General features: G+C 69.5%; 50 protein-coding genes (2 of these 50 only partly in view). 30 read left to right on the top strand and 20 right to left on the bottom strand.

The features are described 5' to 3' along the window. Positions 1-44, bottom strand: partial view of a TldD/PmbA family protein gene (locus HUA76_RS30205; RefSeq protein ID WP_254614573.1) — the beginning only. 1,237 nt of this gene lie to the left of the window's left edge; the window shows 44 of its 1,281 coding nt (coding positions 1-44); its start codon is at positions 42-44; its stop codon lies beyond the left edge, outside the window. Positions 45-227: 183 nt separating this feature from the next. Here HUA76_RS30205 and HUA76_RS30200 point away from each other — a divergent pair, with 183 nt between their 5' ends. Beyond that, positions 228-1,589, top strand: coding sequence for a metallopeptidase TldD-related protein (locus HUA76_RS30200; RefSeq protein WP_174462784.1), 1,362 nt, complete (start codon positions 228-230; stop codon positions 1,587-1,589). Between the two features lie 4 nt (positions 1,590-1,593). Here HUA76_RS30200 and HUA76_RS30195 read toward each other — a convergent pair whose 3' ends face one another. After that, positions 1,594-2,916 carry a cupin-like domain-containing protein gene (locus tag HUA76_RS30195; protein ID WP_174462783.1) on the bottom strand — a complete coding sequence of 441 codons (1,323 nt, stop codon included), beginning with the start codon at positions 2,914-2,916 and terminating at the stop codon, positions 1,594-1,596. A 151-nt stretch (positions 2,917-3,067) separates the two neighbouring features. Here HUA76_RS30195 and HUA76_RS30190 point away from each other — a divergent pair, with 151 nt between their 5' ends. Together HUA76_RS30190 and HUA76_RS30185 are read left to right on the top strand one after the other, a co-directional pair. After that, positions 3,068-3,952 carry a pirin family protein gene (locus tag HUA76_RS30190; protein WP_174462782.1) on the top strand — a complete coding sequence of 295 codons (885 nt, stop codon included), beginning with the start codon at positions 3,068-3,070 and terminating at the stop codon, positions 3,950-3,952. A 91-nt stretch (positions 3,953-4,043) separates the two neighbouring features. Then, entirely contained in the window at positions 4,044-4,688 is a 645-nt protein-coding gene (locus HUA76_RS30185; protein ID WP_174462781.1) for a hypothetical protein, read from the top strand. Positions 4,689-4,725: 37 nt separating this feature from the next. On the opposite strand, the gene HUA76_RS30180 is transcribed toward HUA76_RS30185, so the two are convergent. The 4 genes from HUA76_RS30180 to HUA76_RS30165 form a co-directional block, all read right to left on the bottom strand. Then, on the bottom strand, positions 4,726-5,319 hold the full coding sequence (locus HUA76_RS30180) for a 50S ribosomal protein L11 methyltransferase (RefSeq protein WP_217440409.1): 594 nt from the start codon (positions 5,317-5,319) through the stop codon (positions 4,726-4,728). A 3-nt stretch (positions 5,320-5,322) separates the two neighbouring features. Continuing rightward, a complete protein-coding gene (locus tag HUA76_RS30175) occupies positions 5,323-5,751 on the bottom strand; it encodes a 2TM domain-containing protein (protein ID WP_174456463.1) in 429 nt (142 codons plus the stop codon). 71 nt (positions 5,752-5,822) lie between these two features. Further along, positions 5,823-6,299, bottom strand: a complete 477-nt coding sequence (locus tag HUA76_RS30170; RefSeq protein ID WP_141643687.1) for a carboxymuconolactone decarboxylase family protein — start codon at positions 6,297-6,299, stop codon at positions 5,823-5,825. Between the two features lie 161 nt (positions 6,300-6,460). Continuing rightward, positions 6,461-7,996, bottom strand: a complete 1,536-nt coding sequence (locus tag HUA76_RS30165) for a PLP-dependent aminotransferase family protein (RefSeq protein WP_174462780.1) — start codon at positions 7,994-7,996, stop codon at positions 6,461-6,463. 165 nt (positions 7,997-8,161) lie between these two features. Between HUA76_RS30165 and HUA76_RS30160 the strand changes: the two genes are divergently transcribed. The 6 genes from HUA76_RS30160 to HUA76_RS30135 all read left to right on the top strand — a co-directional run bounded on the left by HUA76_RS30160 (position 8,162) and on the right by HUA76_RS30135 (position 14,294). After that, a complete protein-coding gene (locus tag HUA76_RS30160) occupies positions 8,162-8,485 on the top strand; it encodes a helix-turn-helix domain-containing protein (RefSeq protein ID WP_174462779.1) in 324 nt (107 codons plus the stop codon). Between the two features lie 363 nt (positions 8,486-8,848). Further along, positions 8,849-9,055, top strand: coding sequence for a cold-shock protein (locus HUA76_RS30155; RefSeq protein WP_141643684.1), 207 nt, complete (start codon positions 8,849-8,851; stop codon positions 9,053-9,055). A 75-nt stretch (positions 9,056-9,130) separates the two neighbouring features. Beyond that, the gene (locus tag HUA76_RS30150) at positions 9,131-9,313 is read left to right on the top strand and encodes a hypothetical protein (protein WP_141643683.1); all 183 of its coding nucleotides are present in this window, start codon (positions 9,131-9,133) and stop codon (positions 9,311-9,313) included. Between the two features lie 200 nt (positions 9,314-9,513). Beyond that, on the top strand, positions 9,514-9,720 hold the full coding sequence (locus HUA76_RS30145) for a cold-shock protein (protein ID WP_141643682.1): 207 nt from the start codon (positions 9,514-9,516) through the stop codon (positions 9,718-9,720). An 89-nt stretch (positions 9,721-9,809) separates the two neighbouring features. After that, positions 9,810-10,685, top strand: coding sequence for an ABC transporter ATP-binding protein (locus HUA76_RS30140; protein ID WP_174456461.1), 876 nt, complete (start codon positions 9,810-9,812; stop codon positions 10,683-10,685). Positions 10,686-10,694: 9 nt separating this feature from the next. Beyond that, the gene (locus HUA76_RS30135; RefSeq protein WP_174462778.1) at positions 10,695-14,294 is read left to right on the top strand and encodes a M1 family aminopeptidase; all 3,600 of its coding nucleotides are present in this window, start codon (positions 10,695-10,697) and stop codon (positions 14,292-14,294) included. Here HUA76_RS30135 and HUA76_RS30130 read toward each other — a convergent pair. The 3 genes from HUA76_RS30130 to HUA76_RS30120 all read right to left on the bottom strand — a co-directional run bounded on the left by HUA76_RS30130 (position 14,291) and on the right by HUA76_RS30120 (position 17,606). Further along, positions 14,291-15,055 carry an MBL fold metallo-hydrolase gene (locus HUA76_RS30130; protein ID WP_174456459.1) on the bottom strand — a complete coding sequence of 255 codons (765 nt, stop codon included), beginning with the start codon at positions 15,053-15,055 and terminating at the stop codon, positions 14,291-14,293. The genes HUA76_RS30135 and HUA76_RS30130 overlap by 4 nt on opposite strands. An 83-nt stretch (positions 15,056-15,138) precedes the next feature. Continuing rightward, a complete protein-coding gene (locus tag HUA76_RS30125) occupies positions 15,139-16,815 on the bottom strand; it encodes a long-chain-fatty-acid--CoA ligase (RefSeq protein ID WP_141643679.1) in 1,677 nt (558 codons plus the stop codon). Positions 16,816-16,961: 146 nt separating this feature from the next. Then, the gene (locus HUA76_RS30120; protein WP_141643678.1) at positions 16,962-17,606 is read right to left on the bottom strand and encodes a YafY family protein; all 645 of its coding nucleotides are present in this window, start codon (positions 17,604-17,606) and stop codon (positions 16,962-16,964) included. Between the two features lie 56 nt (positions 17,607-17,662). Here HUA76_RS30120 and HUA76_RS30115 point away from each other — a divergent pair, with 56 nt between their 5' ends. The 3 genes from HUA76_RS30115 to HUA76_RS30105 all read left to right on the top strand — a co-directional run bounded on the left by HUA76_RS30115 (position 17,663) and on the right by HUA76_RS30105 (position 22,644). Beyond that, entirely contained in the window at positions 17,663-20,116 is a 2,454-nt protein-coding gene (locus HUA76_RS30115; RefSeq protein ID WP_174462857.1) for a DNA polymerase domain-containing protein, read from the top strand. 119 nt (positions 20,117-20,235) lie between these two features. Continuing rightward, positions 20,236-21,873, top strand: coding sequence for a sigma 54-interacting transcriptional regulator (locus HUA76_RS30110; RefSeq protein ID WP_174462777.1), 1,638 nt, complete (start codon positions 20,236-20,238; stop codon positions 21,871-21,873). Between the two features lie 114 nt (positions 21,874-21,987). Continuing rightward, on the top strand, positions 21,988-22,644 hold the full coding sequence (locus HUA76_RS30105; RefSeq protein ID WP_174462776.1) for a trimeric intracellular cation channel family protein: 657 nt from the start codon (positions 21,988-21,990) through the stop codon (positions 22,642-22,644). Positions 22,645-22,669: 25 nt separating this feature from the next. Here the strand turns inward: HUA76_RS30105 and HUA76_RS30100 are convergent, their stop codons facing one another. Further along, positions 22,670-23,080 (bottom strand): nuclear transport factor 2 family protein, encoded by a 411-nt coding sequence (locus tag HUA76_RS30100; RefSeq protein WP_174456456.1) that lies wholly within the window; start codon positions 23,078-23,080, stop codon positions 22,670-22,672. Positions 23,081-23,277: 197 nt separating this feature from the next. Here HUA76_RS30100 and HUA76_RS30095 point away from each other — a divergent pair, with 197 nt between their 5' ends. The 3 genes from HUA76_RS30095 to HUA76_RS30085 all read left to right on the top strand — a co-directional run bounded on the left by HUA76_RS30095 (position 23,278) and on the right by HUA76_RS30085 (position 29,966). Continuing rightward, on the top strand, positions 23,278-24,849 hold the full coding sequence (locus HUA76_RS30095; RefSeq protein WP_174462775.1) for a sigma 54-interacting transcriptional regulator: 1,572 nt from the start codon (positions 23,278-23,280) through the stop codon (positions 24,847-24,849). A gap of 215 nt (positions 24,850-25,064) precedes the next feature. Beyond that, positions 25,065-27,770 (top strand): hypothetical protein, encoded by a 2,706-nt coding sequence (locus tag HUA76_RS30090; protein ID WP_174462774.1) that lies wholly within the window; start codon positions 25,065-25,067, stop codon positions 27,768-27,770. Positions 27,771-28,268: 498 nt separating this feature from the next. Next, positions 28,269-29,966, top strand: a complete 1,698-nt coding sequence (locus tag HUA76_RS30085; RefSeq protein ID WP_174462773.1) for a dihydroxyacetone kinase family protein — start codon at positions 28,269-28,271, stop codon at positions 29,964-29,966. Here the strand turns inward: HUA76_RS30085 and HUA76_RS30080 are convergent. Next, the gene (locus tag HUA76_RS30080; RefSeq protein ID WP_174462772.1) at positions 29,956-31,011 is read right to left on the bottom strand and encodes a hypothetical protein; all 1,056 of its coding nucleotides are present in this window, start codon (positions 31,009-31,011) and stop codon (positions 29,956-29,958) included. The genes HUA76_RS30085 and HUA76_RS30080 overlap by 11 nt on opposite strands. A gap of 129 nt (positions 31,012-31,140) precedes the next feature. On the opposite strand from HUA76_RS30080, the gene HUA76_RS30075 reads away from it, so the two are divergent. The 3 genes from HUA76_RS30075 (at position 31,141) to HUA76_RS30065 (ending at position 34,974) form a co-directional block, all read left to right on the top strand. Next, complete coding sequence (locus HUA76_RS30075; RefSeq protein ID WP_141643672.1) at positions 31,141-31,752, top strand: hypothetical protein; 612 nt, start codon at positions 31,141-31,143, stop codon at positions 31,750-31,752. 168 nt (positions 31,753-31,920) lie between these two features. Next, positions 31,921-34,035: an endo-1,3-alpha-glucanase family glycosylhydrolase gene (locus tag HUA76_RS30070; protein ID WP_141643671.1), complete on the top strand. Its 2,115-nt coding sequence runs from the start codon at positions 31,921-31,923 to the stop codon at positions 34,033-34,035. 39 nt (positions 34,036-34,074) lie between these two features. Then, entirely contained in the window at positions 34,075-34,974 is a 900-nt protein-coding gene (locus HUA76_RS30065; RefSeq protein WP_371745596.1) for a WG repeat-containing protein, read from the top strand. Between the two features lie 9 nt (positions 34,975-34,983). Here the strand turns inward: HUA76_RS30065 and HUA76_RS30060 are convergent, their stop codons facing one another. Further along, entirely contained in the window at positions 34,984-36,486 is a 1,503-nt protein-coding gene (locus HUA76_RS30060; protein WP_174462771.1) for a hypothetical protein, read from the bottom strand. Between the two features lie 187 nt (positions 36,487-36,673). Here HUA76_RS30060 and HUA76_RS30055 point away from each other — a divergent pair, with 187 nt between their 5' ends. The 3 genes from HUA76_RS30055 to HUA76_RS30045 all read left to right on the top strand — a co-directional run bounded on the left by HUA76_RS30055 (position 36,674) and on the right by HUA76_RS30045 (position 39,591). Continuing rightward, entirely contained in the window at positions 36,674-37,720 is a 1,047-nt protein-coding gene (locus HUA76_RS30055; RefSeq protein WP_174456448.1) for a sensor histidine kinase, read from the top strand. Beyond that, a complete protein-coding gene (locus HUA76_RS30050) occupies positions 37,717-38,502 on the top strand; it encodes a LytTR family DNA-binding domain-containing protein (protein WP_141643908.1) in 786 nt (261 codons plus the stop codon). Before HUA76_RS30055 ends, HUA76_RS30050 begins: the two co-directional genes overlap by 4 nt. Positions 38,503-38,616: 114 nt before the next feature. After that, positions 38,617-39,591: a PD40 domain-containing protein gene (locus tag HUA76_RS30045; protein WP_174456447.1), complete on the top strand. Its 975-nt coding sequence runs from the start codon at positions 38,617-38,619 to the stop codon at positions 39,589-39,591. A gap of 138 nt (positions 39,592-39,729) precedes the next feature. Here the strand turns inward: HUA76_RS30045 and HUA76_RS46550 are convergent, their stop codons facing one another. After that, complete coding sequence (locus tag HUA76_RS46550; RefSeq protein WP_174462770.1) at positions 39,730-40,560, bottom strand: helix-turn-helix transcriptional regulator; 831 nt, start codon at positions 40,558-40,560, stop codon at positions 39,730-39,732. A gap of 90 nt (positions 40,561-40,650) precedes the next feature. Between HUA76_RS46550 and HUA76_RS30035 the strand changes: the two genes are divergently transcribed. Beyond that, positions 40,651-41,169 carry a DUF3224 domain-containing protein gene (locus HUA76_RS30035; protein ID WP_254614572.1) on the top strand — a complete coding sequence of 173 codons (519 nt, stop codon included), beginning with the start codon at positions 40,651-40,653 and terminating at the stop codon, positions 41,167-41,169. A gap of 84 nt (positions 41,170-41,253) precedes the next feature. Here the strand turns inward: HUA76_RS30035 and HUA76_RS30030 are convergent, their stop codons facing one another. The 3 genes from HUA76_RS30030 to HUA76_RS45710 all read right to left on the bottom strand — a co-directional run bounded on the left by HUA76_RS30030 (position 41,254) and on the right by HUA76_RS45710 (position 45,688). Then, on the bottom strand, positions 41,254-41,853 hold the full coding sequence (locus tag HUA76_RS30030) for a hypothetical protein (protein WP_174456445.1): 600 nt from the start codon (positions 41,851-41,853) through the stop codon (positions 41,254-41,256). A 90-nt stretch (positions 41,854-41,943) separates the two neighbouring features. Continuing rightward, positions 41,944-44,403 (bottom strand): ABC transporter permease, encoded by a 2,460-nt coding sequence (locus HUA76_RS30025; protein WP_174476682.1) that lies wholly within the window; start codon positions 44,401-44,403, stop codon positions 41,944-41,946. A gap of 148 nt (positions 44,404-44,551) precedes the next feature. Continuing rightward, the gene (locus HUA76_RS45710) at positions 44,552-45,688 is read right to left on the bottom strand and encodes a leucine-rich repeat domain-containing protein (RefSeq protein ID WP_254614571.1); all 1,137 of its coding nucleotides are present in this window, start codon (positions 45,686-45,688) and stop codon (positions 44,552-44,554) included. Between the two features lie 171 nt (positions 45,689-45,859). Here HUA76_RS45710 and HUA76_RS30015 point away from each other — a divergent pair, with 171 nt between their 5' ends. Beyond that, the gene (locus HUA76_RS30015) at positions 45,860-47,065 is read left to right on the top strand and encodes a serine hydrolase (RefSeq protein WP_174462768.1); all 1,206 of its coding nucleotides are present in this window, start codon (positions 45,860-45,862) and stop codon (positions 47,063-47,065) included. Positions 47,066-47,074: 9 nt separating this feature from the next. Here HUA76_RS30015 and HUA76_RS30010 read toward each other — a convergent pair whose 3' ends face one another. Together HUA76_RS30010 and HUA76_RS30005 are read right to left on the bottom strand one after the other, a co-directional pair. Next, a complete protein-coding gene (locus HUA76_RS30010) occupies positions 47,075-47,950 on the bottom strand; it encodes an NAD(P)-dependent oxidoreductase (protein ID WP_174462767.1) in 876 nt (291 codons plus the stop codon). A 23-nt stretch (positions 47,951-47,973) separates the two neighbouring features. Then, positions 47,974-48,720, bottom strand: a complete 747-nt coding sequence (locus tag HUA76_RS30005; protein ID WP_174462766.1) for an SDR family oxidoreductase — start codon at positions 48,718-48,720, stop codon at positions 47,974-47,976. Positions 48,721-48,888: 168 nt separating this feature from the next. Here HUA76_RS30005 and HUA76_RS30000 point away from each other — a divergent pair, with 168 nt between their 5' ends. From HUA76_RS30000 to HUA76_RS29990, 3 genes are all read left to right on the top strand, one after another. After that, positions 48,889-49,701 (top strand): AraC family transcriptional regulator, encoded by an 813-nt coding sequence (locus HUA76_RS30000; protein WP_141643916.1) that lies wholly within the window; start codon positions 48,889-48,891, stop codon positions 49,699-49,701. A 47-nt stretch (positions 49,702-49,748) separates the two neighbouring features. Then, on the top strand, positions 49,749-50,315 hold the full coding sequence (locus tag HUA76_RS29995; RefSeq protein WP_174462765.1) for a hypothetical protein: 567 nt from the start codon (positions 49,749-49,751) through the stop codon (positions 50,313-50,315). A 67-nt stretch (positions 50,316-50,382) separates the two neighbouring features. Continuing rightward, a complete protein-coding gene (locus HUA76_RS29990) occupies positions 50,383-50,823 on the top strand; it encodes a GFA family protein (protein ID WP_174456438.1) in 441 nt (146 codons plus the stop codon). A gap of 55 nt (positions 50,824-50,878) precedes the next feature. Here the strand turns inward: HUA76_RS29990 and HUA76_RS29985 are convergent, their stop codons facing one another. Further along, positions 50,879-51,508, bottom strand: coding sequence for a TetR/AcrR family transcriptional regulator C-terminal domain-containing protein (locus HUA76_RS29985; protein WP_174462764.1), 630 nt, complete (start codon positions 51,506-51,508; stop codon positions 50,879-50,881). A gap of 68 nt (positions 51,509-51,576) precedes the next feature. Here HUA76_RS29985 and HUA76_RS29980 point away from each other — a divergent pair, with 68 nt between their 5' ends. Beyond that, positions 51,577-52,182, top strand: a complete 606-nt coding sequence (locus HUA76_RS29980) for a peroxiredoxin-like family protein (RefSeq protein WP_174462763.1) — start codon at positions 51,577-51,579, stop codon at positions 52,180-52,182. Between the two features lie 124 nt (positions 52,183-52,306). After that, positions 52,307-54,142 carry a M4 family metallopeptidase gene (locus HUA76_RS29975; protein ID WP_174462762.1) on the top strand — a complete coding sequence of 612 codons (1,836 nt, stop codon included), beginning with the start codon at positions 52,307-52,309 and terminating at the stop codon, positions 54,140-54,142. A gap of 9 nt (positions 54,143-54,151) precedes the next feature. Here HUA76_RS29975 and soxR read toward each other — a convergent pair whose 3' ends face one another. After that, a complete protein-coding gene (soxR, locus tag HUA76_RS29970; protein ID WP_141643923.1) occupies positions 54,152-54,619 on the bottom strand; it encodes a redox-sensitive transcriptional activator SoxR in 468 nt (155 codons plus the stop codon). 157 nt (positions 54,620-54,776) lie between these two features. On the opposite strand from soxR, the gene HUA76_RS29965 reads away from it, so the two are divergent. Together HUA76_RS29965 and HUA76_RS29960 are read left to right on the top strand one after the other, a co-directional pair. After that, positions 54,777-55,748, top strand: a complete 972-nt coding sequence (locus HUA76_RS29965; protein WP_174462761.1) for a zinc-binding dehydrogenase — start codon at positions 54,777-54,779, stop codon at positions 55,746-55,748. A gap of 583 nt (positions 55,749-56,331) precedes the next feature. Further along, positions 56,332-56,479, top strand: partial view of a PLP-dependent aminotransferase family protein gene (locus tag HUA76_RS29960; protein WP_174462760.1) — the 5' portion only. 1,283 nt of this gene lie beyond the right edge of the window; only the first 148 of its 1,431 coding nucleotides appear in the window; the start codon lies at positions 56,332-56,334; its stop codon lies beyond the right edge, outside the window.

Here is a 56,479-nt window from a genome sequence, read left to right as displayed (position 1 = left end):
TGGAGCACGTCGGAGACCTCGCGTCGCTCCACGAACCAATCCAAGGCGAGAGGCTCCTTCCGTCCGTGTCGAGGGACGCGCGAGGTATCGCGCTCCCGGGTTGTATCACGCCGCGTGGCGGACCGAGACCGGGGCTGGTGGAGGCCCTCCACGAGACGCATGATGCGAGCACGTGAGCGCGTGGCGCGACGGGGCTCGGAAGCAGGCCCTCCGGTGAATGAGTCCGCATGTCGAAAGGTGACGAGGACGTGGAAGCGACCGAGGCCGACCTGACGGACACGGCGGGCCTGTCACCTCATGACTGGAGTGTCGAGGCGCGGAAGGTGATGGACCGCCTGTGTCGCGAGCGAGGATGGCGGAGCGCGGAACTCTACCTGCTGTCGCATGCGGACCTGTCCATGGACTACGACGTAGCCACGCGGACCTCCTCCTGTAGCTGGGGTAGCGGGTTCACCGCTTCCGCCCGGGTCTGGACCGAAGCGCTCATGGGCACCGCCGTCGAGTCCGTGGATGGCGTGGCGGCCCTGGAGCGGTTGCTGCTGTCCGCGGAAGGCAAGGCACGCACCGGTACGCCCGCGCCTCTTCCCGCCTCGCCCGCGAGCACGCCCATTTCCCAGGCCGCGTGGCGCCTGGAGACGCATCCCTCGCGCGCGCGCCTTTGCGCCGAGCGCATCGTCGAGGAGGTCCTGCCCGCGGGAGTCGTCGTCCAGGCCCTGGTGGTGAAGCAGGAATGCTCGGGGGCGTTGCTCGTGCGCAGCGATGGCTTTGAGTCCTTCCGACGGGCCGAGCATGAGGCGGCCTTCCTGCGCTGTGAGACGTCGCGTGGCGCGCTGGTGGATGCCGTGCCCCTGCTGGCCTTGATGACGAAGGGAGAGGGGGACCTTGGCCCGGTGCGCGTTCGCCTGGCCGACGCCGTGTCCGCGCTGGAAGGACCCGCGAAGCAAGCGGACCGCTCGCTTCCCCTGGTGCTGCGGCCCGCCGTCGCGGCGCCGCTCGTCGCGGGGCTCGCCTGGCTGTTGCGAGGAGACATTGGTGCGGCGATGCCCGCGCTCACCCGCGCCGTGGGCCGCAAGCTCTTCCCTTCCATCCTGTCCGTGGTGGATGACCCGCTGGACCCCCGAGGCACTCAGCACCGGAGCATCGATGACGAAGGGCGGCCCGCCCGCGTCCTGCGACTCGTCGACGAGGGCCGCCTCACGGGGTTCCTCCACACGGAGGAGACGGCCGCGCGCCTCGGCGGCGAGTCTGGGGGCCGAGGACTCCGAGAGCTCGCGCACCCCGCGACGCCCACGCCGCTCAACCTGTGTGTCCTGCCGCGCGAGGATGCTCTGCCCGCCGACTACACGGAGCTGGTGGCGCGCGTGGAGAACTTCTCCACCATGCCCACGCCGGGCACGGTGTCGCTCATCGCGGGAGGCTGGGAGGTCCGCGACGGACGCCGGGTGCACCGCGTGGAGCCGCTGGAGCTGGAGCTGCCCGTGCTGGAGACGTTCCGCGGCTTGCGAGGCGTGGGCTCGGACCTGGCCTTCTTTCCCTCGGCCGAGGGTTGCGGCACGCCCACCCTGGTGCTGCCTCCCCCGGGGGGCTGAGGCCTCAGCGTCGGCGCGCGGGCACGTGGCGCCACACCGCGCGCCACCGCGCCAGCTCATCCAACAGTGTGCGCACGCCCAAGCGGGGAAACGCGCGCGGAGGCAGGCGTTGGAAGAAGGACTCCTCCAGCGCGCCCACCACCTGGGGCCGGCCGGAGTTCAGCGCCTCCACCAGCGCATGGAGCCGCCGCCGCGCGCCCGGCGTGGAGCGCAGCGTCCGCGAGTATCCGTTGGCGGCCACGACGAGGCGTGCTTCGTCCAGGGGCACGGTGACGATGGGCCGCGCGGGGCTCGCCACCACCGTGTCCTCGAGCGTGAGCGGCACAAGGCCCCGCGCCTCGGGAGGAGGACCGTCCAAGGCGCCGTTGGAGAGGAAGCGCGCCCATCCCTCGGTGAGCGTGTCGCGCGTGGCTCGCAGCCCCGGGCCCCGGCCCTGCCTGGCGAGCGCGGCGCGCACCGAAGCCGGCAGCTTCCAGTCCCTGTCCTGGGGCAGCTCCCCATGGCGCAGGCTGCCAGGCCACGGCTGCTCGGGCGCGCGGTCCAGGAACATGGGCGCGCGGAAACTGAGGCCCAGCGAGGCGGCGATGGTGAGGCCCTTGCTCGGCTCGGAGCGGTGCCAGTACGAGGAGGGCCAGTACATGAAGTCCCCCGCGCCGGCCTCGAGCACGCGTGCCTGGGCCATCATCTGACGCTCGTCCTCCGCGTCGCGCGGCACCACGCCGTGTGGCCGGTCCTTCAGCCCCGGGTCCGCATGCGGCGCCACCTCCGGCCGCGAGCTGAGCGCCTCCAGCGGCCAGAAGCTCATCCTGCGGCGGCCCTGGATGACGAAGTAGAAGACGTGCAGGTCGTCCTTGTGCACGCCGAAGGGCGTGTGGCGGTAGTTGCCCAGGAACAGCGCGGAGTCCGCGCCCCCCAGCGGCACGCCGAGCGCGCCGTGGAAGCCCGACAGGAAGCTGCGCATCTGGAGCCAGTGACTCCAGTGGTGGCTCTCCGTGCTGCTCAGCACCAGTCCGAAGCGCCGTCCCTGCAGCAGTCGCTCCATCCGCCGCGCGTACCCGTCGACGTCACCGTCCTCCGGCAGGGGCAGGTAGCGCGACAGCGCGACGGCGGCGAGGACCTCCGGCGGCCCCTCCGCGGTCGCCTCGCTCTCCACGTAGAAGCGCACGGGCAGCATCGACTCGCCCTGCCGGTAGCGCATGCCCACGTTCAGCAGCGCCTCGAAGATTTCCGAGGGCGACGGGAAGTGGCGGGGGAACATCCCCGGGAACACGGTGGGTCCCTGGTCCCAGTGCTCGCGGGCGAAGCGCTTCCAGAAGGCACGAGGCAAGGCGAGAGACGGTTCAACCGGGAGTGCGGCGGAGGCTCGTGCCATGGGTCCGGGGGGATGCGCGAGGGGAAGAGTGGGTGATACTAGCATCCGGCATTCGGGCTCCACGACAACGCGGGTTCACGCGGACGCCCGGCGAGGAGAGTCGAGCATGGGGACGGATTCAGCGTCGGCGGCGCGCGTGGATGCCCTGGCGGAGCGTGGCGTGGCGGCCCTGTGGCCCGCGAAGCCGACGGAGTTGGTGGGGGACTCGCGGGTGCTGCGAGCCCTGCCCCGGGTGGAGCTGCGGCGCGTGGGGCCCTTCGTCTTCTGCGACCACTTCGGACCCTCGCCCGCCGTACCGGGCACCATGGCCGTCCCCCCGCATCCCCACGTGGGCCTCCAGACGGTGACGTACCTGTTCTCCGGTGCCCTCCGTCATCGCGACTCCGTGGGCTCGGTGCAGGACATCCATCCGGGTGATGTGAATTGGATGACCGCCGGACGCGGCATCGTCCACGCGGAGGACGTGGACTCGAGCCCCGGCGCCGCGCCGCTGCACGGCATCCAGACCTGGGTCGCCCTGCCTCGCGAGCAGCGCCACACGGAGCCCTCCTTCGAACATGTCCCCGCGTCGCGGCTGCCCCTCGTGGAGCGCGAGGGCGCCCGCGTGCGCGTGCTCGCCGGTCGCCTGGGCGACGCCGTCTCCCCCGTGCCCACCTTCCATCCCTTGACGTACCTGGACGTGGAGCTGGAGGCGGGGGCCTCGGTGTCGCTGCCCGTGCCGCCCACGCACGCGCTCGCGCTCTATGTGGCGGACGGGGACGTGGCCGTGGGTGGGACGACGGTGGAGCGGGGCGTGCTCGCGCACCTGGACGAAGGCGCCTCCATGTTGTCGCTGCACTCGGTGAAGGGCGGGCGGGCGGTGGTGTTCGGAGGTGAGCCGCTGCCGGACCCGCTCGTCATCTGGTGGAACTTCGTGGTGGACAGCGTGGCCGAGGGGCGCGCCCGGCTGGCGGACTGGGAGGCGGGTCGCTTCCCGTCGCTCGCACCCTGAGCATCCGGGGTGACAGGCCCTCGTACCCGAGGGCCTCCTTACCGCGTCGGGAATCCAGTGCATGCTGCGCGCCCACTCGGGAGGAGCTGGGATGTCGAGTCAGTCGTTGGCGATGAAGCTGCTGGAGGGCGCGCGGGAGTGGGCGAAGCGGCTGCCGTCCCCGCTCTCCGGAGACGTCGCGGTGGACGTGGGCGGCAAACGGCTGCGCCTGTCTCACGTGCGGGTGGAGACGGTGGTGCGCCAGCTGCTCGGCAAGGCGAAGAACGTGGAGCTGCGCCACTGGGAGACCCGGCCGGAGCTCTATGACATCCGGCTGTCCGTGAAGGGCTGGAAGCTGCGCGTGGAGACGACGCTGGAGCGGGTGGAGTTCGTCTCGGGGCGCTATCGGCTGTGGCTGCGCACGCCCGGCCGTGTCGAGCTGGAGGAGTCGCGCGGGGCCTCGGCGCTGGTGATGGGACTGTTGCGCGCGGGCGCCAGCCGCTCCGCGCTGCGCGCCATGGCGGAGCGGTTCTTGCCTCCGGGGTTCCATTGGGACGGCCAGGTGCTCCAGGTGGAGGGCCGCCTCCCCGCGGAGGGTGTGCTCTCCGCGAGGCTCTTCGAGACCGCGTCACTTGCCATGAGCGTGGAGCACGTCGAAGAGGGACTGTGGCTGGGCGCGGAGGAGTGGCCTGGACTGGTGGACATGCTCCAGGCGGTGTTTGGCACGGAGCTGCCGCGCACGCCGCCGGGGACTTGAGCCGCCACGGCGTGTGGGCCACCCCGCCGCCGTCCCATCAGGCGAGGACGATTTTGAACCGGTGTCCGTGGGAGCGGTTGAGTGTCGAGACGATTCTCACCCGGTCTCCGGGCCGCACCTGCACCCGCTCCTTGAACTCCTTCACCTGGAAGCCCCAGCACGTCGGCGGCGCGGAGGGCGAGGTCGACAGGACGGTGTGCTCGTCCATGTGCGCGCGGAAGTAGATGGCCACGCCCCCCAGGATGCCGGGAGCGTTCACCTCGAGCACCGATTCGACGGACTGCTCGTTCATCGCCTCGGTCAAATCCCCGTCGAGCTGGACGTCCCGGAGCAGGCAGGGGCGGGTGAGCAGCGCCTGCGGAGCGGTGGGGGGAATGACCATCCTGATGCGGTCCGCGACGCCATTCTCGGCGTACATCTCCAGGGCCACCTCCGCGATGGCGGACTCCTCGATGGCATAGACATGTCGTGCCCCGGCCTTCGCGGCGAGAATCGCGAGCAGGCCCGTCCCCGTTCCGATGTCGAGGACGACCTGGTCCCTGGCGTGCCGGAACAGTGACGAGCGGTAGGCGTGGACGCGCACCGTGTCGTAGAGCATCCGGTGATGCTCGGCGATATTCCCAACCGACACGCCCTACTCGTCGTCCTCCACCTTCAGCTCGCGTCTGGCCATCCCCATCACCGTGCCCATGGCATGGAACGCCAGCCCGATGCCCCAGCCCAGCGCGGGCCAGTGCACCCACCAGCCAGGGCCGGAGAAGAGGTCAATCAACGTCAGCCCGCCGAGGACGATGGTGTAGCTGAGGCCGTGCGTTGCCAGGCCCAGCAGCTCCTTGCGGTCCTTGCGCTGGTGCTGCTCCTTCTGGGCGCGGGAGACCAGGGCGACCTCCACGGCCGCCTCGCTCAGGCCCATCTCCCGCGCCATGGTGAGCACCTCCTCACGCGTCAGGGTCCGCGCAGGCTCGCGACTCGCGAGCGCATGCGCGCTGGCCTCGCGGATGATTTCCGCGGCCTCTCGCTCCGTGAAGTGCGTGGGGGGCGTTTTCTGTCGGGTGTCCGCCATGAGTCCCGGACAGTAGTGCTTCGCCCGGGCTCGCGTCGATACACCCGGGCGGCGTCGCGAACCGCGTGGCTTCAGCCGGCCTTGTGCGCCGACTTCGGCGGCTGGTAGGCCCCCGGCACCGAGCGCGCGGCGATGGCCAGCCGGTTCCACGCGTTGATGGTGGCCACCGCGCCGGTGAGGTCCGCCAGCTCCTTGTCCGTGAAGTGCGGCTTCACCGACTCGTACACGGCCGAGGACACATGCCCGTCCCGCAGGTTCGTGACGGCCTCCGTCCAGGCCAGGGCCGCGCGCTCCCGCGCCGAGTAGTAGGGGCTCTCCTCCCACGCATCCAGCCCGTAGAGCCGCTGCTCCGTCTCGCCGATGGCGCGCAGGTCCTTCCAGTGCATGTCGATGCAGTACGCGCAGCCGTTGAGCTGGGAGGCGCGCAGCTTGATGAGGTGCAGCAGGCCCACCTCCAGCCCGCACTGATGCAGATACTTCTCCAGTCCCATCATCGCGGTGAAGATGCCCGGGGCCAGCTTCGCGGTCTCGAAACGCTGTGCTTCCATGGTCTTTCGTCTCCGTCAGGGAGGGACGTCGTGTCCCCCTCGCTGATGCGTGAAGTAACCGGGGGGCCCACGACGCGCGAGGGCCACTCGCACACCCCTCGATGGTGCCACTTCGGACCTGGGTGGGGGGCCACTTCCCAGCGATCCGCGAGGGACTCTGTTCAGCGCAGCGCGCGCGCGAGCAGGCGCACGCCCTCGGTGATTTCCTTTTCGGGCACACACGCGTAGCCGAGCAGGAGCGCTCCGGGACCCGTGGACTGGGTCCGGAAGGCCGACAGGGGCTGCGTCATCACCCCGGCTTCGATGCCGCGCGTGCTGGCCTCGCGGTCCTCCAGTCCCTCCGGCAGCCAGCCCACCAGGTGCATGCCCGTGTGGAGGGGAGACACGTCCAGTTGCCCGCGCAATTCGCGCCGGGCTGCTTCCACGAGCGCCTCCTGCCGGCTCCCATACAGCACGCGCATGCGGCGCACGTGGCGGCTGAAGTGGCCCTCGTCGATGAAGTCCGCGAGCACCGCCTGTTCGATGACGGGTGTGTGTCCGTCCGCGAAGCGCCGCGCCGCGCTGAACACGTCCACCAGCGACTCCGGCACCACCAGGTAGCCCACCCGCAGGGCCGGAGACACCACCTTGCTGAACGTGCCGATGTAGATGACCCGCGCGTCCGGCGACAGCCCCTGGAGCGCGGGCAGCGGACGGCCCACGTAGCGGAACTCGCTGTCGTAGTCGTCCTCCACAATCCAGGCATCCGAGCGCACAGCCCACGCGAGCAGCGCCTGCCGCCTCTCCTCGCTCATCGCCACGCCCAGCGGGAAGTGGTGGGCCGGGGTGACGATGGCCAGCCGCGCGTCCGGCCGCAGCCGCATGCCGGCGTTCACGTCCAGTCCCTCCGCGTCCACCGGCACGGGCACCAGCGTGGCGCCCGCGGCGACGAGCGCGCCCCGGCTCGCGAAGTAGCCCGGGTCCTCCACCCACGCGGCGTCGCCCGGGTCCAGCAGCACCTGCGCCGCCAGGCTCATCGCCTGCTGCGCGCCATTGACGATGATGACCTGCTCCGGGACACACCGCACGCCCCGCGAGGTCGCCAGATAGTCCGCGACGGCGCGCCGCAGGGGCGGATGGCCCGCGGGCTCCGCGCGCTTGAGCAGGTCGCCCCACGAGCGCCGCCAGCGCGTGTTGAGCAGCCGTCCCCACAAGTCACTCGGGAAGGCATCCACCGACGGCGTGCCCATGCGGAACGCCAGCCGGCTTGCGGGAATGCCAGGCGCGGTGATGCGCAGGTCCGGCAGGCCGGCCACCGCCCACCCCCGCTTGGAGATTCCCGGCGTGTGCTTCGGCGCGGCGACGGGAGCCCCGGCGCGCCGCGAGGCATGAAGCCGCTCCGGCAGCTCGTGCGCCACATACGTGCCCGAGCCCAACTGGCCCAGCAGATAGCCCTCCGACAAGAGCCGCGAGTACGCGTTGAGCACCGTGTTGCGAGACATGTCGAGCTGCTCGGCCAGCGCGCGCGTGGACAACAGCCGCGTGCCCGGCGCCAACCGCCCCGCGACGATGGCCGCGCGCAGCGCCTCCACGAGCTGCGTCTGGAGCGAGGCGCCCGAAGCGGCGTCCAACACCAGTGACGTGGCCGCCATCACCGCCGGCCGCTTGCGTGCCCGCCGCCGAGGACCCCCCTTCGCGCCGGGCTTCGAGGGCGTCATGTCCCGCGCATCCCAGTCCCGGAGAATTCACACCGGTGATGTTTGGAATCACGAGCCATCACTGTTGGAAACGTCCGCAAGCAGGTTACGTCCCGGCCGTAGCGCGAGTCGCGGCCGTGGCCCGCCCTGGGTCCGGAAGCCTGAAGGAAGAGAAGGGGAAACGTCATGCTGGGGTGGCCCTGGTTTCACCTCATCGTCGCGCCGCCGCGCGCGGGAATCGAGGAGGGAATGCGCGAGCGGCTCCTGCACGTGGCGGAGCAGCTCGTCCAGCAGCACGGACTGGAGTCGCTGACGCTCGCGGCGGTGGCCCGGCACGCGCACGTGGGACGCGGCGCGCCGCGCTACCACTTCGGCGGCAAGCGTGGGCTGGTGGACGCGCTGGAAGAGGCGCGCCGCGGCAACGTCGTGGAGCTTCGCGCGGTGCGCCAGCAGCGGCTTTCAGTGGCGTCCGGACGCCGTCAACGCGCCGCTGTCCACAGGCGCCGTTGAGTCCTTCACAATCCGGGTGGACGTCGCGCCCGCTCCCAGGCATGACGGGGCCGGGCGGGGGAGCTGGGGTGTCGCGGAGGTGTTGGCCGCCTGCCCGAGGAGGGCTCCGGCAGAGGCTGAATGCGCCCTTTTCGCCGGGTCTTCTTACCTTCCGGAATGCGGCGGGTGGGAGCGCCCACCGTTAAACTGAAACGAGAATTGTTCGGGTAGCTCGTGCGTTGTTCCGCGCGGGGTTGGGGTAGGTTGGTTTTTCGAGGCCTGGATGTGATGACAGGGGCCTCCTATCAGGCTAGAGGCAGTCCGGCACCCCAGATTTTGGGGTGAAAGGCGGCCTCGAATGCCGCAAGACGAAAGAAGACGCATATGGCGACTGGTTCCGTGAAGTGGTTCAACGACGCGAAGGGCTTTGGCTTCATCGCGCAGGATAATGGCGGCCCTGACGTGTTCTGCCACCACACCGCCATCCAGGCGGACGGCTTCCGGACCCTGGCCGAGGGTCAGAAGGTGGAGTTCGAAGTGCAGAAGGGGCCCAAGGGACTTCAGGCCTCGAACGTCCGCCCGATCGGCTGAGCGCGTCCGCTCCAGCACTCATGCCCGGTCTCCTTTTGAGTGAGGTCGGGCTTTTGCTTTCAGGAGGGAGGCGACATGCAAGGAAGGTCGACGAAGCGTCAGAAAGAGCAGGCGCGCAAGCAGCATCAGCAGGAAAAGGATGCCAAGCGCGAGCAGCGCAAGAAGGACAAGGGGGACAAGACGCCCCGCCAGCCTGGTGAAGTGGACCCGGACATCGCGGACATCATTCCCGGTCCGCAGCCGGTTGTGGAGTACTAGGTCCCCACCGCAGTCGGGCCCACCACGAAGCACCGTGGTGGGCCTTGTCGTATCCAGGGGGGGGCGGCCGAAAGCTCACCGGTGGATAGTCGCGAACGTCGCCCGTCGACAGGCGCCTCGGGTCCGGGCTACGCGTCGTCCCCCATGCCACTTTCCGGGCATGTGGCGACGCAAAAGTCGCGACAGGGAGGATGCCGCGTATGGCGACGGGTACCGTGAAGTGGTTCAACGACGCGAAGGGCTTCGGCTTTCTCGCGCAGGACGACGGTGGCGCGGACGTGTTCTGCCACCACACCTCCATTCAGACGGATGGCCACCGCACCTTGAGGGACGGGCAGAAGGTGGAGTTCGACGTGCAGAAGGGGCCCAAGGGACTCCAGGCCTCGAACGTCCGTCCCATCGACTGATGCGGGTCTGTTCGCCCCACGGCGCTGCAATCGCGCGGGGAGCCGGAGCGTAGCAAGGCGGTCATCCCTACCGCCCCACCGCGCTCCCCATGCTGCGAATCTCCGCTGTCTCGAAGTCGTATCCCAATGGGGTTCGAGCCCTCCAGGGCATCGACCTGACCATCGAACGAGGACTCTTCGGCCTGCTCGGGCCGAACGGCGCCGGCAAGTCCACGCTGATGCGCATCCTCGCCACGCTGCAGGAGCCTGACTCGGGGCAGGTGGTGTTCGACGGGCTGGACGTGCTCGCCCAGCCGCAGGCCCACCGGCGCCACCTGGGCTATCTGCCCCAGGACTTCGGCGTGTACCCGGGCGTGTCCGCCGAGGAGCTGCTCAACCACCTGGGCCTCCTCAAGGGCCTCACGCGCGCCAGGGAGCGCCGGGAGCAGGTGCAGGCGCTGCTGCACCTGACGAACCTCCATGCGCACCGCAAGAAGGCCGTGAGCGGCTTCTCCGGCGGCATGCGCCAGCGCTTCGGCATCGCCCAGGCGCTGTTGGGCAGCCCCCGGCTGCTCATCGTGGACGAGCCCACCGCGGGGTTGGACCCGGAGGAGCGCCAGCGCTTCCACAACCTGCTGGGGGAAGTGGGGGAGCACGTCGTCGTGCTGCTCTCCACGCACATCGTCGAGGACGTGCGCCAGCTGTGTCCGCGCATGGCCATCCTCAGCGAGGGGCGGGTGCTGTGCGAGGGCGCGCCCGAAGCGCTGGTGGCGTCCCTGGAGGGGCGGGTGTGGCGCAAGACGGTGGAGAAGGGGGCGGTGGCGCGGTATCGCGAGTCGTTCCCGGTCCTCTCCACGCAGCTCCAGGCGGGCCGCACGCGCGTGCATGTCCTCGCGGATGCGCGCCCGGAAGAGGGCTTCGAGCCGGTGGCTCCGGACCTGGAGGACGTCTACTTCTCGACGCTGTCCCACCGGCGCGCGGCGTAGGGACCCACCATGCTCCGGGGCATCCTCCACTTCGAATGGCGCTATCAGACGCGCCAGGCCGTCTTCTTCGCCGCCTCCGCGTTCTTCCTCGGGCTGGGCGTCCTGTTCGTCGCCACGGGCTACGGCGGTGACGGCATCCACGTCAACTCGCCCTACAGCGTCGCGAAGTCACTGGGGTTGTTGTCGCTCACGTCGCTCTTCGTGCTGGGCATCTTCTGCGCGAACACCGTGCAGCGCGACGCCGAGCACCGGATGACGGAGCTGCTCTACACCACGTCCGTCACCCAGCGGGACTACCTGCTGGGCCGCTTCCTGGGGGCGCTGCTGGCGACGCTCGCCGTGTTCGGCGTGGCGACGCTTTCGTTGATGGTGTCGCCGTTCGTGGTGGCGGTGGCGCCCGAGCAGTTGGGGCCCCTGAGTGTCGTGAGCTACCTGTGGGCGCTCGTGGTGCTCGTGGTGCCCAATGTCGTGTTCGCCGCGTCGCTGCTGTTCGCCGTCTCCGCGCTGTCGCGCAGCACGCTGGCCAGCTACGTCGGCGGCGTCCTCGTGTATGCGCTCTACATCGTCGGCGCCATGTGGGCGGACTCGCCGCTGATGGCGGGGGTGTCGCCGCAGACGCCGGAGGCCATGGCTCGCGCCGCGCTGTTGGACCCGTTTGGCCTGTCCGCCTTCTTCGAGCAGACGCGCTACTGGACGGAAGCCGAGCGCAACACGCGGCTGCTCTCGCTGGAGGGAAACCTTCTCTGGAACCGGCTCCTGTGGCTCGGCGTCGCGGCGTGCGTGCTGGGCGGGGTCCACTGGCGCTTCTCCTTCCGGAGCGCGGCGGTGAAGCCCCGGCGCGACGAGCGCTCCAGCGAGTCCGCGTCCACGGCGCCCTCCACGTACCGGCCTGTCGAGGTCGAGTCGTCCCAGGGGAGCCTGACGTGGGACGTGCTGGTCTCCGCGACGCGGCTGGAGCTGCGGCACCTGCTGCGCAGCTGGCCGTTCCTGGCGCTGCTGGCCCTGTGGCTGTTCATGGTCGGCATGGAAATCGTGACGGGGGCGGGGCGCGGGGAGTACGGCACGCGTCGCATCCCCACCACGGGACGGGTGCTGGAGAGCATCTGGACGCCGCTGTCCCAGCTCGGCACGTTGGTGCTCATCTACTTTGGCGCGGAGCTGGCGTGGCGGGAGCGCATGGCGCGCTTCGACGCGCTCCTCGACGCGACGCCCGTCTCCAGCGTCGTCTTCGTCGTGTCCAAGCTCGCGGCGCTCGTGGCGTTGGTGGGGGTGCTGACCGGGACGCCCATGGTGCTGGGGGTGCTCTTCCAGCTCGCGCGCGGCCACCAGCTCCTGGAGCCGGGCCTCTACCTGTCGCTGTTCTACTTCGCCGGGCTGCCGCTGGTGTTGTTCGCGGTGGCGGTGCTGTTCATCCAGACGGTGAGCCCGCATCGCTACGTGGGCATGGTGCTGAGCCTGGTGCTGGCCATCGTCGTGGGCCAGGGCGCGGGCTGGGGACTGGAGCATCCGCTGACGCGCTTTGGCGCGGCGCCCGAGGTGACTCACACCGACCTGAATGGCCATGGCCCGATGGCCGCGTCGTTCACCGCCTTCATGGTGTACTGGAGCGCCTTCGGGGGACTGCTGGCCCTGGTCACCTGGGGGCTGTGGCGGCGCGGGTTGGCGCCCCGGCTGGGGGCCCGGTTCCAGGCGCTTGCCGCTCGGTGGGGACGCGGGGGCCTGGCCGGCGCGGTGGGCTGTGGCGTGGTGCTCGTGGGCACGGGAGGACTCATCCTCCACGACACCTACGGGCTGAATGCCTACGAGTCCCGCGACACGTTCCTCGCGTGGCAGGCCGACTACGAGCGGACGTACAAAATCCACGAGGCGCTTCCGCTTCCCAGCATCGTCGCCGTGAAGTCCGCGGTGGACCTGTTCCCGGCCGAGGGCCGCTATCGCGTCACCGGGACGTACCGGCTGGAGAACAGGACGTTGTCGCCCATCGACACGGTGTGGGTCGCCGTGCCTCGGACCGCCCGGCCCGTCTCGCTGGCGCTGCGAGGCGCGGAGCAGGTGGCCCACGACGAGCGCTTCGGCATGTACCGCTTCAAGCTGGCCTCCCCGCTGCTTCCGGGAGATGTGTCGGAGCTGTCCTTCGACGTCACGCGGGAGGCGCGGGGCGTGAGGGCGGGGGACTTCGAGCTGTCGCTGGTGGAGAACGGCTCCTTCATCCGGCAGACGGAGGTGTTTCCCACGCTGGGCTACCGACGGACGTACGAGATGGGCAACCCGGCCCGGCGGAGGGAGCTCGGCCTGCCGGAGATTCCGAGGATGCCTCCACTGGATGAGAGTGGCGCCGCACCCGCGCCGTCGCCCCAGGTCTGGCACACCCTCGACGTGACGGTGTCCACGGCGGAAGACCAGACGGCGATTGCGCCGGGGACGTTGCGCAAGGAGTGGAGCGAGGGTGGGCGGCGCTACTTCCACTACGTGGTGGACCGGCCGATGACGCCGATGTTCGCCATCGTCTCGGCCCGCTATGCCGTGGAGAAGACGCGGCACCAGGGCGTCGACGTGGAGGTGTATTACCACCCCGCGCATCCCTACAACGTGAAGGCCATCCTGACGGCGATGACGCGCTCGCTCGACGACTTCGGCGCGCGTTTCCATCGCTATCCGGACACGCAGTTGCGCGTGGTGGAGATTCCCTCGTACTGGGACTTCGGCGCGTTCGCGATGAGTCAGGTCATCTACTTCGTCGAGGACCGCGGCTTCCTCACCGACATGGGGCGGGAGGACGCGGTGGACCTGGTGACGCGGCGCACGGCGCACGAGGTGGCCCACCAGTGGTGGGGCCACATGCTGGACCCGGCCTCCGTGGAAGGCGCGACGATGCTGGTGGAGTCGCTGACCAAGTACTCCGAGCAGCGGGTGCTGGCGGGGCTGCACGGAGAGCGCTCGCTGCTCCCCGTGCTGGCCTTCGACCGGGACCGCTATCTCTCGGGTCGCGCGGAGGAGGCGGAGCAGGAACCGCCGCTCTACAAGGGGACGGGCCAGTCGTACCTCTACTATGGCAAGGGCGCGCTGGTGATGAACGCGCTGCGGGACTTGCTGGGCGAGGCGAAGCTGGACGCGGCGCTGCGCCACCTGCTGCACGCGCAGGCCCGTGAGAACTCGCTGACGACGCTGGACCTGCTGGACGCGCTGCACGCGGAGGCGTCCGCCGAACAGCAGGTCCTCATCGACCAGTGGCTGAAAGAGGTCGTGCTGTACGACTTGAAGGTGGAGTCCGCCACGGTGGAGACGCAGGCGGATGGACGCTTCCGGGTGACGGCCCGGGTGTCCACGTCCAAGCACGCGCGCCGGGGCAGCGAGGCGGTCCCCCTGTCGCTGGACGAAGCCCTGGACGTCGCCGTCTACAGCGAGTCCCCGCGAGACGGCTCCGGAGAGGACGTCCCGCTGCACGTGGAGCGCCTCCGCTTCCAGGGCGCTTCGACGGAGGTGTCCTTCGTGGTGGACCAGCGCCCGACGCACGTCGGGGTGGACCCCTTCTTCCTGCGCATCGAGCGCGAGCGCGGCGACAACTTCCGGAAGCTGGAGGCGCGAGCGGAGGCGTCGGCGTCGCGTTAGTCGAGCACGGTCCGCTCGCCCGGGGTGAGCCACTTCACCCGGGCGTCCAGGCCCGCCTCGGAGAACACCTGGCGTGCCTGCTCGGGCTTCTGCCGGAAGTGGCTCCAACCGGAGTAGTGCACGGGGATGATGCGCGGGGCGTTCAAGGCGTTCGCCGCGATGACGGCCTCCTTCGCGTCGAAGGTGTAGCGAAGCGGGCCGGTGAGGGAGAAGCCCACGCTGCCCAGGTGCAGGAAGGCGGTGTGGATGCGGAACCGCCGGGCCACCTCCGCGACGCCGTCGAACCACACGGTGTCCCCGGAGATGTAGACGGGGCCGGGCAGCGCGTCCGCCTCCAGCACGAAGCCCACCACGTGGCCGACGATGGGCAGCGAGCCCGGAGGCCCGTGGCGCGCGGGTGTCGCGGTGACACGCAGGTCTCCCACGCGCGTGGACTCGAAGGGCTTGAGGCCCGTGAGGTTCGCGTGCTGGAGTCGCCGCGCCGCCGCGTGCGTCGTCACCACCTGGGCCGCGCGCGGAAGCAGCGCCCGGCCCGCGTCATCCAGATTGTCCGCGTGCTGGTCATGGCTGATGAGCACCGCGTCCAGCTTCCCCAGCTTCTCCACGGGCAGCGCGGAGGTGTCCAGGCGCCGCGAACTCGTTCCCCAGCCGAAGCTGTACTTGCGCCCCGGCGCGTCGAAGACCGGGTCCGTGAGGATGCGGAGCGGACCGATTTCGAGGAGCAGCGTCGCGGTGCTGATGTGGGTCGCGGCGAAGGGCATGGCCCATGATGCCCGAAACCCGCGTGCGGCGACGACCGGAGCGGCGAGGATGCCGCTCCGGCCGACGTGACGTCACCTGGAACTCAGGCGACCTTCTTCTCGCGCAGCTCGCGCCGCAGAATCTTGCCGACGTTCGTCTTCGGCAGCTCCGTGCGGAACTCGATGTGCTTGGGACGCTTGTAGCCGGTGAGCTGCTCACGGCAGAAGTCCATCAACTGGGCCTCCGTGAGCGACGGGTCCTTCTTCACGACGAAGAGCTTCACGACTTCGCCCGAGTGCTCGTCGGGGATGCCCACGGCGGCCACTTCCAGCACGCCGGGGTGCATCGCCACCACGCCCTCGACTTCGTTCGGGTACACGTTGAAGCCGGACACCAGAATCATGTCCTTCTTGCGGTCCACGATGCGGGTGTGGCCGCGCTCGTCCATGATGCCGATGTCGCCGGAGCGGAAGAAGCCGTCGGCGAACATCACCTTCTCCGTCTCGTCCGGACGGTTCCAGTAGCCGGCCATGACCTGCGGCCCGCGGATACAGATTTCGCCCGACTCTCCCATCGGAACGTCGTTGCCGTCCTCGTCGCGGATGGCGATCTCCGTGCCGGGAACCGGCAGGCCGATGGTGCCCGAGTACTCCGTGGCGATGGGCGTGTTGCTGGTGGCCACCGGAGACGTCTCCGACAGACCGTAGCCCTCGATGAGCGGCACGCGCGTGGCGGCGAACCACTTGTCCGCCACCGCCTTCTGCACCGCCATGCCTCCGCCGTTGGAGACCATCAGGTGGGAGAAGTCGAGCTTGCTGAAGTCCGGGTGGTTGACCAACGCGTTGTAGAGCGTGTTCACCGCCGGGAGGATGTGGAACGGCTGCTCCGACAGCGTCTTGATGAACGCCGGGATGTCGCGCGGGTTGGGGATGAGCACGTTCATCGCGCCCATGCGCATGCCCATCAGGCCGCACACGGTGAGCGCGAAGATGTGGTACATCGGCAGCGCGCAGATGATGTTCGCCTGCTCGATGTTCCGGCCCTTCATCGCGGGCTGGAGCCACGCCTCCACCTGCAACAGGTTGGCGATGACGTTGCGGTGCAGCAGCATCGCGCCCTTCGACACACCCGTCGTGCCACCCGTGTACTGCAGGAACGCGATGTCATCGCGCGTGGTGGTGGCGGGGGTGAGCGTGCGCGTGCCTCCCTCGGCCAGCACCTGCTTGAAGCTGGTGGCGCGCGGAAGCTGGAACGCGGGCACCATCTTCTTGACCTTGCGGACCACGAAGTTGACCAGCGTGCCCTTGAAGCCGCCCAACAGGTCGCCCATCGTCGCGACGACGACGTGCCGCACTGGCGTCTTGTCCAGCACCTGCTGCAGCGTGACGGCGAAGTTCTCCAGGATGAAGATGGCCTGGGCGCCGCTGTCCTTCAGCTGGTACTCCAACTCGCGCGGCGTGTAGAGCGGGTTGATGTTCACCACGATGTAGCCGGCGCGCAGAATCGCGGCGATGCACACCGGATACTGCAACACGTTGGGCATCATGATGGCGACGGTGGCGCCCTTCTCCAGGCCCCGGGATTGGAGCCACGCGCCCACGCGCCGCGACAACGCGTCCAGCTCCCGGTACGTGATGAACTTGCCCATGCACTTGAAGGCGGGCCGGTCCGCGTACTTGGTGAACGATTCTTCCAGCAGGTGCGTCAGCGTCGGGTACTGCCGGTCATCGATTTCCGCCGGAACTCCAGGCGGGTAGTGCTTCAACCAGGGCTTCTCCATCGGGCTCGCCTCCAAGGCGCGTGTCGTTGATGGGTTCGGGGACGCGGATGCTATCCCGATTGCGCGCACGACCGGCCCCCGGGTCGGCGGTTGTTGGGTGTCTGCCTTTGATGCGCTGCGGCATGACCGCGCGAGACGGGCGTCGGTCAGGTCCCGAAGGCGCGCGTGACTTCGGCCTGGACGATGCGGTCCACCCGGTAGTGCCTGCGCTCGCCGCTCCTCACGTCGAGTGCGTCCAGGCGAGTCTCGTGCCGGTCCATCACCACCGAGACGATTCGCACCTCTCGCGTGGTTTCCAGGAAGTTGCCGTCCACGTAGGTGATGCGCAGGGGCTGTTGCTCGAACCAGGCGCGCTCAATCGCCGCTCGGACGGACGCCTTGCTCGGCAGCGACGGCACTCCGAGGAAGGACAGCTCCTTGAGCCTGTCGAGCAGCTCGCGCTGCGCCGACGTGGAGAGGGCCGCCCGCACCTTGTCCAGCGCCGACTCCAGCGTCCCCGTGAAGGGCAACAGCCGCATGTCGATGGCGAAGCGCCCCAGCGCCACCAGCAGCGCCGCCTCCCGCGCCGTGAAGTTCACCGGCGGTAGGCTGTAGCTGCGGTCCAACGCGTAGCCGCCACCCCGCCCACGCTCCGCGGCCACCGGCATTGACGCGGCGCGCAAGGTGTCGAGGTCGCGGTAGATGGTGCGCACCGTGACGCCGAAGCGCTCCGCCAGCGTCTCCGCCGTCACGCCGGTGCGGCGGCCTCTGAGGTACTCAGCGAGGGCGAAGAGTCGCTCGGTGCGTTGCATGCGGGGTGATACCTGACATACCGCTGACAACCGTGGGCGGCAAGCTGTGGGGCATGATGAGCGGCATGGTGGAGGACGAGTGGCTGTGGGGTTGGGACGCGACACCGGGCATCGTCTCGGTGTGGGCGGAGCCCGACGGCCGCGCGTCCATATGGCGGCGGATTCCGGGGACGGGGGAGCTGGTGCGCGAGGACGTGCGCTTCCGGCCCTGGCTGGTGCTCTCCACGCTGGAGGACCTGGACCACCTGGGCGCGCGGCTCAAGCCGGAGCGCGAGGGTTACGTTCCGGGCCGGGTGACGTTCCAGGAGTTGTCGGGGCCGGGGGCGCTGCGCTTCCTCATCCGCGCGGAGGATGGGCGCGCGCTGGCGTCGGACGTGCTGCAAGGCGTGTCGCGGCGGCTGGGGCGCCCGTATTCGAATCTGCGCGACTTGAGCCCGGGCACGGTGCTGTCGCTGCCTCCGGAGGAGCAGTACCTCACGGCCTCCGGGCGCACGTACTTCCGGGGGCTGGGCTTCGACGAGCTGCATCGGCTCCAGTTCGACCTGGAGACCACGGGGTTGGACCCGGGCCGGGACCGCATCTTCCTCATCGCGCTGCGCGGGCCTCAAGGCGAGCCGGAGGTGCTGGAGGCGCACGGTGAAGGTGACGCGGCGGAGGCGGACCTGCTGCGCCGCTTCGTCGAGCGGGTGCGCGTGCTGGACCCGGACGTCATCGAGAACCACAACCTGCACGGCTTCGACCTGCCGTTCGTCGCGCGGCGCGCGAAGCTGCTCAACGTCTCCCTGCCCCTGGGCCGCGCGGGAGGCCCCGGGTTGCGGCACCGGCCGTCCGCGCGAGGCTCGGCGCTGGGACGCGGCGCGGAGCGCAGCGCGGACCCGATGCGGCGCGCGCGCTTCACGGTGCCCGGACGCGAGTTCATCGACACGATGGACGCGGTGCTGCGGCACGACTTCGCCGTGCGAGACCTGCCGGGCCACGGGCTCAAGGCCGTCGCGCGGCACTTCGGCATCGCGGGGCCGGCGCGCGAGTACATCCCGGGCGCGCGCGTGCACGAGGTCTTCCAGACGGACCCGGAGCGCGTGCGGCGCTATGCGCGCGACGACGTGGGGGAAGCGGAGGGACTGGCGCGACTGTTGGGCGGGGCGGCCTTCGCGCTCGCTCGCATGGCGCCCCGCCGCTACGAGCGACTGGCGGACGCGGGCGCGGCCACGGGAGTGCTGGACCCGTTGCTGGTGCGGGCGTACCTGCGGGCGGGGGCGGCGCTTCCCGCGCACGAGGAGGGAGATGGCACGTCGCACAGCGGCGCGGCGCTCCACCTGTTCGCCACCGGAGTGGCCCGGCGCGTGGTGAAGGCCGACGTGGCCAGCCTCTATCCGTCGCTGATGCGCGAGTACCGCATCGGCCCGAAGCGGGACCGGCTGGGGGCGTTGCTGTCGATGGTGGACCGGCTGACGGACCAGCGACTGGCGGCGAAGAAGCGGGCGCGCGCGGCGGCGCCGGGCTCATCCGAGCGACACGAGAACGAAGCGCTCTCCGCGGCGATGAAGCTGGTCGTCAACTCGGCCTATGGCTACCTGGGGGCCTCCGGGTTGACGCGCTTCTCGGACGTGCACGCGGCCAACGAGGTGACGCGGCGTGGGCGCGCGGTGCTGGCGCTCCTGTGTCGCGAGCTGGCCCGCAGGGGTGTCACGCTGCTGGAGGCGGACACGGACGGCGTGTACTTCGCGGTGCCGGAGGACTGGCGCGAGGAGGACGAGCGCCGGGTGGTGGCGGAGGTCGCCGCGCTGTTGCCCCAGCGCGTCCAGCTCGAGTTCGACGGCCGCTATGCGGCCATGCTCTCGCATGAACCGAAGAACTACGCGCTCCAGGCCTACGACGGGACGCTGCTGCTCAAAGGTGTGGCCTTCCGCTCCAGCCGCGCCGAGCCCTTCGGTGAGGCCTTCCTGCGTCGCGCGGTGCGCTGCCTGCTGGCCGGAGACCTCGCGGCGGTTCGGGACGTGTATGTCTCCACGGTGATGGCGCTGCGCAGGCGACAGGTGCCCACGACAGAGGTCGCCGCGCACGTCCGGCTGACGAAGGACTCCGCGCAGTACGGCACGTTGCGCGAGCGACGGCGCGAGTTGCCCTACGAGGCCATGCTCGCGGCCGGAAGGAAGAGCTGGGGCTCCGGCGAGCACATCCGCGTCTACCGAGCCGTGGGGGGACGTGCGGGGCTGTTGCCGGAGCCGGAGCCGGACGACATCGGGAGCACTTCCTCCGAGGCGGGGAACGAACCGCGCGACTACGACGTCGAATACTACGTGCGGCTGTTGAAGGAGACATTCGCCGCGCGGCTGGTGCGGGGGCTGACGCCGCTCGACTTCTCCACCGTCTTCGATGACCCGGGCCAGCCGTCCCTCTTCACGCCCTCGCTCGCGGACGCGAAGCCCATCCTCACCGTGGTGGCGGAGCCGCCGGAAGACGAGGCGCCGGAGGACTCGCGGGCGGACGAGTCCCCGGGAGGTCCGTAGGTTGAATCGCCCGCTCGCCAACGTCCGGCGGGGTGTGTTGGCTTCTGGGCAGGTGAGGGAAGGGTGCGTGGGACCGCCGTGTAGGATTGAAGCCGCTGACGAGAGGTCCAGGTCGCTTCATGCAGCGCAAGTCCGCCGACCAGGGGGAATCGACCGCGGGGCACTCATCCGGAGCGAGCGCCCTCGTTCGTCGGCGCGTGCCCACGTTGACCATCGTCTCTCACCCCGACCTTCAGCGAGCGGGGGAGCGGGTGCTGCTCGAGGTGATGGAGACGCTGGGCGTGCCCATGTCCGTGTCGCGCAACGGACCGGACTTCGCGCGACCGGGCGCGAGCGGCGCGCGGCCCTTGGACGACCCGTTCCTCAGTCGCACGCCGTTGATGCTGGAGCCTCGGCCCCACGGTGGGCTCCGGCTGATGTCTCCGATGCAGGGCACCCACGTGCGAGTCGGCGACCTGACCGTCAGGAGCGGCGTGGAGCTGACGCAGGCGGAGCTGGGCGCGGGTGTGCCCCTGGTGCTCGCCGAGCGCGTGGTGTTGTTGCTGCACCTGACGTCCGTTCCGGGCCCGAGAGCCGGTGGGGACCTGGGACTCGTGGGGCCCTCCGAGCAGCTCCAGCAGCTCCGGGACGACATCCTGCGAGTGGCGGACCTCCAGGTGCCGGTGCTCATCCGAGGTGAGACGGGCACGGGCAAGGAGCTGGTGGCGCGCGCCATCCACGAGCACGGCCCGCGTCGCTCGGGGCCCTTTGTCAGCGTCAACCTGGGCGCGCTCTCCAAGGAGCTGGTGGCCGCGGAGCTGTTCGGCGCGCAGCGCGGCGCGTACACGGGGGCCAGCAGGGACCGTGAAGGCTTCTTCCGCGCCGCGCATGGCGGCACCCTGCTCCTGGACGAAGTGGGGGAGGCGCCCGCCGAAGTGCAGACGGCGCTCCTTCGCGTGCTGGAGACGGGCGAGGTGTATCCGGTGGGCAGCCATGTCCCGGTGCCCGTGGACGTGCGGCTCGTCGCGGCGACGGACGCGGACCTGGAGACGCGCATCGCGGAGCGGCTCTTCAAGGCGCCGCTCCTGCACCGGCTGGCGGGCTTCGAGCTGCGGGTGCCCGCCTTGCGCGAGCGCCGCGAGGACATGGGCCCCCTGTTCCTCCACTTCGCGCGTCGGGAACTGGCGGTCATCGGTGAGGCACATCGACTGATGGCGGGAGATATCCGTGGCGAGCCCTGGCTGCCCGCGTCCCTGGTGGCGCGGCTGCTGCGTTATGCGTGGCCCGGCAACGTGCGGCAGTTGCACAACGTCACCCGGCAGCTCGTCATCGGGAGCCGGGGGCTCTCCCAACTGCGCGTGGAAGCGCACCTGGAACAGCTGCTCGACTCCGCGACCACACCCGTCGGGGGACGCGCGCTTCCAGAGCCCGCCTTGCGCTGGGCCGACGTGGATGCCTTGGGGAGGACCTTGATGCCCGGAGTGTCCATCCGTCGGCGGCCGTCGGACGTGGGGGAGCAGGAGCTGCTGGCGACCCTGCGCGCCAGTGGGTGGGACCTCCAGGCGACCGCGGTGCGGCTGGGCATCTCCCGGTCCTCCGTCTACCTGCTCATCGATAAGAGCACGCTCCTGAGGTCCGCGGGCGACGTGAGCCCCGAGGAACTCACCCGGTGCTTTCATGAGTGCGCGGGTGACGTCGATGAGATGGCGCAGCGCTTGGAGGTCTCCCGCCGCGCGCTCCAGCGCCGCATCCGCGAGCTCGGCCTGGACGGCGTCTGACGTTCGGGCGCGACTGGCTGTTCAGAAGCCGTCCTCCCTCCGGGTGGGGGCGTTGAATCCAGAGCGCCCCTGCGTCAGAGCTGGCGCGTCCGGAAGGCACTGGGAGGCCATGGGATGTGGTCAGCACCGACGGTGGACGCATCCTCTCGCGGCACGTCCCTGGCGCTCCTGACGGCGGGGGACCTGGCGGGCACCCTCGTCTTCGCCGTCGAGGGCGCGCTGACGGCGGCGCGCGCGGGGCTCGATATCTTCGGGGTGCTGGTGCTCGCGTTCGCCACCGCGCTTGGAGGAGGACTCGTTCGTGACGTGCTCCTCGGGGCCGTGCCGCCGCTGGCGATTCGCGACTGGCGCTATGCGACGACCGCGTTCGGCGGTGGCGTGCTGGTGGTGCTGGTGAGTGGCCCCTTGGGGCACGTCCCACCCACGCTGTTGCTGGCCCTGGACGCCGCGGGGCTCGCCCTCTTCACGGTGACGGGCGCGGGCAAGGCGCTCTCTGTCGGGGCGCCCGCGCTGACGGCCTTGCTGCTGGGCGCGATGACGGGCGTGGGGGGCGGAACGATTCGAGACCTGCTGTTGGCGCGAGTCCCGCTCGTGCTGCGCGCGGACGTCTACGCGGTGGCGGCGCTGGTGGGCGCGGGCGTGCTGCTCGCAGCGCGTCGGTGGGGAGCGTCGGCGGTGCTCGCGGCGAGCCTGGGCGCCGTGGCCTGCTTCGGCTTGAGGATGCTGGCCGTCCTCCAGCACTGGCGGCTTCCCTCCGTGCCAGTGCCTTGAGCAGGAGTGGACCCGCTGGCGGTCCTCAGCGGTAGCGCCGCTCCACCTCGAGGATGGGGATGTCGTTGGCGCTCATGTCGCGGCGGCGCATCAGTCCCTCGGCGTCGAACTCCCAGTGCTCGTTGCCATGGGTGCGGAACCATTGCCCCGTGGCGTCGTGCCACTCGTATTCGAAGCGCACGGAGATGCGGTGCTCGGTGAAGCACCACAGCTCCTTCATCAGCCGGTAGTCCAGCTCCCGGGCCCACTTGCGCCGCAGGAAGTCCGTGATGGCCTCGCGCCCCCGGAAGAACTCGGTGCGGTTGCGCCACTCGGAATCCTCCGTGTAGGCGAGCGCCACCCGCTCGGGGTCTCTGCTGTTCCACGCGTTCTCGGCGGCCTGGACCTTGGCGCGGGCCGTCTCCAGCGTGAAGGGCGGGCGAAGAGGGGAGGGCATGTCCTGCTCCTGTCTTGGGATGGGAAGCAGGGCCTCCCATGGAAGTGAAGCCTCCACCCATTGCACCCCCCGTGCCCTCGCCGCGCTCGCTGCTGACGCCGGACTGAACCAGAATGCGTACTTCACTCGTCACCACGAAATCTCGGGGTGGACGAGAAGTCGTGGCGACCCGAGGCGCGCCTGGGTAAGCAGGAGCGATGTACGCCGAGGCGCTCCAGTCCATCTCCCTGGCCATGGCCCAGGTCCGCTCGGTGGACCTGCTGCTCGCGCGCATCGTCCAGGGGCTCGCCGCGCAGCCGGATGTGGCGCTGGGCCGCATCTGGCTCATCGCGCCGGGTGACCTCTGTGGGACGTGTCCCATGCGCGCCGAGTGTCCGGACACCTCCCGGTGTCTGCATCTGGCGGCGAGCGCGGGGGGCTCCCGGAAGAGCGACGAGGCGTGGTCAGGTCTGGAGGGAGCCTTCCGGCGCTTTCCCCTGGGCGTGCGCAAGGTGGGCCAGGTCGGGGCGACCGGAGAGGCCGTCCTCCTCCAGTGCGCCTCCGGAGATGCGGACTGGCTGGTGCGGCGGGAGTGGGCGCGCCGCGAGGGCATCCAGAGCTTCGCGGCCCAGCCCCTCGTCTTCCGGGGCGAGGTGCTCGGGGTGCTGGCCGTGTTCAGCCGCCGCAAGCTGGGGCGCTCGGAGTTCTCGTGGCTGCGTGCGTTCGCGGACCATGCGGCGGTGGCCCTCTCCAACGCGCGGGCCTTCGAGGAGGTGGCTCGGCTGAGAGGGCAGCTCGAGCTGGAGCGCGACTATCTGCGGGAAGAAGTGAAGGACGCGCTCTCCTTCGGAGAAATCGTGGGCCGCGGGGGTGCCCTCCGGCGGGTGCTTCAGCAGATTCAGCCCGTGGCGGCCACGACGGCCAGCGTGCTGATTCTCGGGGAGTCGGGGGTGGGCAAGGAACTCATCGCCCGTGCCATCCACGAGCAGAGCCCTCGCCGGGAGCGGCCCCTCATCCGCGTCAACTGCGCCTCCATTCCCCGGGAGCTGTTCGAAAGCGAGTTCTTCGGCCACGTGCGAGGGGCCTTCACGGGAGCGCACCGGGACAGGGCGGGCCGCTTCCAGGCTGCTGACGGGGGAACGCTCTTCCTCGACGAGGTGGGGGAGATTCCCCTGGAGCTGCAGGGCAAGTTGCTGCGGGTGCTCCAGGAGGGCTCGTTCGAGCGCGTCGGTGAGGACGTCACGCGCAAGGTGGACGTGCGCATCATCGCCGCCACCAACCGGGACTTGAAGGGGGAGGCGGCGGCGGGTCGGTTCCGCGAGGACCTCTACTACCGGTTGAGCGTCTTCCCCATCGAGGTGCCGCCGCTGCGTCAGCGACTGGAGGATGTCCCGCTGCTCGCCGAGCACTTCCTCGAACGTGTCTCCGCACGGCTCAAGGTTCCCGTGCCCCGGATGAGTCAGGCCCAGGTGCAGGCGCTCCAGCGCTACGACTGGCCCGGCAACGTCCGAGAGCTGGAGAACGTCCTGGAGCGCGCCGTCATCCTCTCGCGCGGTGGGAGGCTGCGGTTGGACCAGGCCCTTCCGGAGGGCCGCCAACCGATGACGGGGGGCACCGCCTCCTTCCTCACCGAGCGGGAGTGGCGCCGCCGGGAGAAGGACAACCTGAAGGCGGCCCTGGCGGCGGCGGGCGGCAAGGTGTACGGCCCGGGTGGAGCCGCCGAGCTGCTGGGCCTGGCTCCAACGACGCTGGCCTCCAGACTCAAGGTGCTGGGCATCAAGGTCCGCTGAGCGGCACCGCGCGTTCGTGACGCCGCGCCACGAGACTTCGTGATTCACGAATTATCGTGGTCCCCGGACTCCCCGCGTCAATATTTCAACTCAGTAGCAATTGACTCAGGGTGGTGTGAATCGCCGGATTATCCGCCCATCCGGAAACTATTGTATCTGAATTGACGATATTCCGGGATGACTGGCCGCTCCGGCCCCCCCTCCTGGAGTCTCGAGTGCTTCGTGCGCCGTGTTTGCCGCTGTGCCTGCTCGTCTTGGGGTTGTCCTCCACCGCCCTGGGACAACCCTTGGTGGACGCGGGGGCACCCTTCGGGATGCTTCCCCTGATTGACGAGGTGAACTGCGGAGACCCCGCGGATCCACATCCCGTCATCCACGGCGCCAACAGCACCTCGACGATTCGCTCCCTCACGCTGGACGGGGTGACGCGTCCGGTGCGCGCGATGACGATGGGGCCGCGGGCGAAGTCCTTCTCCTACAAGCTGGGGGCGGGCAAGGGGCTCCAGGCCGGACGCGCCTACTTGTTGGTGGTGGAGTACCCGGATGACGAGTCGCGGCTGATGGGGGTGGCCAACAAGGGCGCCGACAAGTTCCGGGGCATCAGCACCGGCACGTCCATTGGCGACTTCCGGGAGCAGTACGCCTATCCCAATCCGGAGTCGCTCAAGTATCCGCTGTCGCGCAAGTGGCAGCAGTTCCGGCAGTTCTTCTACCTGCACGACCGCCTCGCGCCCATCGTCGGTCAGCGCAACGTGGAGGACACCCGGCGCCCCGAGGGACCGGCGAATGGTTTCTGGGTCTCCGTGGGGCACTTCGCGCGCCATGGCTCACCCACGGACAAGGGCACGGCCGTCTCGCGCATCCGGCTCTTCGAGGTCCCGAATCCCGCGAGCCTGGACCTGGCCATCAACTATCCGCCCGCGCCGCTGCCTCGCAGGCATGTCTTCTGGCGGGAGGAGATGAACGACGACACGGCCATCTGCGCGCAGGGCGCGGAGACCGACTGTCAGCCCGCGACCTCGCCCGGCACGTGGTTCGACTACCGCATGAAGCAGGCGAAGTTCCTCGGCATCGACACGTACGGGCATGACCTGATGGAGTTTGGCTACACGGAGGGCTGGGACGCGGACTCGTTCTCCGCGCCGCCGTGGTACGTGCAGCCCAGGGACCCGACGCTGTGGGCCACGGCGGTGTCTCGCGCGGCGGCCAACGGGTTCTCCGTGCTGCCCTATTACGAATACACCGGTGCCATCTCCGGTGAGCGCGTCTACACGAGCACGTCGTGCGTGCAGGACTCCGATTGCAAGTCCATCTCCAAGTGGCACACCTGCATCGAGCCCTGGCAGCAGCCGCCGGTGTGTGGGCTCAAGCCGCTGGGTGAGCAGCGCCGGTGCAAGCCGCTGTTCGACCGGGACGGGGACATCTACTCGCCCATCTACTGGGCGGACGATAACTGCGTGGATGTGTCGGACCCGGATGCGCTGGCGGACGTGAAGAAGTTGATGGACGCCACGGTGCTCCATTTCAAGAGCCAGGTGAACTTCCTGGGTGCGTGGTTCCGCACGCGCCCCACGGACCTGCCGGTGAGCTTCGCGCCGGAGGCGCTGGGCCGGTTCTCGAGCGACACGGGTCAGAGCGTGTCGCGCCCCATGCTCCAGACGAACGTCACGCTGCGGGCGCAGTACTACGCGTGGTGGTTCGGCAAGCGGCGCGCCTTCCTGGAGGCCATCCGCGACTATCTCCGGCAGAACGGCGTGGCGAATGCGCAGGTCCTCTTCACTCCGTATCCGGAAGAGGGGCTGCCCACGCCGGAAGACCTGCCGGACATGGCGGTTACCGTCACGGACGATCCGGCCGCATGGTCCGTCATCGACAACCAGGGGTGCTGCGCGCCGGGTGACACCACGGACCGCTGCTGTCAGTACCGCTATCCCCCCACCGAGCCCGCCGCGTTCCTCCAGGACGGCACGTACCGCAAGGCCCTCACCTCGGACGAGCTGCCGCCCACCGAGCACCTGAACCGCAGCTGGGGCGAGCCCTTCAACAGCTTCCCGCCGGCGGACCCTGACCGCTACAAGACGTCGGAGGGCGTCTACCTGACGTATCCGTTCAATCGCCTCTACAGCGTGGCGGACAGCGCTCTGCTCAACCGCTTCCGCACCGCATCCGGTCTGGCGATGGTGCACCACTTCCCGCTGAACGAGGACGACGGCAAGGGTGACTACGCCAAGGACACGGCGGACGAGCGCTATGGCAACTGGCCGATGGGGGGCTTGTGGGGTTACCTCTCCATGTCGGTGGACCGGCAGGGGCCGTACTCCATGCTGGCCGAGGCGCGCGCGGTGGCCAACGGGGACCCGACGCTGCTGGGATATCTCGAAGCCTCGTCCATCAGCCGTGGCTTCCCCGAGTACACGCGGGCCTTCCATGCGGCGTATCTCGCGCTGCCCGCGCTGCCAAGCACCGTGGTGGCCGGCGCGGCGTCGGACGCGGAGGTCGTCGTGCGGAAGATGGCCACGGCGCAGGGCAACTTCTACGCGGTGGTGAACACGTCGATGCAGTCGAAGCAGGGCGTGACCATCACGCTGCCCGGGGAGACGCAGCCCATCGTGGACCGGGTGAGCCGAGGCGTCGTGACTGGTGTGAGTCTCAGCCTGTACCCGGGCCAGCTCCTGGCGTGGCAGGTGGGAGGCGCGACGGGCGGCGGGACGGATGGTGGAACGGGACCGACGGATGCGGGCTCGGGGCCAGGGTGTCTTGACGCCACGGGCATGGGGGACGCGGAGCCGTTCAAGGCGCTGGGCGCGGACGCCGAGGCGGAGCAGGGCTGTGGCGGTTGCGGCACGCGTGGGGGAACGGGCGCCATCACGCTGATGGGGCTCATGGGGCTCGCGCTGTGGTTGCGTCACCGACGCGCGTGAGGAAGCACGACGGCGGGTGACGCGCACCAGGTCCGCCGTTTCCGCCGAGGCTTCAAGTGGGAGCGGCGGGCCCTGGGTGTGGTTTGCATGCCAAGGCTTCGCCTCCGTCGGCGTCGGGCGCGAGCGTCATGCGGTGACGCGTTCAGTGCCTCTCGTTTCCTCCGAGGCTTCAATGGAGAGCGTCGGGCCTTGGGCGTGGTTTGCATGCAGGGGCTCGCCTCCATCGCCGCCGGGCACGAGCGTCATGCGGTGACGCGCACCGGGCCTGTTGTTGCCGCCGAAGCTTCAGTGTGGAGCGGCGGGCCCTGGGTGTGGGTTTGCCTGCCGGGGCTCGCCTCCGTCGCTGTCGGACGCGAGCGTCATGCGGCGTGGCGATGGCTGGCGGACGTTTCCGACGCGGGCGCCCCCGTCATGCCGCTCGTCCCGACGCCGTGCCGGTATGCCCGTGCTTTACTCCCGCCGTTCAGGCCGTCCGCCGCAGCCAAGGAGCAGGAACCGGTGAAGAAGCTCGTCAATGAGCCCAGGGCCGTCGTGAGGCAGATGCTGGAGGGATTCGTCGCGCTCGCTCCGGCGCAGGTGTTGCTCGACGACGAGACGGTGGTCATCCGCGCCGACACGCCGGCCGACCCTCGACAGCGCAAGGTCTCCATCATCTCGGGGGGTGGCAGCGGGCATGAGCCGGCGCACGCGGGCTACGTGGGCGCGGGCATGCTCGACGCGGCGGTCGCCGGGGACGTGTTCACCTCCCCGAGCACGGACGCCGTGCTCACTGCCATCCGCGCGGTATCCGGCCCCGCGGGCTCGCTCCTCGTGGTGAAGAACTACACCGGTGACCGGCTCAACTTCGGCCTCGCAGCCGAGCTGGCCCGCGCGGAGGGCATCCCCGTGGAGGTCGTCGTGGTCGCCGATGACGTCGCCCTGCGCGACACCGTCGAACCCGCGCGACGTCGCGGCATCGCCGGCACCGTGCTCGTCCACAAAATCGCGGGCGCCGCCGCGGCTGCGGGCCTGTCCCTGAAGGACGTGCTCCGTGAAGCGCAGGCGGCCTCGGCGGAGCTCGGCACCATGGGCGTCGCGCTCGGCCCGTGCACCGTCCCCGCGGCGGGCCGTCCTGGCTTCACGCTGGGCGACGATGAAATCGAGCTGGGCCTGGGCATCCACGGTGAGCAGGGCGTGCGACGCGTCCCACTCCAACAGGTCGATGCGCTGGTGGACACGTTGCTCTCCACCATCATCGAGGACCGGAACCTCCAAGCACGCACCCCGGTGGCCCTGCTCGTCAACGGACTGGGTGGCACTCCACCGATGGAGCTGGCCATCGTCACGCGTCGAGCACTGACGCTCCTTCGCGAGCGCGGCCTGCGAGTGGAGCGGGCCTGGACCGGGACGTTCCTCTCCGCGCTGGAGATGCCGGGCTGCTCGCTGTCCGTGCTGAAGCTGGACGACTCGCGCCTCGCCCGGCTCGACGCGAAGACCACCGCGCCCGCATGGGGAGGGGAGGGCCGCCTCGCACCCGAGCGGCCCGTGCGTTCCGTCCCCGCCACGCCGCTCACACCTCCCAGCCAGGAGGCACGTCAACCTGGAATGGAGCGCGTGAAGGAGGCCGCGCTCGCCGTGGCCACGGCCTTCGAGGCGAGCGAGACACGCCTCACGGAGCTCGACAGCGCGGCGGGAGACGGGGACCTGGGACTCAGTCTGTCGCGCGGCGCCGCGGCGATTCGCGCCCTGCCCGAGTCCTCCTGGACGAATCCCTCGCGAGCCCTCACGTCCATCGGTGATGCCCTGCGGCGCGCCATCGGAGGAAGCTCGGGGCCGTTCTACGCCACGGCGCTGCTGCGCGCCGCGCGTCGGCTCTCCGAGGGCTCCACCGATGCTCCCGCCTGGGCGGACGCGTTCGGCCTCGCCGTCGACGCGGTGGCGCAGCTCGGCGGAGCCCGGCCCGGAGACCGCACCATGCTCGATGCGCTCAAGCCCGCCGCCGATGCCTTCGCGCGAGAGCTGAAGGCCGGAAGGTCGACCGCCGAGGCCTGGGCCGCGACGGTGCGCGAGGGTGAGCAGGGCGCGGAGGCCACCGCGCGCATGCAGCCTCGGCTCGGACGCGCCAGCTACCTGGGGAGCAGGGCGCTTGGTGTGCCCGATGCGGGCGCCGCCGCCGTCGTTGTCTGGTTGAAGGCGCTCACGCCCTTCATCGGATGAGCGTTGGAGAGTTGCCCGGCGGCGCGGCCCGCTCCGGCGGACCACCGACGGGCCGGATGGCTTCCCTGGGACGACGCGGAGGACGCCAGCCGAGCGATACCCTCAAATAGGGCGCCGGGCCCGTGGACTGGAGCAACCCCAGCTCCACCCGGTCCCGGTCCTTGTCGAGCAGCGCATAGTCGTTCAGGAAGTCGAGCCCGATGGACGAGCTGACCCAGAGGTTTCCAGTGCCCAGGCGCGCATTCACCGTGGGGCCGAAGCGCAGTGCCGTCTCCCGGATGTAGTGCGGCTTGGGGCCCTGCTCGTCATACGGGATGCGAGAACGGAAGACCTGCTGATCGAACATGCCGGTGATGCCCAGCTCCAGCCCGTCGCCCACCTTGTACAACATGGCGAGCCGCGGCAGGCCCACCTCCAGGATGTACGGCCCCTTGCGGTACGCGAAGGCAATCATGGGGACGACGGGCGTGGCGTCGAACGGATACAGCGCCACCAGCCCGAACGTCAGCCGCACGTCCGGGTCTCCTCCAATCAGGTAGTTCGCCATGGCGAAGCCCGCCCACGAGGTGTCCAGCCCGAAGTCGAAGGAACTCTTGAAGTCCGTGCGCGTGTTCGCCACCGCGCCTGTCACCAGCATCCACCGGGGTGTGAGCGGACGAATCAGCGTGAGTCCGAGCTGGAAGCGATGGAACTGTCTTCCCAGCTTCTCCTCGGCGACGTCCGCGAGCGGGCCGTGCTGCTCCAGCCCCATGAAGCGCGTCTCGTAGCCGAAGGAGGGCACGAGCACCGTGCGACCCAGGAACACGGGCGGGAGAGGGAGGCGCAGCTCCAACTGCTTGCGCTCATCCAGTCTGCCGCCTTGTGAGCCAATCTCGGTGCCGCGCGCGAAGGTGACGCCAACGTAGGCCCGGTCCTCCGTCGTCTGCGCACCCGCCGTCCAGGCGAAGAGCAGCGCGCAGGCGAGCAGCGCTCCCTGGGCGGCCACGCCCCGAGCACCCGCGCTCCAGAGCGTCGAAACCCACCGGACAGTCCTGGTCAATGCCACGCAGACCTCACACCGTTTTCCCGGCCGAAGCTCCCAGTATACCCGGAGCCGAGCGGCCAAGGCTTCTCATGGAGGTTCGGCCAGGACATTCCACTCGTCAGGAGCCGTGCGGACTCCTAGCCTGGAAGCATGACGCTCTTCGAAAAGTTGCTCCAGGAACCCTCGCTCCACGCTCACGCTGGCTCGGCCGCCAAGCGGGCCTCGCTCAAGGCGAAGCTGTCGCCCTCGGCCGAAGTGAAGCAGGTGACCACGGACCTGAGGATCTCCGAGGGACAGGACCAGCTTCTCGACGCGAAGAGCGTCACCGTGAAGGGCAACCTCATCATCGAGGACCAGGGCCGCCTGCTCGTCGCGGGAGACCTGGTGGTGGAGGGCAACATCATCCACGAGGGCTTCGACTACTCGCTGCTCTTCGTCGGAGGCTCGCTCAAGGCGAACAACCTCCTCTTCCACGGAGAGATTGTCGTGCTGGGCGACTTCGCCCTCCAGGGTGTGGCGTGGACCTACTACAGCGACTACTCCGCCTACGCGGACACGCTGTCCGCCCGGCTCGTCGTCTCGGATGACCGCGAGGACGCCATCGACAAGGTGCGCGCGCCGCAGCACCTCGTGGGCCATTCCAGCGAAATCGGTCCCAAGCTGGGCAAGCTGCTCCACAAGGGGCTGGTGGATGAGGAGGGCGAGTGGTCCTACACCACGCTCGCGAAGAAACTCCTGAAGAAGGAAGAGCTGCTGCCGTGACGTGAGCCCCGGCCAGGGCCTCGCTCCAACGGTCCGCTCGGCTCAAGGACTTACAGGTAAAACGCGAAAGACATCCGGATTGTCTGCGCCATCCGGAGACCTCCTGTGTCTCGGGGATAACCCCCCTCTCTTCGTCCCCCCGGGCGAAGGGCCTCTCGAGGTCGATCGATGCGCATCCCGATGGATTTTCCGAGGGCGCGGCTTGCCGCGTTCCTGCTAGCGCCCCTGCTGTCGATGTCCTGCGCGGGAGGCGCTCCTGACGAGTCGCTTCCCTCTGGAGACGGCGCTCCCGAAGTGGGCGCGCTCCCCACGACGCCGGACGCGGACCTGGCCGCCGCCGCCGCGCCTTCACTCGCGACGGTGCTCGTCGCGACGGGCGCGTCGTGGCGCTACCTGGACACGGGCGTGGACCTGGGCACGACGTGGTCGGCGACGGGCTTCTCCGACGCGGCCTGGCCCGCGGGTGCTTCGCCGCTGGGCTACGCGGAGACGGACCTGTCCACGGCGGTCTCCTACGGCTCCAACGCGACGAACAAGCACATCACCACGTACTTCCGGCACGCCTTCACCGTCGCGGACGCGGCGCGGGTCAGCGAGCTGCTGGTGCGGCTGCAGCGGGATGACGGGGCCATCGTCTACCTGAACGGCACGGAGGTCTTCCGCAGCAACCTGCCCGCCGGAACGGTGGGCTACCGCACGCTGGCGCCCGCCACCGTCTCGTTGCCCGCGGAAGAGCAGACGTGGATGAGTCAGGCCATCGACGTGGCGGCGCTGCGCACGGGGACGAACGTCCTCGCGGTGGAGTTGCACCAGTCCGCGGCGAACACGTCCGATGCGCGCTTCAACCTGGAGCTGAGCGCCACGCTGACGACCGCGCCGACGCCCATCTCCGCGTGCTACCCGTTCGACATGCCGACGACGGCGGCGCTGCGCGCGGCGCCGAAGAAGGTCTTCGGTTTCTATTACCCCATCTTCCCCATCTCCATCGACAACGCGCAGCCCGCGTCGGACTACTGGACGGGCTGGATGACGCCCGAGTCGCGCAACGGCGAGTACGCCAACATCGGTGGACTGATGAGGGACCGGCCGTTGCCCCGCGCCCCCTGGGCCGACAGCGCGTGGCGGCAGCGTGATTTCGAGACGGAGGTGCGCCGCGCGATTGCCTCCGGCATGGATGGCTTCCTCTACGAGCACCCGTACCGCGTCTCGTCCGACACGCGGAACAACCAGCTCACCGTCATGCTCGCCGCGGCGGCGGCGGTGGACCCGGAGTTCCGCATCGTCCTCAGTCCGGACTTCCCCACCGAGGCCGCGGGCACCACGGATGGACTGGTGTCGATGATTGCCTCCGTGGCCAATCACCCGTCCGTGCACAAGCTCGATGGCGCCATCGTCCTCGCCACCTTCAACCCCGAGCGCAAGTCGGTGGCGTGGTGGACGGAGCTGAAGACGCGACTGGCGGCGCAGAACATCCAGGTCACCTTCTGGCCGCTCCTGTCGTACACGGGCGACGTGACGAAGTACGCGGAGTGGAACCCCCTGGTGACGGGCTTCTCCACGTGGGGCGAGCGCACCGCGCAGTCCGCGGAGAACATGCGCCGCTGGAGCGTGGAGTCGCACCGCCGAGGCAAGAAGTGGATGTCGCCCGTCGCGTTCGAGGACGTGCGCCACAAGCTCACCGACAGCGAGAACAGCAGCCGCGTGTACTGGGAGGCGCAGAACAGCCTCGCGTTCCGCTCGCAGTTCGAGAAGGCGATTGAAGGCGACGCGGACTGGGTCACCCTGCTGACGCTGACCGACTACGGCGAGTCGTGGATGACGGCGTCGCAGGAGCGCGGCTACGTCGTCATGGACTGGATTGCGTACTACACCACGTGGTTCAAGACGGGTCAGCGGCCCACCATCGTCCGCGACACGCTCTATTACACGCACCGCCGGCACCGCACGGATGCGCCCTTCAACGCCGCGAAGCAGACGGCGCGCGTGATGAAGCTGCGGGGCGGGGTCGCCGCGTCCAACCAGGTGGAGCTGCTCGCCTTCCTCAAGGAGCCGGGCCGGCTGGTCATCACCCAGGGCACCGACGTGCGCACGCTGGATGTGACGAGCGCGGGAGTGACGGCCTTCCAGGCGGCGCTGGTCCCCGGCACCACGCCTGTCTTCGAGCTCCAGCGCAACGGTGTCACCGTCCAGCGCCTGGAGAGCAAGACGCCCATCCTCGCGCAAACCGTTTATCAGGACCTCATGTATCACGCGGGCGGCGGACGCTCCTGCACGCGGCCCTGAGCGTCGACGGGCGCGGGCCCGGAGGATAGGGTCCGCGCCGTGACAACGCGTTACGGCTTCATCGACAAGAAGGGGGAGCTGGTCATCCCCAGCCCCCATGGCACGCCCTTCAGCTTCAACGAAGGCCACGCTCGCATGCCCGTCGAGGGCGGCTGGGCCTTCATCGACGTGAAGGGCCAACGGACGCTCGACGTGAAGCGTGCGTTCACCGGCTTCAGCGATGGGCTGGCCCTGACGGACGCGGGCTTCATCGACGTGAAGGGCAAGCTCGTGTTGCCGGTGGAGTTCAAGGCGAACTTCACGAAGTACGTCGTGGCCGGGGCGACCTACGTCAACGTGGGGCGCTTCGGCTCGGGGCTCGCGCCGGTGATGCGCGCGGGGGCGAAGGGCTCCGATTCGTACATCAACCACAAGGGCGAGGTGGTGCTGGACGGGTTCGGCGGTGGACTCGCCCGGCCCTTCTTCGACGGCAAGGCACACGTCGTCTTGAAGGAGCGCCCCAAGGCAGAGCAGAGCCGGCTCATCGACCCCAAGGGCCAGTGCCTCGCCAGCTTCGACTTCGAGACGATGGGTCGCTTCTCGGACGGGCTGGCGCTGGTCGTGAAGGGCAAGAAGTTCGGCTTCGTGGACGAGTCCGGCGCCTGGGTGCTGGAGCCTGGCTTCTCGAACTGGGACACGAGCCTGACGGAGTGCGCGTTTCGCGAGGGGCTTGCTCCCGTGAAGCAGAAGGGCGCCTATGGCTTCATCGACCGGAAGGGGGCCCTGGTCATCGAGCCCCGCTTCCAGGCGGTGAATGGCACGTTCTCGGAAGGGCTGGCCGCCGTGAAGGAGAACGGCCTGTTCGGCTACCTGCGCCCGGACGGAAGCTGGGCGGTGACACCCCGCTTCGCCTCCGCTCAGCCCTTCTCCCACGGGCTGGCCGTGGTGTTGAACGGCTGACGACGCGCGCTACTTCGACGGCGTGTCGGTGCCCGTGGTCAGCAGGTGCGCGGGCACGGGCGTGGCGGTGGCCACGTTCCAGCTGTCGGGGCGGCCGGCCACGTCACCGGTGGGCCGCACGCCGTTGCCCAGCACGCCCGTCTTGTTCCGGCCCCAGGAGTAGATGGTGCCGTCCGTCGCGGTAGCGTAGTTGTAGAACGACTGCGCGGTGTTGTGCAGGGCCGTGAAGGTAACGCCCGGGGCCACCTGCACGGGGCGGAAGACCATCTTCTCGTACTTGCCCCAGTCCCAGTTGTATGGGGAGTGGTAGGTGGCGAAATCCAGCATCGCTCCATTGCCCACCTCGCCCAGCGCGCTGTCGCCCCAACCCCACAGAGTTCCGTCGTCCAGAATCACATGGGTAACGTGGCCGCTCGCGGAGACGTGGACGACCTTGTGCGTACCGAACTCCGGGAATGACAACTTCACGGGCGTGGACACCGGGTACCAACCGCCTTGCGGTGGGCCGAGCCCCAGGTACGTCCCCTCGAGGCCCCACCCCCACAGGCTTCCGTTCTCGTCGAGCGCGACAACCCAACGGGCACCTCCCGCGGCGAGTTCCTTCACCTTGACGGGGATGTTCAACGAATTCGGTCGCGCATAGTCCGGGTTGTTGCCCCTGCCCAAGGTCTCACCGGCGGCGCTGCCGCCCCAGGCCCAGACCTTGCCGGTGTCATCGAGCGCGAAGATGCTGCTGTCGTTCGTGGTGAAGCTCGTGATTCGCACGCCCTGCGGCAGCGGGACGCGCACGGGCCGGGTGATGTTGCGCGGCTCCGTGTTGCCGTCTCCCGCGATGCCCAGTGTGTCTCCAATCGCCTTGCCGCTCATGCCCCAGACCCAGACGGAGCCGTCCGCCTTCAGCGCCATGTTGAACAGCAGCGCGCTGCGCACCGCGATGACGTTGTCGAACGTCGCGCCGGTGGCGTCCTGGAGGATGAGGTACGGCTGGCCGTTGTTCGGCGTCGTCGTGCGGTTGGGGTAGTCGTTCGTGGTGCCGTCGCCCCGCTGGCCGTAGAGGTTCTGTCCAAAGGTCCAGACGCGGCCCTGGACGTCGAGCGCGACGCTCTGGAAACCGCCGCCCGCCACGTCCTTGAAACGCAGCTCCGCGGGCAGGGCGATGTCGATGGGCGGGACCTGGTTGTATGGGTTGGCGTGGCCGACGCCGAGCTGCCCGGCGCGGTTGGAGCCGATGCCCAACACCCGACCGTTCACCAGGTAGAACAACTGGTACTCGGCGCTGGCGATGCGGGTCAGCCCCGCGAGGCTGTCGGTGGGCCCTCCACCCGCGTCCTGCGTTCCCGCATCCTGAGTCCCCGCGTCTGGTGCTCCCGCGTCTTGTGTTCCCGCGTCGTCGCCGGCCACCTCGACGAACCCCGTGTCTGGAGGGTCCTCCGTTCCCGAATCATCGGACGACGCGGAGCACCCCATGAGGACCACGGCGAGCGAGACGAAGAGCGTACGGAAAAGTGACATGTGTCTATTGTCACTTGATTGCCGCAACAAAGGGAAGTCAGGCGGAGATGGACTCCGTCCGACATCCTTCAATCGCCCCCGGTCGCGGGGCTGACCTGCCTGCTCACTCGGGCCCGCGAGCCTGGCCTTCAGAGGGGAGACCGGCGTGGATGTGAAAGCCGACGCGAGTCCGTGTACCTTGGGTGGCATGTCACGCGGACGCGGTTGGATTTTGTGGGTGGCGGCCTTCGCCTACTGGACCTTGCAGGGGCTTGCCGCCTCCAGTGAGGCGCACTCGGTGCGGGGCGTGTCCTGGGCTCATGCGCTGCTCACGGATGGCTTCGCCACCGCGCTGTGGGCGCCCGTCACCATCGCCGTCGTGTACTACGGCCTGCGCTTCCCCTTCGAGCGGCGTCGCTGGCGCTCCCGTCTGGCGCTGCATGTGGGCGGCGCGCTCGCCGTCTCGTTCTTCCGCGCCACGGTCATCTACTCGCTGGACCCGTACTTCCACTGGTACGACGCGCCCCCCGCCTACACGGCCGTCCTCGAGCACGCGCTGCTCTACAACCCGTTCATCTACCTGACGCTCCTGGGCGTGGCGCACGCCATCTACTACGCCGAGCAGCTCCGGCTTCGGGACACCCAACTCGCCCGCGCCCAGCTCCACGTCCTCAAGTCCCAGCTCCACCCGCACTTCCTCTTCAACACGCTCAACTCCATCTCCGCCCTGGTGCACCGGGACCCGATGGGCAGCGAGCGGATGATTGCTAGGCTCAGTGACTTGCTGCGGGGCACGCTGGATGCCGCGGGCCGCGAGGAGGTGACGCTGCGGGACGAACTGCGCACCCTCCAGCTCTACCTGGACATCCAGGGCGTGCGCTTCACGGACCGGCTCCAGGTGAAGCACGAAATCGAGCAGGACACGCTCGGCGCCCACGTGCCGCACCTGTTGCTCCAGCCCCTGGTGGAGAACGCCATCCAGCATGGCATCGCCCCCCGCTCCGCCCCGGGCACGGTGACGGTGTCCGCCCGGCGTGAGGGCTCGGCGCTGCTCCTGGAGGTCCGCGACGACGGCGTCGGGCTGCGCGAGGCGACCACGCCCAGGACCTCGGGGGGCGGCAAAGGCCTGTGGATTACGCGGGAGCGGCTGGTCCAGCTCTATGGCCCGGACCACCGGCTGGAGCTGCGCGGACGCTCGGAGGGTGGGGCGCTGGTGTCCCTGGCCATTCCCTTCCGGACGGAGCCGGCGACATGACTCCGCCCATCCGCGTGCTCATCGTCGACGATGAGCCGCTGGCCCGGGAGCGACTGAAGGAGCTGCTCGCGGACGAGTCGGACATGGCCGTCATCGGCGAGTGTCGCGACGGTGTGGAGGCTATCGCCGCCATTGGCAGGGAGCGTCCGGACCTGGTCTTGCTGGACGTGCAGATGCCGGAACCCGACGGCTTCGGCGTGCTGCGCGCGGTGGCCCAGGAGCAGCAGCCGGCGGTCATCTTCGTGACGGCGCACCGGGACTTCGCGGTGCAGGCGTTCGAGGCCAACGCGCTCGACTACCTGCTCAAGCCGTTCGACAGGGAGCGCTTCCGCCTCAGCCTCGCGCGGGTGCGCGAGCGCCGCCGCACCGGGGCCATGGAGTTGGACTCGGATCTCATCGAGCGGCTCGAGTCGCTGTCGCAGCGCCTGCCTCCCACGTCGGAGCCCTACGCGACGAAGTTGGTGACCAAGGTGGGCTGGCGCATGCGGTTTCTTCGCGTGGAGGACATCGACTACCTGGAGGCGGAGGGGAACTACGTCTCCGTCCACCTGGGGAAGCAGTCGTACCTGGCGCGCGAGACGATGAACGCGCTGGAGGCGAAGCTGGACCCGAAGGACTTCGTGCGCGCGCACCGCTCGCTCATCGTCCGCGTGGACCGCATCGAGGAAGTGGAGCCGCTGCCCCCGGGCGAGTTCGTGCTGACACTGAGGGATGGCACGAAGCTGACGTCCGGTCGGAGCTACCGCGCCAGGCTCCAGCGGGCCCTGGACCTGCCCTCCTGAGCGGGGTGGGGCGGCGATTCCACCGTTGGCCCCAGGACCTCCACCGTTCGTCACAACTCCATCGCGAGTCTCGGGAGGTCGGGCGACTGTGTCTCCAACACAAGGAGACGTCGCATGAATCGATTCACCCCTGGGAAGTCGTGGTCTCTTGGCCTCTTCGTCGCCATGTCCTCCATGACGATGGCGTGCGCCGCGCAGGAGCCTGAGTCCGCCAAGGTGGCGGAGGCGCTCGGCGCGCAAGAGGTGTCCAGCGAGTCGTTGCGGTTCCTGACCTGCCCCGCGGGCGGCAGCATGTTCGCGCCGGGAGAGGTCTCCCTCCCGGACCGCTCGGAGTACCGGCTCACCTTCTCCTCGGACGGCAACACGGCGTACTACCACGTGGATGCGGCGGAGGCGCCGTTCCAGGCCATCTACGAGACGCACAAGGTGAACGGCCACTTCACCCCCGGACAGCTGGTGTCCTTCTCCGGCACGTACCTGGACACCGACCCGTTCCTCACGCCGGACGGCAACTCGCTGTTCTTCTCGTCCACCCGTCCCGTGACGGGCACCGAGGAGCGCGCGGACTCGGACCTGTGGGTGGTGCACAAGCAGGCGGATGGAAGCTGGGGCGCGCCGCAGCACCTGGGCCCCAACGTCAACTCGGACCGCCAGGAGCTCTACGTCAGCGCGACGCGTGATGGGACCGTGTACTTCGCCAGCGGCACGTTCGACTCGGACTTCAACATCTACCGCTCGGAGCGCCGCGGCCCCGGCTACGCCCCCGCGGAGAAGCTGGGCACGGGCGTCAACAGCCCGGACTACTGGGAGTACAACTCGCACATCTCCGCGGACGGCCGGGTGCTCATCTTCGCCTCGCTGAACCGTCCGGAGGGTCACGGCCTGGGAGACCTGTACGCGAGCATCAACGTCGGGGGGCGCTTCACCAAGGCCATCAACCTGGGGCCGGCGGTGAACACGGAGAAGGACGAGTTCCACCCTTCGCTGAGCGTGGACGGGCGTCACCTCTACTTCGTGCGGCAGACGTGGGCGCCGTTCGTGCCGTCGGACTTCTACCAGCTCGACACCTACTGCCTGCTGTTCCAGTGACGGCGAGGGAGACCGCCACCCGGGGCGGCGCTCTCTTGACGTGAAGCAAGGCGGGGCGGGCGGGGAGTGGCGCAGGGGCACTCCACGCTCGCCTCGCTGTTTCGTCGGGGGGGATTCAGCCGGCGATGTGCCGCGCGCCTATCGCGAGGCGCGCTTCCCACGTGCGGCGGCGGCCTGCGTGGCGTACTGCCCGGGCGCGCGTCCCACGAGCGCCTTGAAGTCCCGGATGAAGTGGGACTGGTCGAAGTAGCCGAGCTGGAGCGCGAGGCTCGCCATGTCGGGCGCGTCCGCTCGCGCGAGCTGCTCGGCGGCTTCGTGCAGGCGATAGCGCTGGATGACCCACTTGGGGCTCACGCCCACGGCCGCGCTGAAGCGCCGCTGGAGGTTGCGCGGCTCCAGCCCCGCGAGCGCCGCCACCTGCTCCATCCGCGTGAGGGACGCGTCCACGGCGAGCCGCTCCACCAGGTCGCGCATCCGCGCAATCGGCTCGGGCATGGCGGGCATTCGAGGCCGCAGGAAGTCCTCGGCCAGCACCATGCACCGCCGCACGTCCGGCTCCGCGAGGATGGCGTCCTTGAGCGCGATGCTCTCCTGGCCGAACACGGAGCGCAGGCTCACCGTCCGGTCCGTGAGGCGCGACAGCGGGGCCTTGAGCCAGGGCTGGAAGGCGGCGGGACGGAACTTGATGCCGAACACGCACGACTGTCCCTGGAGCCTGCGGTGGAACCGGCGTGACTGCACGCCCGCGATGCGCGCCTGTCCCCGCTCGAACACCAGATGCACGCAGGGGTGGGGCAGGGTCTCCGCCAGCAGGGGCGGCTCGCCGCGCAAATCCCAGCGCACCGTCCAGAAGTGCTGGATGAACGCTTCCAGGTCAGCGGAGGGAGCGAAGCGCTCGTGCGCAATCCTGCCCTCGGGGGCGGGGCGCTGAAGGACGCCACGGGGCGCGTCGATGCGAGGGCGGCTCACCGGCGGGCATTCTGTCGGCGTGTCGCGTTTTTGCAATCGGCGCGGAACAGGCACCTGTATCTGGTGGGCCACTCGATGAGGGGCCAGCGCATGATGAAGCCCGGGATGATGATGTTGTTGGCGTGGGCGCTCGGCGCCGTGCTCGCACAGGGATGCGCGGGCAGTCAGGCGACGGTTCCCCCACGGACAGGGAGCGAGACGAACATGACGAAGCGTGTACAAGGGCCTTTTGACGTCAAGGTGAAGCCCATGGCCCCGGATGAGGGCTCGGCGTCGTCGCCCATCGGACGGCTGTCCATTGACAAGCGGTACCACGGCGAGCTGGAGGGCACGGGGGTGGGGCAGATGCTCGCGACGATGGATGACGGCAAGTCGGGCGCCTATGTCGCGATGGAGCGCGTCACCGGAAGCCTCCAGGGGCGCAAGGGCAGCTTCTCCATCCATCACACCGGGCGCATGACGCGCGGCGCGTCCGAGCTCACCATCCTCGTCGTCCCCGACTCTGGAACGGACGAACTCAAGGGGCTCTCCGGCTCGATGCAGATTCAAATCGACGACAAGGGCGCCCACAGCTACGTGTTCGAGTACACGCTCCCCGACTCGCCGTGAGCGTCCCACCTGGAGCCGGGCATTCCTGCTCCCCGGCTCCCCGGCTCCGGTGAAAGGCGCCAGGCCCGAGGCGCGCAGGTCCGCTCAGCGCAGGACGGAGCGCCCCGCCTTCAGCTCCTGATGGAGCGACTCGCCGAGGACGAGCTGTCCGTCCTCACTGAGGACGTGGCTTTGGAGCACCGTCTCGAAGCCGCCAATGACGGCCTCCGGCTTCACCTCCCGCCACGTCTCGTCGTCGGAGATGAGCGCGCCCACGTCGAGCGCGCCGAACTCCACCTGGTGGCCATCCTCGATGAACACCTTCGCGCTGAGCTTCCCGCTCACGCCCAGCGTGTCCATGTCGAACGAGTTGGCGTAGAGCACGTTCTGCACCTCGAGGTTGCCCGTCACCCGCACCTCCGAGCCGCAGACCATGTCCCGCGCGCGCAGGTTCCCCATGACGTAGAGCTTGGAGAAGTCGTCCTCGTTGTAGAACTGGTCCGCGAGGCAGCCCGTCACGGTCAGGTTCCCCACGACGATGATGACGTCATTGGGCTCCAGCTCGAAGTCACCCTCGAACGTGAGGTCCCCCTGGCGCAGCGCGAACTGGAGGTGCTCGTCGTCTTCGCTGAAAGGCGTCTCGAGGAGGCTCTCGAGAATCATGTTCGCGCGGGCGCTGTCGATGGGGTCGAAGGAGTCAGCCATGCGAGGCACTCTAACGAGCGCCCCCAGGGCCTCAAGCACCGCGGGCCTCCTCGTCCTCCGGGGCCCGGGCGAATGCTGGAGATTCAGCGCTTACTCGCTTCGCAGGGCCACTTGCGGATCCACCCGTGTGGCCCGGTGCGCGGGCAGCCAGGTGGCCAGCAGGGCCACGACGGCCACCAGCAGCGACAGCGAGCCGAAGACGACGGGGTCCGTGGCGCTGACGCCGAACAGCAGGCTGGACAACACGCGCGTCAATCCCCAGGCGCCCACCAGTCCCAGCGCGACGCCTCCGAGCGCCAGCCGCAGGCCCTGGCTCAGCACCATGCGCAGCACGTCCGAGGGCCGCGCGCCCAGCGCCATGCGGATGCCAATCTCCCGCGTGCGCTGACGCGCCGTGTACGCCATGACGCCGGACAGGCCCACGCTGGCGAGCAGCAGCGACAGGACGGCGAACACCGCCACGAGCATGGACACGAAGCGAGGCCGCGCGGTGGACTCCGTCACGCGTTGCTCCATCGTCCGCGTCACGCCCACGGGCAGGTCCTTGTCCAGCGACGCCACGGTGGAGCGCACCGAGGCGGCCAGCGCCATGGGGTCGCCTTCCGTCCTCGCGACGAAGGACATGAGGAACAGCGAGCGCTGGAGCGCGGGCAGATATGCCTCCGGTCGGGTCTCCTGGGTCGGCCCGTCGTACCGCACGTCACCCACCACGCCCACCACGGTGAGCCAGGGCGTGCTCGCATCACCCACGCGCACGCGTTGCCCCACCGCGTCCGTCCCCGGGAAGTGGAGCCGCGCGGCCGTCTCGTTCAGCACCACCACTGGCTGTGACTCACGGGTGTCGGTGCTCGTCACGTCCCGCCCCTGGCGCACGGGGATGCCCAGCGACTCGAAGTAGCCGGGCGTGACGACCTGGAAGCCCACGCTCGAGCGCTCCTCGGGAGTCGCGGGCGCGCGTCCCTCCACTTCCAGGCCGAACCAGATGTCGGCACCACCCAGCGGGAGGTCCGTCACCGCGCCAGCGCTCCGGATGCCGGGAAGCATCGACACGTGCTCCACCACCTGCTGGAAGAAGGCGCCCTGTCGCGCCTCGTCCGGGTACTTCTCCTTCGGCAGCGCCAGGGTCCACGTGAGCGCGGACTCCTGGCGGAAGCCTGGGTCCACGTCCTGGAGTCGCCACAGGCTGCGCAGCAACAGTCCCGCGCCAATGAGCAGCACCACCGCCAGCGCCACCTCGCCCACGACGAGCGCGCCGCGCGAGCGACCGCCTCCCACGAGCTTGCCGCCCGCCGCCTGTCGCAACACGCCATCGAGGTCCGGCCGCGAGGCCTGGAGCGCGGGCAACAGGCCGAAGAGGATGCCGGTGCCCAGCGACATGCTCAGCGCGAAGGCCAGCACCCGGGCGTCCACGCGAACCTCGTCGAGCCGGGGCAGCTCCGCCGGTATCAGGCTCAGCAGGACGTCCATGCTCCACACTGCGACAATCAGCCCCAGCGCGCCCGCGAGCAGGCCCAGCAGCACGCTCTCCGTGAGGAGCTGCCGAATCATCCGCCCGCGCCCCGCGCCGAGCGCCGCGCGCACCGTCATCTCCTGTCGCCGCGCCGCCGCGCGCACCAGGAAGAGGTTGGCCACGTTCGCGCAGGCGATGGCCATCACGAGCCCCACCGCGGCCAGCAGCACCCACAGCACCGGCCGCACGTCGCCGAGAATCTGCTCGCGCAAGGGCACCAGGGTGATGCCGGAGTGGACGTTGCTCGCGGGGTACTCCTGCTCCAGTCGCTGGGCGATGGCGCCCATCGCCGCGCTCGCGCGCTCCATCGTCACGCCGGGCTTCAGCCGCCCGAGCACGCGCAGGTACGTGGTGCTTCGGGACTGACTGAGGTCCAGCGTCCCATCCGAGCCGAGCTGCGGGATGTCGTGCGAGGGCGCGGGAATCCACAGCTCGGGCGCATCCGCGGGCGCGGAGGTCTTCGGTCCGATGTTGGGCAGGGTGAAGCGCTCCGGCATCACCCCGACGACCTGGTAGTCGCGGTCCTCGAGGCGCACGTCCCGGCCGATGATGCGCGGGTCCGCGCCGAAGCGGCGCTGCCACAGTCCGTGGCTCAGCACCACGACGTGGCGAGGCCCCGTCTCCTCGGCGACGGGTTGGAACGCGCTGCCCAGGGCCGCTCGCACGCCGAGCACCTGGAAGTAGTTGGCGGACACGCTGGCGCCGCGCAGGCGCTCGGGCGCTCCGTCCCCGGACAGGCTGACGCCGATGTGGGAGAACGCCGCGAGCTCCTCGAACACGTCGCCTTGTGCACGCCAGTCGAGGAAGTTGGCGGGCGCCACGGTCCACCGAGGCTGGCTCGGCAGCCGGGTCCAGGCCAGCACCAGCCGGTCCTGCTCGGGGAAGGGCAGGGGCGACAGCAGCACCGCGTTGACCACGCTGAAGATGGCCGTGTTGGCCGCGATGCTCAGCGCCAGCGTGAGCACCGCGACGACGGTGAACGCCCGGTGCTTGGCGAGCATCCTCACTGCGAGGCGAAGGTCTTGGGTGATGTCGGACAAGGCCCCTCCGGGGGCGAAGGCGGTGGCCCAGCCTCCGAAGCAAGGCTCGCGCCATCCCTCTACCAGGGCGTGTCGAGTGACGCCCCGAGGTTCTCTCGCTCCGGGTTGCCCGTCCCTGGGAAGTGGCTTCCCATTTCTGGAACGCCGCTCAGGGGAAGCGCACCTGGCACTCCGGGCGCGTGTGCTTGAAGGCGTCGACCTCTTCCGAGGGCAGGCAGGTGAGCGAGACGTCGAGGGACTTGAGGTTCGGTATCCGTGACACCCACGCTGGGAGCGTGGTGATGGGCGTGGCCTTGAGGCTGAGAGCGCTCAAGCGCGGGAGCCGTCCAATCCACTCCGGAACGACGCGAAGTCCCGTGCGGTCCAGGGTGAGTGACTCGAGGTTCTGGAGGTGTTCCAGCTCGGGAGGAAGGGCGTCCAGCCCCTTGTTCCAGGACAGGTCGAGCTGTGTGAGCTGCGTGAGCCGGGCCAGCGCGGGGGACACTCGCGTCAGCTGCGCGTCCATGAGGGTCAGTTGCTCCAGCGCGGTGAACTCCCGGACCATGTCCGGTAGCACGCCCAACCGCCGCTCCTGGAGCAGGATGGACCGGGTGTCCCGAGGGAACGTGCCGAGGATGTCGGCGGCGGCTTGCTCCTGGATTCGCGCGGACACTTCTCCGTGTGACTCCTGCTCCAGGCCGAGCGGGTCTCCCAGTCCCGTGGGAGCACCACGGCGAGGCGGCTTCGCCACGGCCTTGCTCAGGGGGGCGAGCTTCTTGGCGAGCCAGGGCGTGAAGGGACCCAGCTCGCGCAGGGGCAGGCTGTCCTCGACCTCCCAGACGACGAGCGAGTCGTCGTGCTCGCTCTTGCCGAAGCAGTAGCCATTGACGTCATGGAGGTCCTCGGACGCGAACATCAGGAAGCGGTAGGCGTGATGGCCCGCCTCTCGTTCCTCGCGCACCTGGGTCCACGAGCGTTCCGGTACGCCCATGCCTTGGGACGCCTGGACGCGCCAGCGCGGCGGAAGGAATGCCAGCGCCTTCTTTCCGGTGGTGACCCAGCGAAAGCCCAGCGCCTCGGTGAATCGCTGATACGCCTCCGGGAGCATGCCCGTCGTGTCGGGGGCCTGCTCGAAGGTCATGTGCAGTGGCTCCAGGTCCGCCGGGTACTGCCCCACCGCGTCCTGGCCCAACGTGTCCCGGAGCTGTTGCTCCAAGGCTTGCCAGGTCACCTCGGGCGCGACGGCGGGAGCCGCGGACGTCTTCTTCGAAGTGGCACGAGGGGCGGCGGTCTTCTTTTGCGCCATGGGGTCCTGGCTCGGTGGTGGCCCCGATTCCCTACCGCCCCGTCAGCGGGCCAGCAAGGGCGCTGGAGAGGAGAGCCCCGCGATGGTGAGATGCCGAAGAAAGCTGACACTCCCCTGTCATCTCCGGGGGACATGGTCCCAGCCTCGACTCGCATCTCCGGAGAGACCTTCATGAGCGCGCCCACTTCCCAGAAGTCACCTGACGCAGGAGCCGGTCCGCGAGGGCCCGCTGTCGCGCGGGAGCCCGCGCTCGCGGCGCGCGTGGACGCGGGCATCGACTGGGCGCTCGCGCAAAAGCGCATCGTGGGCACCGTTGTGATGGTCGCCAGGAATGGCCAGGAAATCTATCGACGCGCGGCGGGCTTCTTCGACCGTGAAGCCGGTACGCCCATGCGCGACGACGCGCTGTTCCGGCTGGCGTCCCTGACGAAGCAGTACGTGTCCGTGGCGGCGATGGCGTTGCTGGAGCAGGGCGTGCTGCGGCTCGAGGACCCCGTGACGCGGTGGATTCCGAGCTTCCGCCCGAAGCTGGAGGACGGGAGCGAGCCCGTCATCACCGTGCGCCACCTGATGACGCACACGGCGGGGCTGACGTACTCCATCATGGAGTCCGAGGATGGGCCGTACCACCGAGCGAACGTCTCCTCGGGCCTGGACCAGCCGGGCCTCTCCATGGAGGAGAACCTGCGCCGGATTGTCTCCGTGCCGCTGTCCTATGTGCCTGGGACGCGCTGGGGCTACTCGGTCGCCACGGATGTGCTGGGAGAGGTCCTCGCCCGCGCCGCGGATGCGACGCTGCCCCAACTCGTGGAGCAGCTCGTCACCGGTCCGCTGGGCTTGAAGGACACGGGCTTTCACGTGGTGGACACTGCGCGGCTCGCGACGCCGTACGGTGACGGAAAGCCGGAGCCGGTGCGCATGGGGAAGGAGCACTGGGTGAGCTGCGTGCCCAGCAACGTGCCCTTCGTGCCCGACCGCGTCTTCGATGCGCGCTCCTTCGCGGCGGGAGGCTCCAGCATGGTGGGCACGGCGGAGGACTTCCTGAAGCTGTTGGAGGCGCTGCGCACCGGCGGCACGCCCGTGTTGAAGTCGAGCACGGTGGAGGCGTTCGCGACGGAGAGCGTGGGCGTGCAGGCCGCGACGCTGGCCCCTGGCTGGGGCTTCGGGCTGGGCATGGGCGTGCTCGTGGACCCAGGTCTGGCCCGCAGCCCTCAGCCGAAGGGCACGTGGCAGTGGATGGGCGCGTATGGGCACACGTGGTTCGTGGACCCGGTGAACCAGTTCACCATCGTCGCGCTGACGAACACCGCGTTCGAGGGCATGTTCGGTGCCTTCCCGAAGGTGGTGCGCGACGCCGTCTATGGCGTCACGCGGTGAGCGCCCGGCTCAGCGCAGGAAGCGGGTGAGGACCGCGAAGTCGTCCTTCCCGTGTCCCGCCTTCAGGGCCGCCTGGATGAGCGCATCCATGGCCCGGGGGATGCCGTCGTGGATGCCGCGCTCCTTGCACAGGTCCAGCAGGTGCTGGAACGCGACGTTGTGGGTCTCCAGCGTCGCCAGGGTCTCCTCGTCGGCGCCCAGCGAGTCCCGCTGGACGCGGGCGAACACGTCCGCCACGGCGCCATCCACGACGGGGGCGAGGGCCTTGTCGAACGTCGCCAACGTCTCGAGCGGGAGCTTCTCCGCGCGGCAGATGGCCACGGCCTGCAGCACGCCGAACAGGGAGCCCCACATGTGGACGAGCAGCGCGCTGTCGAGCGCGGATGCATGGCCCACGTTTTCGCCCACGTGCCGCGGGTTGCCTCCGAGCGCGAGCAACGTGGACCGGTGTTTCTCGAACAGCGCCGCGGGGCCCGCGTACAGGAGCGTTCCCTCGGGCTGGCCGATGAAGTCCGGCGTGCCCATGATGGCGCCGTCCAGGTAGTCGATGCCGTGCCGAGCCGCCCAGTCCGCCTGCTCGCGCGCGAGGGCAGGGGAGCCGGACGTCAACTGCACGAGCAGCTTGCCGCGCAGCGCCCGGGTCACCTCGTCCTGACGGAGCAGGTGGTCGCTGGTGTCGTAGTCATTCACGTTCACCACGACGATGTCGGCGGCGTGCACCGCGTCCCGCACGCTCTCCGCGATGCGAGCGCCCAACGCGGCCAGGGGTTCACACCGGGCCCGCGTGCGATTCCAGACCGTCGTCACATGTCCGCTTCGAAGAAACGCCTTGATGAGCGCGGAGCCCATGCGGCCCGCGCCGATGACACTGATGTTGGGCTTCATGTTCGTGTGTCTCCTGTATCGAATCAGAACTGCGAGAGGCCGCCGTCGACGGGCAGCTCCGCGCCGGTGGTGAACGTCGCCTCGAAGCCGAGGAACAGCGCCGCACGCGCCACTTCGTCGGCGGAGCCGATGCGCTTCATGGGCGTGATTTCCTCGCCCTCCTTCTCGAAGGCCGCCACCTCCTCGGGCGTGGCGCCGGTGACGCCCAACGTCGGCGTCCGGGTGAAGCCGGGGCTCAGCGCGTTGACGCGGATGCCTCGGGGCAGAAGCTCCACGCCGAGCACGCGGACGAAGGCGCGGACCGCCGCCTTCGCGCCCGCGTAGGCGCTCATGCCCGGTGCACCCAGTTCGTCCGCCACGGAGGTGGTGAAGACGAACGCCCCGCCTTCGCGGACGTGAGGCGCCAGCCGCTGCGCGGCGAAGAACGCGCCCTTGGTGTTGATGCCGAAGGTCTCGTCGTACTCGGCCTCCGACACCTGGTCGAAGGGGCGCAACTTCGAGTAGCCCGCGTTGATGAGGACGAAGTCGACCGAGCCCAGTTTCTCCTTCACGAGCGAGGCCAGCACGTCGATATCGCGCAGGCTCGCGGTGTCGGAGCGCACCACGTGCGCCAGGGGACCCAGCTCCTTGCGTGCCGCGTCCAGGCCCTGCTCGTTGCGCCCGGTGAGCAGCACCTCCGCGCCCTCCGCGAGCAGCGCCTTCACCGTCGCGAGTCCGATGCCCGCGGTTCCCCCGGTCACCACCGCATTCTTCCCTGAATACCTGCCCATGTGCATGACTCCGGACGCCTGGCTGGAGGCGTGGCCGCGCGGCGAGCGCCACCGGACGGCCACGTCGTGTTGGATGTGGGAAAGGAATACCGACGGCCCCCGCGCGGGTCGCGCACGCGCGGATGATTCGGGAGCACGAAAAGCCGGTGGCCCCTATATTCGGGCGCCATGAGCGAGCACGCGCGACGAACTCCTCGAATCAGCCTCGGTGTCGAGATGCGCGTGACGGCCGTGGGTGACTTTCTGCACGCCGCCAGCGCGGACCACTTCATCAGCATCCATTCCGGCAACCCCGTCCGGGTGGCCTGTCACTCCAGCCGCATCCGCTCGCTGCGCACGCGGGGCGACCTCAGCCTGATGCCCGCCGGCGTGTCGGACACCTGGGTGGAGGACGACGCGAGCACGGCGGTGGACCTGCGGCTGCCCCACTCGCTCTTGCGGATGGCCGCCGAGGACATGGGCCTGGACCCGGACCGGGTGGGGCTGGAATCGCGCCACCACTTCCGCGACGAGCAGATTGAGCACATCGCCTGGGCGCTGGAGGCGGAGTCCCGCGCGGACTTCCCCAACGGGCTGCTCTACCGGGAGAGCCTGGGGCTCGCGCTCGCGGCGCGACTGCTGGCCCGGTACCGGACCCAGGCCGAGGCGCGCGGCGGGCTTCCCGCGTCCCAGCTCCAGCGAGTCACGGACTACGTGGAGGCGCACCTGGAGGAAGACCTCTCCCTCGCGAGCCTGTCACGCGTGGCGGGTGTCAGCGCGTCGCACTTCAAGACGCTCTTCAAGCGCTCCACGGGACTGCCCGTCCACGAGTATGTGATTCAACGGAGGGTGGAGCGGGCCCGCACCCTGTTGCTGCGCGGTGGGCTGCCCACGGGGCAGGTCGCGCTGGAGGCGGGCTTCTCCCACCAGAGCCACATGTCCCGGTGCATGCGCCGGGTCCTGGGAGTGACACCGGGCGCCATCGTCCGCTCGCGCGCGTGATTCCACGTTGCCCGTGAGGTGAGGCGCGGCGTAGAGCCGGGTCCACCATGTCAGAGACGCCCACCACGCAACTGCTCGCCTTGTTCCAGGCGAACGACCTCCACTTCGACTCCGCCGAGGACGCCTGGGCGCGCGCCGAGCACCTCTCCCCCCTGCTGGGGTGGGTGGTGGCCCACTTCCCCGACGAGCGGGCCTTCCAGACGTGCGCGGCATGGCTGAGCCTGTGCGCCGAGCACATCCAGGACGCGAAGCCCGCGGCGGAGCGATTCGCCCAGGCCCGCTCGGGGGCGCATCCCCGGCAGGCCCACATCGTCGCGAGCAAACTGGGAGACGTGCGCAATGCGTCGATTCTCGCCAGGAAGCCCGCCGCCGCCGCGTTCGCCGACGCCGCCAGCCACCTCGCCGAGGTGTGGGCCGCCGTGACGACGGGTGAAGTCGACGAGGAGACGGACCCCTGGGCGCGAGCCAGGGGGGCCAGCCAGGCCATGGTGACGGCCTGGCTGGAGCACCAGGGCCTGGGCTCCAAGGACAAGCCCGCGCGTCAGAAAGCACAGGGGGAGTTGCTCGACCTCCTGCGTCAGGCCCGGCGAGCGGGGGGCCTCGCGGAAACCTGACATACACCTGTCACTGGCAGGGTTCATAACTCCCTCCATCAACACGCCGCACCGAGGAGAACCCACCATGAGCGAGACCGCCCCCCAGAAGTCCCCCACCTTCAAGAAGTACGTCGGCGGCTGTCACTGCGGCGCCGTGCGCTTCGAGGCCGAGTTCGACCTCGCGGAGCCGGTGAACCGCTGCAACTGCACCGTCTGCACCAAGGTGGGAACGACGACGACCTCCATGCCCCCCAGCGCCTTCCGCGTTCTCCAGGGTGAGAGCGAGACGGGCGAGTACCGGGTGGGTGACAGCCAGAACTACCGCCGCTTCTGCAAGCACTGCGGCATCCAGTGCTACGGCGGAGGCTTCGTCGAGGAGATGGGCGGCCACTTCCGCTCCATCAACCTGGGCTGCCTCGACGGCGTGGACGTCTCCAAGCTCACCGTCCAGTACTGGGATGGCCGCTACAACAACTGGGAGGCCGGCCCGAGCAACCAGCCGTGGCCGCTTCGCCCCACCGCCTGATTCGCCACCACCCCTGTGTCGCCCACGCGGAGGGCGACACGCCTGGCCCCCGGAGTCATCGGCGGGCCACCGCCTCCTCGAGTCCGCGCAGGATGACCTCCAGGCTGCGTCGGAACTCCTCTTCCGGTGTGATGCGCCGCGCGCGCTGCGCGGTCTCCCGGAGGAGCGGATACGTGGCCGCATCCAGCTCCGCGAGCGCGGCCGTGCCGTCGCCGGAGAGAGAGCCCAGGTGCGACAGCTGGACGGCTCCGAACACGTAGCTCACCAGCGTGCGGAACGCGATGACCCGCGCCGAGCCGTCGAAGCCTCCCTCTGTCAGCAGGCCCAGGAGCGCCTCACCCCACGCCAGCGTGCCCTCCGTGGAGTGGCGGCGCGTGAGCAGCAGGGGCGCGACGGCGGGATGTTGGACGACCGCCTCCCGCACGCGCGTCATCAGCCCCATCACCCGGGTCGTCCACCGCGCGCTCGACGACGGGGCGGGGAGCTCGATGTCGCGCATCACCGTGTCGACCACCAGCGACTCCAGCGCCTCGCGGCCCTCCACGTAGCGATACAGCGACATGGTGCCCATGCCGAGCGCGCTCGCCACGGAGCGCATGGTCAACGCGTCCAGCCCCTCCCGGTCGATGACGGTGAGCGCGGCGGAGGCGATGGCTGACGGAGTGAGCGAGCGGGGACGGGGCATTCGATTGACAGCGTAAGGGGCACCTTCTTAGTTTAGGAGTACAACGTACTCCTACGCTGGAGGAAGAGATGTCCGCGCGAACGGAAGGCCGGAAGTGGTCCGTGGGGGAGCAGTTCACCGCGAGGGAGCTGGAGACTGTTTCTGGAGGGACGGTCCGCATCCCCGAGCCGGGGATGACGGTGCACCTCCAGTTCCGGCGCTTCGCCGGGTGCCCCATCTGCCACCTGCACCTGCGCTCCTTCGCGCGACGCCACGAGGAGCTGAAGGCGGTGGGGGTGCGGGAGGTCGTCGTCTTCCACTCGAGCGCGGAGGAGCTGCGCACCTATGAGGGGGCCCTCCCGTTCGCCCTCGTGGGTGATCCTCGACGACGCCTCTATCGGGAGTACGGCGTGGAGGCCGCGCCCCGGGCGCTCCTGGACCCTCGGGTCTGGGGCGGGCTCCTCCGGGCGCTCATCAACGGCTTCGGGGACTTCTTCACCGGGCGGCATCCGGCCCCACCGGTGCTCCCGGCGGGAGGGCGGCTGGGGCTGCCCGCGGACTTCCTCATTGGAAGTGAGGGGGAAATACTGGCCGTGAAGTACGGCGAGCACGCGGACGACCAGTGGTCCGTGGACGAGCTGCTGGCCCAGGTCCGCCCCGCTCCCACGCGCCTCCAGCCCGTCCCAGTGCAGTGATTCCAGGGGGTTGGACGCACCGACGGGAAGTGTGTGCGGTTTCCTCTTACGGAGACACAACCCGGGCTCGCAGGAATCGAGAATACCTACGCAAGCCGTACTTCAACCTCTGGGCACCCCCACCATGAAGATTCGCGCCGACCTCCCGAAGCTTCCCGTCACGCGTCCCGCTGACTCCCGGCCCGTCACCGCGGAGGTGAAGAACAAGGCCGTGGGCTTCGCCGAGGGCTCCACGTTCGAGGCGCCGGTGCGTCCCGCGCAGGTGAAGCCGGCCGCGCCGCTGGCCCCGCCGGTGAAGTCCGGTCCCGTGGCCCTGGACAGCGAGTCGAGCAAGGCCGCCATCCAGACGACGGTGGACTACCTCCAGAAGCAGGGCGCGCCCACTGTCTCGCAGCTGCTGGCCGGCAGGCCGGGCGTCAACGCCACGGACTTCGCGCCGCGCGCGGTGGAGCAGGACGACCTGGGCATGACGCACGTGCGCATGGACCGCAAGAGCGAGGGCGTCCCCGTCTTTGGTGAGCAGGTGGTCAGCCACCTGACGCGCGAGGGCAAGGTCGACAGCGTCACCGGCGACGTGTCCACCATCCCCGCGGGCCTGGGCAAGAGCCCCACGAAGCTGAGCGCGCAGGACGCGCTGTCCGTGGCCCAGAAGGAGTTCGGCGGCGCGACGGACCGCAAGCCCGTCTCCGAGCGCGTCATCTTCAAGGATGCCAGCGGCGAGTACCGCGCGGCGTACCACGTGGAGCTGAGCAACACGACGGACGTGGGCCCGGGCAAGGACCCGCGCCGCATGCACTACCTGGTCGACGCGAACACCGGCAAGGTGATGGAGCAGTACAACCAGATGGGCGGCGTGGGTCACCACGCGCACGGCGCGGGCCCCGCGCACGCCCGGCCCTCCCTCGCGGGCACCACCGAGCCGACGACGCCCACCGGGCCGTCGACGGAGCCCACGGCGAGCAAGGCGGACGACACCACCCAGTACAGCGGCAAGGTGGAGATCGGCAGCACGAAGAACGCGGACGGCACGTTCACGCTGGAGGACACCTCGCGCGGCGGGGGTGTGCTGACGCGTGACGCGCTCAACCGCAACCCGGATGACCCGAGGCAGGACGGCGTCCACGCCCCCGTCACCGACGCCAACAACGTCTGGGGCGAGGCGACCGACTCCGCGCGCACCAAGGACGCGGTGGACGCGCAGTACGGCGCGCAGGCGACGTACGACTTCTACAAGGAAGTGCTCGGCCGCGACTCCATCGACGGCAAGGGCGAGAAGCTCATCTCCGACGTGCACGTGGGCAACGACTTCGCCAACGCCTTCTGGGATGGCGAGAAGATGAACTACGGCGATGGCGACGGCGACCAGTTCGGCTCGCTCACCACGCTGGACATCGCGGGCCACGAAATCACCCACGGTCTGACTGAGCGCACCGCGGGCCTCGAGTACCGCAACGAGTCGGGCGCCCTCAACGAGGCGTTCAGCGACATCATGGGCGTGGGCGTGGAGTGGCACGCGAGCCAGAAGAACGACGCGGTCAAGTTCGACTGGACGGTGGGCGAGGACACGTTCACCCCGAACAACGGCGACCCCACCGACGGCCTGCGTGACTTGAGCAACCCGTCCAGCGACGGCATGTCGCCGGACCACTACTCCAAGCGCTACAAGGGCTCGCAGGACAACGGCGGCGTGCACATCAACTCGGGCATCGCCAACAACGCCTTCTTCCTGCTGTCCGAGGGCGGCAAGAACCGCACCTCCAACGTCGAGGTGAAGGACGGCATCGGCATCGAGAAGGGCCTGAAGATCTACTCCCGCGCCCTGAGCTTCTACATGACGCCGCAGACCAACTTCGCCCAGGCGAAGGAGGCCACGCTCAAGGCGGCGCAGGACCTCTACGGCAAGGACTCCGTCGAGGCCGCGAAGGTGCTGGAGAGCTGGGCCGCGGTGGGTGTGAAGTAGCCGTCCGCTTCATCGCTCCTGGGTCGGTGGCTCGTGTTTCGGAGCCCTGACCCAGAAGCGTGGACCGGGCCCCTGTGCGGCGGCCCGGTCTCCTGGATTCACGTAGCGGCAGCGGTCCAATGAGAGACAGCCGCAGCCGATGCACCCTGTCAGCCCCGCCTTGAGCCGCTCGAGCTCGGCGATGCGCTCGTCGATGCGCTGACTCCACGTCCCGGACAGCCGAGCCCAGTCTTGTCGGCCTGGGACGGTGTCGACGGGCAGTCTGGCGAGCTCCCGGCCGACCTCTTCGAGGCTGAGCCCCACGCGCTGGGCGAAGACGATGAACGCCACGCGCCGGATGACGGGCCTGGCGAAGCGTCGGTGGCGCGCGGAGGTCCGCTCGGAGTGGATGAGGCCCCGCTCCTCGTAGAAGCGCAGCGCGGAGGTCGCGACGCCGGTGCGCCGGGACAGCTGTCCAATCGTGAGCGACTCGTCCATGCCTCGATATGCGCGCACTTCGCCTTGACTTCAAGTGCACTTGAAGTCGCAGATTTCCTGGCGTGCGGCGTTCGAGTCACGAGCGGGCAGGCGGGCGGGACATGGTGTCTCGCCGCCTGGCTCCGCCGTGTCCGCGCGGCCATGGAGGGTGAAACGCATGCGCGCAATCCAGGTGTCGAGGTTCGGTGGGCCGGAGGTGTTGGAACCCCGTGAGGTGCCCGAGCCCAGGCCCGGGGCAGGTGAGGTCCTCGTGGAGGTCTCCTTCGCGGACATCATCTTCGTCGAGACGCAGATTCGGACTGGCTGGGGACGAGAGTTCTTCAAGATTGACCCGCCCTACGTGCCGGGCTTCGGCGTGGGTGGGACGGTGAGCGCGGTGGGCGAGGGCGTGGACCCGGGCTGGGTGGGTCGGCGGGTCATCGCCAACACGGAGGAGCGCGGGGGGTATGCGGAGCGTGCTGTCGTCTCGGTGCGGAAGATGGTCCCTGTGCCGGACGGGCTGGAGTTGCGCGACGCGACGGCGCTCCGGTCCGATGGTCCCACCGCGCTGGGACTGATGGAGAAGGCGGCGATTCGTCCGGGACAGTGGGTGCTCGTCACCGCGGCGGGGGGAGGGATGGGTGTCCTGCTGGTGCAGCTCGCGCACGCGGCAGGAGCGCGGGTCATCGGCGCGGCGCGGGGGCAGCGGAAGCTGGAACTCCTCCGTGAGCTCGGCGCCGACGTCGTGGTGGACTACTCCCGGCCGGACTGGGGCCAGCAGGTCTTGGACGCCACGGACGGGCGGGGCGCGGACGTGGTGTTCGACGGCGCTGGCAGCGAGCTGGGCCAGACGGCCTTCGGGGTGACGGCGCAAGGAGGACAGTTCTCCGCGCACGGGGCACCTGGTGGTGGGTTCGCCGAAATCGACACGGCCGAGGCGGAGCGGCGGCACATCTCGGTGCGCGGCATTCAGCAGGTCCAGTTCCCCCTGCCGGAGCGCCAGCGGTTGACGGAGCAGACATTGGCGCTGGCCGTGGCGGGACGGCTGCGGCCGGTCATCGGGCAGGCCTTCCCCCTGGAGCGGGCAGGGGACGCCCATGCGGCGCTCACGGCCCGAAGCATCACCGGCAAGGCGCTGTTGCTGATTTGAGCGGCGGGCCCTGTGGGCCGGAGCTGGCGAACGCCGTCAATTGGATCCTTCATTCTTCTCCGGATTGGCCCTTGAGTAGAGCCAATCCGCCCTCCACCCTGGAACACCATCAGGAGGAGTGACTCATGAGGAGAAGTCGGTGGAAGGCCGGGGGTGCGCAGGTAGCGCCGGGCCCGGTACTCATCAGCGTGACCGAATTCACCGCCGCATACATCCGAGACATACCGGCGATCTGGTGGGAGGGCTCGAAGCTGAGACAAGCCTGGCCACAGCTCGAGGGCGCGGTGGGAACGTGGTTGTGGTTTGAGGTCCTGGGCCGAAGGTCCGGGTCGGTTTCCGTATGGAAGAGCGAAGAGGACCTTCGACGCTTCGTGCGCTGGGCCCCCCACGTGCGAGTGGTTCGACGGTTCCAGGGCCGAGGGACGATGGTCTCCACCCAGTGGCGGGCGGAGGAGTTCGACCGCCGGGCAACCTGGGCACGGGCCGCACTCTGGATTCAACGGAGGACCCACGCTCCCGACGCAGTGGACCCATAGGTGTCCACACATTGACCCTTTCCAAGGGTCCAATGAGGATGGCCGCGATGGACCTCCACTTGACGGTCTCCGGACGACACGGGCTTGCCACGCAGCTCTACCGCCAGTTGAGGGATGCCATTCTCGAGGGTCGCATTCGAAGTGGCGACAACCTTCCTCCCACGCGAGAGCTGGCTGACCGACTGAAGGTCTCGC

This window comes from Myxococcus sp. CA056 (genome assembly GCF_013336715.1).
Lineage (GTDB): Bacteria > Myxococcota > Myxococcia > Myxococcales > Myxococcaceae > Myxococcus > Myxococcus llanfairpwllgwyngyllgogerychwyrndrobwllllantysiliogogogochensis.
Note: the sequence above shows the minus strand (reverse complement) of the source record. Positions and strands in the feature narration are given on the sequence as shown.

Coding starts and splice junctions, on each gene's coding strand:
- HUA76_RS30200 (WP_174462784.1), top strand. CDS start 228: ATGTCGAAAGGTGACGAGGACGTGGAAGCGACCGAGGCCGACCTGACG.
- HUA76_RS30190 (WP_174462782.1), top strand. CDS start 3,068: ATGGGGACGGATTCAGCGTCGGCGGCGCGCGTGGATGCCCTGGCGGAG.
- HUA76_RS30185 (WP_174462781.1), top strand. CDS start 4,044: ATGTCGAGTCAGTCGTTGGCGATGAAGCTGCTGGAGGGCGCGCGGGAG.
- HUA76_RS30175 (WP_174456463.1), bottom strand. CDS start 5,751: ATGGCGGACACCCGACAGAAAACGCCCCCCACGCACTTCACGGAGCGA.
- HUA76_RS30170 (WP_141643687.1), bottom strand. CDS start 6,299: ATGGAAGCACAGCGTTTCGAGACCGCGAAGCTGGCCCCGGGCATCTTC.
- HUA76_RS30165 (WP_174462780.1), bottom strand. CDS start 7,996: ATGACGCCCTCGAAGCCCGGCGCGAAGGGGGGTCCTCGGCGGCGGGCA.
- HUA76_RS30160 (WP_174462779.1), top strand. CDS start 8,162: ATGCTGGGGTGGCCCTGGTTTCACCTCATCGTCGCGCCGCCGCGCGCG.
- HUA76_RS30155 (WP_141643684.1), top strand. CDS start 8,849: ATGGCGACTGGTTCCGTGAAGTGGTTCAACGACGCGAAGGGCTTTGGC.
- HUA76_RS30150 (WP_141643683.1), top strand. CDS start 9,131: ATGCAAGGAAGGTCGACGAAGCGTCAGAAAGAGCAGGCGCGCAAGCAG.
- HUA76_RS30145 (WP_141643682.1), top strand. CDS start 9,514: ATGGCGACGGGTACCGTGAAGTGGTTCAACGACGCGAAGGGCTTCGGC.
- HUA76_RS30140 (WP_174456461.1), top strand. CDS start 9,810: ATGCTGCGAATCTCCGCTGTCTCGAAGTCGTATCCCAATGGGGTTCGA.
- HUA76_RS30135 (WP_174462778.1), top strand. CDS start 10,695: ATGCTCCGGGGCATCCTCCACTTCGAATGGCGCTATCAGACGCGCCAG.
- HUA76_RS30130 (WP_174456459.1), bottom strand. CDS start 15,055: ATGCCCTTCGCCGCGACCCACATCAGCACCGCGACGCTGCTCCTCGAA.
- HUA76_RS30125 (WP_141643679.1), bottom strand. CDS start 16,815: ATGGAGAAGCCCTGGTTGAAGCACTACCCGCCTGGAGTTCCGGCGGAA.
- HUA76_RS30120 (WP_141643678.1), bottom strand. CDS start 17,606: ATGCAACGCACCGAGCGACTCTTCGCCCTCGCTGAGTACCTCAGAGGC.
- HUA76_RS30115 (WP_174462857.1), top strand. CDS start 17,663: ATGAGCGGCATGGTGGAGGACGAGTGGCTGTGGGGTTGGGACGCGACA.
- HUA76_RS30110 (WP_174462777.1), top strand. CDS start 20,236: ATGCAGCGCAAGTCCGCCGACCAGGGGGAATCGACCGCGGGGCACTCA.
- HUA76_RS30105 (WP_174462776.1), top strand. CDS start 21,988: ATGTGGTCAGCACCGACGGTGGACGCATCCTCTCGCGGCACGTCCCTG.
- HUA76_RS30100 (WP_174456456.1), bottom strand. CDS start 23,080: ATGCCCTCCCCTCTTCGCCCGCCCTTCACGCTGGAGACGGCCCGCGCC.
- HUA76_RS30095 (WP_174462775.1), top strand. CDS start 23,278: ATGTACGCCGAGGCGCTCCAGTCCATCTCCCTGGCCATGGCCCAGGTC.
- HUA76_RS30075 (WP_141643672.1), top strand. CDS start 31,141: ATGACGCTCTTCGAAAAGTTGCTCCAGGAACCCTCGCTCCACGCTCAC.
- HUA76_RS30070 (WP_141643671.1), top strand. CDS start 31,921: ATGCGCATCCCGATGGATTTTCCGAGGGCGCGGCTTGCCGCGTTCCTG.
- HUA76_RS30060 (WP_174462771.1), bottom strand. CDS start 36,486: ATGTCACTTTTCCGTACGCTCTTCGTCTCGCTCGCCGTGGTCCTCATG.
- HUA76_RS30055 (WP_174456448.1), top strand. CDS start 36,674: ATGTCACGCGGACGCGGTTGGATTTTGTGGGTGGCGGCCTTCGCCTAC.
- HUA76_RS30050 (WP_141643908.1), top strand. CDS start 37,717: ATGACTCCGCCCATCCGCGTGCTCATCGTCGACGATGAGCCGCTGGCC.
- HUA76_RS30045 (WP_174456447.1), top strand. CDS start 38,617: ATGAATCGATTCACCCCTGGGAAGTCGTGGTCTCTTGGCCTCTTCGTC.
- HUA76_RS30035 (WP_254614572.1), top strand. CDS start 40,651: ATGATGAAGCCCGGGATGATGATGTTGTTGGCGTGGGCGCTCGGCGCC.
- HUA76_RS30030 (WP_174456445.1), bottom strand. CDS start 41,853: ATGGCTGACTCCTTCGACCCCATCGACAGCGCCCGCGCGAACATGATT.
- HUA76_RS45710 (WP_254614571.1), bottom strand. CDS start 45,688: ATGGCGCAAAAGAAGACCGCCGCCCCTCGTGCCACTTCGAAGAAGACG.
- HUA76_RS30015 (WP_174462768.1), top strand. CDS start 45,860: ATGAGCGCGCCCACTTCCCAGAAGTCACCTGACGCAGGAGCCGGTCCG.
- HUA76_RS30010 (WP_174462767.1), bottom strand. CDS start 47,950: ATGAAGCCCAACATCAGTGTCATCGGCGCGGGCCGCATGGGCTCCGCG.
- HUA76_RS30005 (WP_174462766.1), bottom strand. CDS start 48,720: ATGGGCAGGTATTCAGGGAAGAATGCGGTGGTGACCGGGGGAACCGCG.
- HUA76_RS30000 (WP_141643916.1), top strand. CDS start 48,889: ATGAGCGAGCACGCGCGACGAACTCCTCGAATCAGCCTCGGTGTCGAG.
- HUA76_RS29995 (WP_174462765.1), top strand. CDS start 49,749: ATGTCAGAGACGCCCACCACGCAACTGCTCGCCTTGTTCCAGGCGAAC.
- HUA76_RS29990 (WP_174456438.1), top strand. CDS start 50,383: ATGAGCGAGACCGCCCCCCAGAAGTCCCCCACCTTCAAGAAGTACGTC.
- HUA76_RS29985 (WP_174462764.1), bottom strand. CDS start 51,508: ATGCCCCGTCCCCGCTCGCTCACTCCGTCAGCCATCGCCTCCGCCGCG.
- HUA76_RS29980 (WP_174462763.1), top strand. CDS start 51,577: ATGTCCGCGCGAACGGAAGGCCGGAAGTGGTCCGTGGGGGAGCAGTTC.
- HUA76_RS29975 (WP_174462762.1), top strand. CDS start 52,307: ATGAAGATTCGCGCCGACCTCCCGAAGCTTCCCGTCACGCGTCCCGCT.
- soxR (WP_141643923.1), bottom strand. CDS start 54,619: ATGGACGAGTCGCTCACGATTGGACAGCTGTCCCGGCGCACCGGCGTC.
- HUA76_RS29965 (WP_174462761.1), top strand. CDS start 54,777: ATGCGCGCAATCCAGGTGTCGAGGTTCGGTGGGCCGGAGGTGTTGGAA.